At 60.9% G+C, this 57,671-nt stretch carries 42 protein-coding genes and 2 pseudogenes (1 of these 44 running past the window's edge); 32 read left to right on the top strand and 12 right to left on the bottom strand.

Annotated features, from left to right (window positions below; all coding sequences use genetic code 11):
• From OUZ52_RS02320 to OUZ52_RS02305, 4 genes are all read left to right on the top strand, one after another.
• On the top strand, window positions 1–117 hold the end of the coding sequence (locus OUZ52_RS02320; protein ID WP_266156691.1) for a GNAT family N-acetyltransferase. It extends 429 nt beyond the left edge of the window; 117 of the gene's 546 nt are visible here — the last part of the coding sequence; its start codon lies off the left edge, out of view; its stop codon occupies window positions 115–117.
• A gap of 61 nt (window positions 118–178) precedes the next feature.
• Window positions 179–1,147: a thiamine-phosphate kinase gene (gene thiL / locus OUZ52_RS02315; protein WP_266156690.1), complete on the top strand. Its 969-nt coding sequence runs from the start codon at window positions 179–181 to the stop codon at window positions 1,145–1,147.
• A complete protein-coding gene (locus OUZ52_RS02310; protein WP_266156689.1) occupies window positions 1,144–1,647 on the top strand; it encodes a phosphatidylglycerophosphatase A family protein in 504 nt (167 codons plus the stop codon). The genes thiL and OUZ52_RS02310 overlap by 4 nt, the downstream gene beginning before the upstream one ends.
• Window positions 1,648–1,842: 195 nt before the next feature.
• Window positions 1,843–3,411, top strand: coding sequence for a right-handed parallel beta-helix repeat-containing protein (locus OUZ52_RS02305; protein ID WP_266156688.1), 1,569 nt, complete (start codon window positions 1,843–1,845; stop codon window positions 3,409–3,411).
• A gap of 82 nt (window positions 3,412–3,493) precedes the next feature.
• Here OUZ52_RS02305 and OUZ52_RS02300 read toward each other — a convergent pair whose 3' ends face one another.
• Window positions 3,494–3,922, bottom strand: coding sequence for a cytochrome c oxidase assembly factor Coa1 family protein (locus tag OUZ52_RS02300; protein WP_266156687.1), 429 nt, complete (start codon window positions 3,920–3,922; stop codon window positions 3,494–3,496).
• Window positions 3,923–4,091: 169 nt separating this feature from the next.
• On the opposite strand from OUZ52_RS02300, the gene OUZ52_RS02295 reads away from it, so the two are divergent.
• The 22 genes and pseudogenes from OUZ52_RS02295 (at window position 4,092) to OUZ52_RS02190 (ending at window position 32,632) form a co-directional block, all read left to right on the top strand.
• On the top strand, window positions 4,092–5,060 hold the full coding sequence (locus tag OUZ52_RS02295) for a potassium channel beta subunit family protein (protein ID WP_266156685.1): 969 nt from the start codon (window positions 4,092–4,094) through the stop codon (window positions 5,058–5,060).
• Window positions 5,061–5,190: 130 nt separating this feature from the next.
• The gene (gene hemP / locus OUZ52_RS02290; protein WP_266156684.1) at window positions 5,191–5,418 is read left to right on the top strand and encodes a hemin uptake protein HemP; all 228 of its coding nucleotides are present in this window, start codon (window positions 5,191–5,193) and stop codon (window positions 5,416–5,418) included.
• Between the two features lie 170 nt (window positions 5,419–5,588).
• Window positions 5,589–6,101: a hypothetical protein gene (locus OUZ52_RS02285; RefSeq protein ID WP_266156683.1), complete on the top strand. Its 513-nt coding sequence runs from the start codon at window positions 5,589–5,591 to the stop codon at window positions 6,099–6,101.
• Between the two features lie 176 nt (window positions 6,102–6,277).
• Complete coding sequence (locus OUZ52_RS02280; RefSeq protein ID WP_266156682.1) at window positions 6,278–7,546, top strand: efflux RND transporter periplasmic adaptor subunit; 1,269 nt, start codon at window positions 6,278–6,280, stop codon at window positions 7,544–7,546.
• 169 nt (window positions 7,547–7,715) lie between these two features.
• Window positions 7,716–8,441, top strand: coding sequence for an ABC transporter ATP-binding protein (locus OUZ52_RS02275; RefSeq protein ID WP_266156681.1), 726 nt, complete (start codon window positions 7,716–7,718; stop codon window positions 8,439–8,441).
• 73 nt (window positions 8,442–8,514) lie between these two features.
• Window positions 8,515–9,822, top strand: coding sequence for an ABC transporter permease (locus OUZ52_RS02270; protein ID WP_266156680.1), 1,308 nt, complete (start codon window positions 8,515–8,517; stop codon window positions 9,820–9,822).
• Between the two features lie 16 nt (window positions 9,823–9,838).
• A complete protein-coding gene (locus OUZ52_RS02265) occupies window positions 9,839–11,071 on the top strand; it encodes an ABC transporter permease (protein WP_266156679.1) in 1,233 nt (410 codons plus the stop codon).
• Window positions 11,072–11,132: 61 nt separating this feature from the next.
• Window positions 11,133–12,378, top strand: a pseudogene (locus tag OUZ52_RS02260) (ABC transporter permease).
• Between the two features lie 14 nt (window positions 12,379–12,392).
• The gene (locus tag OUZ52_RS02255) at window positions 12,393–13,637 is read left to right on the top strand and encodes an ABC transporter permease (RefSeq protein WP_266156678.1); all 1,245 of its coding nucleotides are present in this window, start codon (window positions 12,393–12,395) and stop codon (window positions 13,635–13,637) included.
• A gap of 48 nt (window positions 13,638–13,685) precedes the next feature.
• Window positions 13,686–14,990 carry an ABC transporter permease gene (locus tag OUZ52_RS02250; protein WP_266156677.1) on the top strand — a complete coding sequence of 435 codons (1,305 nt, stop codon included), beginning with the start codon at window positions 13,686–13,688 and terminating at the stop codon, window positions 14,988–14,990.
• Between the two features lies 1 nt (window position 14,991).
• Window positions 14,992–16,215, top strand: coding sequence for an ABC transporter permease (locus OUZ52_RS02245; RefSeq protein WP_266156676.1), 1,224 nt, complete (start codon window positions 14,992–14,994; stop codon window positions 16,213–16,215).
• A gap of 141 nt (window positions 16,216–16,356) precedes the next feature.
• A complete protein-coding gene (locus OUZ52_RS02240) occupies window positions 16,357–17,673 on the top strand; it encodes an ABC transporter permease (RefSeq protein WP_266156715.1) in 1,317 nt (438 codons plus the stop codon).
• Between the two features lie 14 nt (window positions 17,674–17,687).
• On the top strand, window positions 17,688–18,941 hold the full coding sequence (locus tag OUZ52_RS02235; RefSeq protein WP_266156675.1) for an ABC transporter permease: 1,254 nt from the start codon (window positions 17,688–17,690) through the stop codon (window positions 18,939–18,941).
• Between the two features lie 126 nt (window positions 18,942–19,067).
• On the top strand, window positions 19,068–20,390 hold the full coding sequence (locus OUZ52_RS02230) for an ABC transporter permease (RefSeq protein WP_266156674.1): 1,323 nt from the start codon (window positions 19,068–19,070) through the stop codon (window positions 20,388–20,390).
• A 244-nt stretch (window positions 20,391–20,634) separates the two neighbouring features.
• Window positions 20,635–21,849: an ABC transporter permease gene (locus OUZ52_RS02225; RefSeq protein WP_266156673.1), complete on the top strand. Its 1,215-nt coding sequence runs from the start codon at window positions 20,635–20,637 to the stop codon at window positions 21,847–21,849.
• A gap of 441 nt (window positions 21,850–22,290) precedes the next feature.
• On the top strand, window positions 22,291–24,096 hold the full coding sequence (locus tag OUZ52_RS02220) for a DUF885 domain-containing protein (protein WP_266156672.1): 1,806 nt from the start codon (window positions 22,291–22,293) through the stop codon (window positions 24,094–24,096).
• Between the two features lie 116 nt (window positions 24,097–24,212).
• Window positions 24,213–24,656 (top strand): PDZ domain-containing protein, encoded by a 444-nt coding sequence (locus OUZ52_RS02215; protein ID WP_266156671.1) that lies wholly within the window; start codon window positions 24,213–24,215, stop codon window positions 24,654–24,656.
• 96 nt (window positions 24,657–24,752) lie between these two features.
• Window positions 24,753–26,093, top strand: a complete 1,341-nt coding sequence (locus tag OUZ52_RS02210; protein WP_266156670.1) for a sigma-54-dependent transcriptional regulator — start codon at window positions 24,753–24,755, stop codon at window positions 26,091–26,093.
• Between the two features lie 211 nt (window positions 26,094–26,304).
• Window positions 26,305–27,666 carry a sensor histidine kinase gene (locus OUZ52_RS02205; RefSeq protein ID WP_425493769.1) on the top strand — a complete coding sequence of 454 codons (1,362 nt, stop codon included), beginning with the start codon at window positions 26,305–26,307 and terminating at the stop codon, window positions 27,664–27,666.
• A gap of 1,028 nt (window positions 27,667–28,694) precedes the next feature.
• Window positions 28,695–29,724 (top strand): annotated as a pseudogene (locus tag OUZ52_RS02200) (LacI family DNA-binding transcriptional regulator).
• Between the two features lie 732 nt (window positions 29,725–30,456).
• Window positions 30,457–31,632 carry a hypothetical protein gene (locus OUZ52_RS02195; RefSeq protein WP_266156668.1) on the top strand — a complete coding sequence of 392 codons (1,176 nt, stop codon included), beginning with the start codon at window positions 30,457–30,459 and terminating at the stop codon, window positions 31,630–31,632.
• Between the two features lie 532 nt (window positions 31,633–32,164).
• Window positions 32,165–32,632, top strand: a complete 468-nt coding sequence (locus tag OUZ52_RS02190) for a hypothetical protein (RefSeq protein ID WP_266156667.1) — start codon at window positions 32,165–32,167, stop codon at window positions 32,630–32,632.
• 188 nt (window positions 32,633–32,820) lie between these two features.
• Here OUZ52_RS02190 and OUZ52_RS02185 read toward each other — a convergent pair whose 3' ends face one another.
• Window positions 32,821–34,011, bottom strand: a complete 1,191-nt coding sequence (locus OUZ52_RS02185; RefSeq protein WP_266156666.1) for an autotransporter outer membrane beta-barrel domain-containing protein — start codon at window positions 34,009–34,011, stop codon at window positions 32,821–32,823.
• A gap of 629 nt (window positions 34,012–34,640) precedes the next feature.
• Between OUZ52_RS02185 and OUZ52_RS02180 the strand changes: the two genes are divergently transcribed.
• The 5 genes from OUZ52_RS02180 (at window position 34,641) to OUZ52_RS02160 (ending at window position 41,010) form a co-directional block, all read left to right on the top strand.
• Complete coding sequence (locus OUZ52_RS02180) at window positions 34,641–35,483, top strand: class I SAM-dependent methyltransferase (RefSeq protein ID WP_266156665.1); 843 nt, start codon at window positions 34,641–34,643, stop codon at window positions 35,481–35,483.
• Window positions 35,484–35,735: 252 nt separating this feature from the next.
• Window positions 35,736–36,902, top strand: coding sequence for a VirK/YbjX family protein (locus OUZ52_RS02175; protein ID WP_266156664.1), 1,167 nt, complete (start codon window positions 35,736–35,738; stop codon window positions 36,900–36,902).
• A complete protein-coding gene (locus OUZ52_RS02170; protein ID WP_425493760.1) occupies window positions 36,890–37,360 on the top strand; it encodes an RNA polymerase sigma factor in 471 nt (156 codons plus the stop codon). Before OUZ52_RS02175 ends, OUZ52_RS02170 begins: the two co-directional genes overlap by 13 nt.
• An 8-nt stretch (window positions 37,361–37,368) precedes the next feature.
• Window positions 37,369–38,394: a FecR family protein gene (locus OUZ52_RS02165; RefSeq protein WP_266156663.1), complete on the top strand. Its 1,026-nt coding sequence runs from the start codon at window positions 37,369–37,371 to the stop codon at window positions 38,392–38,394.
• Between the two features lie 192 nt (window positions 38,395–38,586).
• Window positions 38,587–41,010, top strand: a complete 2,424-nt coding sequence (locus tag OUZ52_RS02160) for a TonB-dependent siderophore receptor (RefSeq protein ID WP_266156662.1) — start codon at window positions 38,587–38,589, stop codon at window positions 41,008–41,010.
• A 135-nt stretch (window positions 41,011–41,145) separates the two neighbouring features.
• Here OUZ52_RS02160 and OUZ52_RS02155 read toward each other — a convergent pair whose 3' ends face one another.
• On the bottom strand, window positions 41,146–42,138 hold the full coding sequence (locus OUZ52_RS02155; RefSeq protein WP_266156661.1) for an MBL fold metallo-hydrolase: 993 nt from the start codon (window positions 42,136–42,138) through the stop codon (window positions 41,146–41,148).
• A gap of 509 nt (window positions 42,139–42,647) precedes the next feature.
• Between OUZ52_RS02155 and OUZ52_RS02150 the strand changes: the two genes are divergently transcribed.
• Window positions 42,648–43,238, top strand: a complete 591-nt coding sequence (locus OUZ52_RS02150) for a DNA-3-methyladenine glycosylase (RefSeq protein ID WP_425493768.1) — start codon at window positions 42,648–42,650, stop codon at window positions 43,236–43,238.
• A 39-nt stretch (window positions 43,239–43,277) separates the two neighbouring features.
• Here OUZ52_RS02150 and OUZ52_RS02145 read toward each other — a convergent pair whose 3' ends face one another.
• The 9 genes from OUZ52_RS02145 to OUZ52_RS02105 form a co-directional block, all read right to left on the bottom strand.
• Complete coding sequence (locus OUZ52_RS02145) at window positions 43,278–43,928, bottom strand: hypothetical protein (RefSeq protein ID WP_266156659.1); 651 nt, start codon at window positions 43,926–43,928, stop codon at window positions 43,278–43,280.
• Complete coding sequence (locus OUZ52_RS02140) at window positions 43,918–45,327, bottom strand: sensor histidine kinase (RefSeq protein ID WP_266156658.1); 1,410 nt, start codon at window positions 45,325–45,327, stop codon at window positions 43,918–43,920. The genes OUZ52_RS02145 and OUZ52_RS02140 overlap by 11 nt, the downstream gene beginning before the upstream one ends.
• Entirely contained in the window at window positions 45,324–45,968 is a 645-nt protein-coding gene (locus OUZ52_RS02135; RefSeq protein ID WP_266156657.1) for a response regulator, read from the bottom strand. The genes OUZ52_RS02140 and OUZ52_RS02135 overlap by 4 nt, the downstream gene beginning before the upstream one ends.
• A 149-nt stretch (window positions 45,969–46,117) precedes the next feature.
• Window positions 46,118–47,812 carry an alpha-amylase family glycosyl hydrolase gene (locus tag OUZ52_RS02130; RefSeq protein WP_425493758.1) on the bottom strand — a complete coding sequence of 565 codons (1,695 nt, stop codon included), beginning with the start codon at window positions 47,810–47,812 and terminating at the stop codon, window positions 46,118–46,120.
• Window positions 47,809–49,356 (bottom strand): MFS transporter, encoded by a 1,548-nt coding sequence (locus OUZ52_RS02125; RefSeq protein WP_266156656.1) that lies wholly within the window; start codon window positions 49,354–49,356, stop codon window positions 47,809–47,811. Before OUZ52_RS02125 ends, OUZ52_RS02130 begins: the two co-directional genes overlap by 4 nt.
• The gene (locus tag OUZ52_RS02120) at window positions 49,353–51,560 is read right to left on the bottom strand and encodes an alpha-L-rhamnosidase-related protein (RefSeq protein ID WP_266156655.1); all 2,208 of its coding nucleotides are present in this window, start codon (window positions 51,558–51,560) and stop codon (window positions 49,353–49,355) included. Before OUZ52_RS02120 ends, OUZ52_RS02125 begins: the two co-directional genes overlap by 4 nt.
• Window positions 51,561–51,606: 46 nt before the next feature.
• Window positions 51,607–53,628 (bottom strand): glycoside hydrolase family 13 protein, encoded by a 2,022-nt coding sequence (locus tag OUZ52_RS02115; RefSeq protein ID WP_266156654.1) that lies wholly within the window; start codon window positions 53,626–53,628, stop codon window positions 51,607–51,609.
• A 207-nt stretch (window positions 53,629–53,835) separates the two neighbouring features.
• The gene (locus OUZ52_RS02110; RefSeq protein WP_266156653.1) at window positions 53,836–55,428 is read right to left on the bottom strand and encodes an alpha-amylase family glycosyl hydrolase; all 1,593 of its coding nucleotides are present in this window, start codon (window positions 55,426–55,428) and stop codon (window positions 53,836–53,838) included.
• Window positions 55,429–55,568: 140 nt separating this feature from the next.
• Window positions 55,569–57,671: TonB-dependent receptor (locus OUZ52_RS02105; RefSeq protein WP_266156652.1), on the bottom strand; the 2,103-nt coding region annotated here is incomplete at its 5' end.

Genomic DNA, 57,671 nt, shown 5'->3' with positions numbered 1-57,671 from the left:
GTATGCATTATCTCGCCGGACAACCTCGCTTCGATTCGCGTGGCCGAGAAAGCTGGATTCCAGCGCCTACAGGAAACCACGTACCACGGTAAGCCGACGGTGATTTTTTCTCGCTGAAACGCAAGTCGTTCTGCGCTACAAACCGCACGAAAGGCTTGAGCGACTGATAGGCGCTTAGATGGAATTCGACCTGATCGAACTGATTCGCCGCCGCACTGCGCAGAGTCGTGACGATGTGCGTCTAGGCATTGGCGACGATGCCGCCGTGCTGGCGCCGCCGCCGGGGCAGGAGCTGGCGGTAGCCATCGATACGATGGTCGAGGGTGTGCACTATCCACCAGGTACCGCGCCGGCCGACATCGGCTGGAAAGCCTTGGCGGTGAATCTGTCCGACCTGGCCGCGATGGGTGCCAGCCCGGCCTGGGCTTTGCTGGCGCTGACCTTGCCTCGGCCTGATCCGGAATTCATCGAAGGCTTTGCCGAGGGCTTTGCGCAGTTGGCGCAGCCGTATCGTCTGGCGTTGATCGGCGGCGACACCACCCGCGGGCCGATGACCATCAGCGTCGCGGTGCATGGTTTTGTCTCGCCCGGCAAAGCCTTGCTGCGTTCGGGGGCCCGCGTCGGCGATGCCGTGCTGGTCACTGGAACCCTGGGCGATGCGGCCGCCGGCTTGCAGTTGCTGCAGCGTGGCGGGCGTATCGATGAAAACGATGCGCGGCAGGTTTTTTTGCTGGAGCGCCTGAATCGCCCCACGCCGCGCCTGTCCACCGGCATGGCCTTGCGCGAGCGGGCGACATCCTGCATCGATGTATCCGATGGTTTGCTGGCCGATCTCGGCCATATTTGCGTAGCCAGCGGTGTGGCCGCCGAGATCGACGCGGTGTTGCTGCCGCTATCGCCGGCTTTGCACGATGTGTTCGATGACACTGCTGCGCGCGATTTTGCCTTGAGCGGCGGCGACGATTACGAGCTGTGCTTTACCGTACCCGCAGCGCGCGTCGCCGAGGTGCAGGCCGACCTGGCCCGGCTAGGCTGTGGCGCGACGCGGATTGGCCGCATCGTCGAAGGCAGCGGGGTGCGCGTGCGCGACGTGGATGGTCAATGGCTGGAAACCGCCGGTCAGGGCTGGGATCATTTCGCCGCATGAGCGCCAAGAAAATTCTCACCGTCGAACAACGCCGCGCCTTGCTTGCTAGCCCAGCCGGCTGGCTGGCCTGCGGCTTCGGTTCGGGGCTGACCCCGCTAGCGCAGGGAACCTTCGGTTCTTTAGCTGCGTTGCTGCCGTGGCTGTGGTTGCGCGAGCTGAGCCTGCCTTGGTACGGCGCGGTCTTGCTGTTGGGTTTCGTCATCGGCGTATGGGCCTGCAACATCGCCGGGCGCGCGATTGGCGTGGACGATCATCGCAGCATCGTCTGGGACGAATTCATCGGCCAATGGATTGCCTTGATTCCAGCGTTGCTTGCGCCGTGGTGGGCCATCGTGGCGGGGTTTGTCTTGTTTCGCCTTTTCGATGTGTGGAAACCCTGGCCGATCAGCTGGCTCGACCGGCATCTCAAAGGCGGTCTGGGGGTGATGGTGGACGACGTTGTCGCCGGCATCTTTGCCGCGCTCGTGCTCGGCATGTTGTTGCACTGGCTGCCGTTCTAGTCGCCGGTTTTCGTTGACGCATAGGCCCGCTGCCGGACTGATCCGGAGCGTCGTCATGCTTGCTTGAAACTGACGTTGCGACGCGTCGGTTTCGTCGACGTTGTCACGATATAGCCGTCCACAGACGCGCACCCTGTCGTACCGCTGGCGCTGGCCGCGGTTCCCACTTCCCCGTAGACATGACATGGAGATTGCATGAAGAACGTAAGCGTTTCCGTAGCTTTGCAAGTACTGAGTGTGGCGCTCGCCGCAGCGCTTTATCCGCAGTTGAGTCTGGCTGCCGGCATGTCCACCGGCCATGTGTACTACGTGGCCACCAACGGTCTGGATACGAATGCCGGCACGCTGGATGCGCCATGGCGCACGGTGCAGCGCGCGGCCAACAGCGTGATGCCAGGCGACACGGTGTATGTACGCGGCGGTGTGTATAACGAGACGGTCGATGTACCCACCTCGGGTTCGGCCGCGGCCGGTCCGATTACTTTTTCCAGCTATCCGGGTGAAACCGCGGCGCTCAGCGGCAAAGGGCTTTCGATACCTGCCAGCGCCATGCGCGGCGTGTGGAATCTGGCTGATCGCAGTTACGTCACGATCCAGGGTTTCGATGTGGGTTATTACTCCGCGTCGAGCACCACCTCGACACCGATAGGCATTTATATCAGCGGTGCGGGCAGCTATATCAGCCTGCTCAACAATCATGTCCACGATATCGTCAACACGGTCGAGAGCTGCCCCAATGGCAATGCGTTCGGCATCGAGGTGTATGGCAGTCGCGCGCCGGCATCGATCAATAACCTGGTCATCAGCGGTAACGAAGTGGATCACCTGCGCACCGGTTGCAGCGAGTCGCTGTCGCTGACCGGCAATGTCGAGCAGTGGACCATTTCCAATAACCTTGTGCATGACAACGACAACATCGGTATCGCTGCCCTGGGTTTCGAGAACGCCGCGCCGAATATCGGCGGCGTTATCTATGACCAGGCCCGCGATGGGGTGATCTCCGGCAATACGGTGTACAACATCAGCTCGCAGACCAATGGTGCCTATAGCCCCGGCGATTTCTCCAGCGACGGCATTTACGTGGAAGGCGGTACCCGAGTCACCGTCGAGCGCAATCGAGTGCATCACGTCGATATCGGCATCGAGCTGGCCTGCGAAACCGCCAACAAGCTGACCAGCGCCGTTATCGCGCGAAACAACCTGGTGTATCTGTCCAACTCGGCGGGTATTTCGATCGGTGGCGCGAGCAACAAGAATGGCGGCACGGCGAACGCGACCATCGTCAATAACACGCTGTTTCAGAACGATAGCCAGGGCACTGGCAGTGGTGAGTTCCAGATTCAATTCCACGTCAGCGGCACCGTGTTCGAAAACAATGTGATCTATGCCAACAGCAATGGCCTGCTGGTCAATTTCTGGCCGAGCAAGACGCAGAATCCGGGTTACAGCACGCCGGGTACGATCGATCACAATTTGTATAACGCGGCCGGCAGCCTGGATAACGCCAATTGGGTTTGGCTTGGTTCGTCGTATACCGATGTGGGCTCTTACCGTAAGGCCAGCAGTGTCGATGCGCTGACACTTACCGCCGACCCGCAGTTGCTCAGTACCACCACGCCTGACCTGCATGTGGGCGCGGCATCGCCGGCTCGCGGCGCCGGACTGGTGTTGCCGTCGACCGTGGTCGGTAGCGTGGACTACGACGGAAATCCACGGTTGAGTGGCGCTGGCCTTATCGATATCGGTGCTTATCAGCAGCCGTAAGCTGGGATCGTTGTGCGCCGGGCCTGGTTAAATCCAGGCCCGGTTTGGACGTCTAAACATATGCGCTCAATGGCGCACCCGCTCAGTGGCTGTCGCTGCCTTCTTGCAGCAGGTCGATTTGCTGCTTGGTCGATGCGATCGACACAGTAAGTGTCGAGTAAGTCCAGTGGCCGGCGTTTTCCTTGGCGACGAGGTACACCGTCGCCTCGCCTTTGCTGCCTTTCAGCGGAATGGCCAACTGTGCCGCGCCATTGTCGTTGGAGGTCTGAATGCTGCCGGTGGTGAAGTAGCCGGTGGTAATCGGCTGACCGAGCGCGGCCACCACGGCGGGGTTGGCACTGGCCCGTATGACGGCTTGCTGATACGCATCGGACGATTTCATCATGCCGAAGACCAGCGAGATGACGCCGAACATCGCCGCGCCGAGCAGTACCACGATCGACACACAAAGGACTGGGACGAACCATTTCCAGTTGCGGCTATACCAGTTGGGCTGTGCGTTGGCGTTCATGCGTCTCCCTGGGCTGCGATGGACTATCGATGGCCGTCACTCGCCTGGCCAGGCCGCAGTGTAACCAGCCAGCGCCGATGAAACATGCTTGATCGTGGCCGGCGCTGGAATACATGGACGGCGGCATGATGCTCTTGGCATGCTGTCCTAAACTTACTGGAGCATCCTGATGCAATATCGCCGTCTTGGTAAAACCGGCCTGCAACTGTCCGCGTTGTCGTTTGGCGCCTGGGTGACTTTCGGCCAGCAAGTGGGGCGCTCGCTGGCCCGCGATCTGCTGGCTTTGGCGCACGATCGCGGGGTGAATTTTTTCGACAACGCCGAGACCTATAACAACGGTATCGCCGAGACCTTGATGGGCGATGTGCTGGCGGATCTGCGCTTTCCGCGCGACAGCTATTGCGTGTCGAGCAAGGTGTATTTCGGCGCGGTGAAAGATCCGCTGCCGACCCAGCGTGGGCTCTCGCGCAAGCACGTGCTCGAGGCTTGTCATCAGGCCTTGCATCGCTTGCGGGTGGAATACCTGGATCTGTACTTCTGTCATCGGCCCGATCCGGATACGCCGATCGAAGAAACCGTTGCCGCCATGGATACCTTGGTACGCCAGGGCAAAGTGTTGTACTGGGGTACCAGCGAATGGCCGGCTGATGCGATTCACGCGGCGCATCGCATCGCGCGGGAAAACCATATGTATGCGCCGTCGATGGAGCAGCCCGAATACAACCTGCTGCAGCGCAGGCGGGTCGAGCAGGAGTATGCCGAGCTGTATGAGGCGTATGGCATGGGCACCACCATTTGGTCGCCGCTGGCATCGGGCGTACTGACCGGTAAATACAACGATGGTGTGCCGGCGGATGCCCGATTGGCGCAGCCGGGTTACGAGTGGCTGCGTACCGGCGCGCTAGGGCAGGGCGATCAACGCATCGCCAAGGTGCGCCAACTGCAACCCATCGCCGATGAGCTTGGCGTGCCCCTGGCGCAGCTGGCCATCGCCTGGTGCCTGACCAACCCCCATGTGTCCACCGTGATGCTGGGCGCTAGCCGGCTGGAGCAGTTGGAGCAGAACTTTGCCGCGCTGGAGCTGCTGCCAAGGCTGGACGCCGCGGTGTTGCGGCGGATCGAGCAGATCGTCGCTTAGGCCATGTCGGGTGCAAGGGCCAGCTGGCTGAGCCGCGGCGATGGGGTGCGGCTATCGCGGCTATAGGTGTTGACTATCAAATGAGAATCATTATCATCAACTTCGCCCTTGGCTGATTGCGGAACCTCACATGTCGATGTCTACCTTGTCCTTGTCGTCTGCACACGTTGAAGCGCCGGCCCGTCTTTTGCGTTTGTTGAGCCTTAATAAACCCGCTGCGACCGGCGTGACCACGCTGGCCCGGCGCATTTCCAGTCAGGCCTTGCTGGAAGGCGCGCGCGAGCTGGTGATCCAGCATCAGGGCAGCGAGTACCACCTGCGCCTGACCCGTAACGACAAACTGATTCTTACCAAGTAGCTCGCTGGGGCACGGATGCCCTTGGCTGGCCTGGCCGGATCCTTCGAGGTCGTTCCAAGCCGACTTCCCCGGTCGGCCCCATCTTTGGCCTATCGCCAGTGCGGCGCGTCCGGTGCTCTGGCCGGACCCGTCGCCAGCCGGGTCTCCTTTTGAAAGGAGCACGATGATGTTTGGCTGGTTTTCGCATGACGCCGGAGTCGTTGCTGGCGTACCTGCCCTTGCTGGGCAGCGTGTTGTATCTGCCATCGCGTGCCAAGCCGGCGCCTGCCCAGATGCTGGCGCCGGGCTGGCTGGTCGAGCGCGCCGAGCTGGAACCCCTGCTGCACACCTGCTGGTTGGTCGCCGCCAGTGACGTCCATGCCGATGGTCCGCGCGAGTGGATCGAATGCGTGGATGCGCAAGGGCGCCTGCGCGCGCGGCTGCATCTTTTGCCGGATACCGACTATCTCGCCTGGGATGCCTTGCTTGCCAGTGGTGATCCATTGACCGCACCAGCGCACCGCCGCGTACAGCATCCCTTTCGCCTGGCCAGTGCCTCGGTGATGGCGTTTCAGCACCGCCGCCTGGCAGGCCTCAACATCGTCAGCGCGGTGATGCCGCCACAGCTCTCATCGCTGGGCAAAGGCATTGCCTGCGAGGTGGCGCGAGCCGAGGCGTTGCCGCTGGAACAGCCCGGCGGCTAAGCGTCCGCAGGCGGACAATGTCCGCCTGTCCGTGAGATTGTCCGCGGACAGTGGCCGTCTCGCCCGCGATGTTTGTAAGGCATTGAATTATTGAGTCTATCTTGACCTTTCCAGGTTGGCACGACGTTTGCTGATACTGGTCAGGGGCCGCACTGCTTGCGGCTAGGGACTCATCCATGATTCGCGATACCTCCGCTCAAGACCGCCTGGTCGAGGTCAAACCCACTCGTAAGCGTCTGCTCATGATCGGCGGCGGCGTCGCCGTGCTGGCCGTGTTGGCGCTGGTGCTGCCGCAGGCCAGCCGCCTGTTTTCTGCCGATGCCTCGGTGAGCAGTTCCCGGCTCACCTTCGGCGTGGTCGAGCGTGGCTTGTTTGTGCGCGACATCGCTGCCGAAGGCAAGGTGGTAGCGGCGGTCAGCCCCACCCTGTATGCGACCTCAGGCGGTGCGGTGACCTTGAAGGTGCATGCCGGCGATTCGGTCAAGAAAGACCAGGTGCTGGCGAGCATCGTCAGCCCCGAGCTGACCAACAAGCTGGCGCAAGAACAAAGCGCCGCCGACGCGATGGAAGTGGATTACAAACGCGCCCAGATCGACGCCCGCAAAAAGCGTGGCGAGTTGCAGAAGGCGCTGGATAACGCGCAGATCGATGAAAAATCCGCCAACAGCGATCTGAGTCGTTACGAGAAAGCCTTTGCCCAGGGCGCGGTGCCAAGCCGCGATGTGGACAAGGCCAAGGACACCCTGCAGAAGGCCCAGATCACCACCCGTCATGCCAAGACCGATCTGGGCATGGATGGCGACAGCCAGAACTTCGATATTCAATCGAAGAAACTCGCCTTCGAGCGCCAGACGCTGCTGGTGAAGGATTTGCTGCGCCAGGTCGATGACCTCAATGTGCGCTCGCCGGTCGATGGCCAGGTGGGTCAGTTGTTCATCGCCGAACGCGCCACCGTGGCCAAAGATGCGCAACTGCTCAGCGTGATCGATCTGTCCGCGCTGGTGGTCGAGATGAAAGTACCGGAAAGTTTTGCCCGCGACCTGGGTATCGGCATGGGTGGCGAAATCACCGGCAACGGCAATACCTGGAAGGGCCTGGTCAGCGCGATCTCGCCCGAAGTGGTCAATGGCGAAGTGGCAGCGCGCCTGCGCTTCGACGGCGAGACGCCTAAACAGCTGCGCCAGAACCAGCGCTTGTCCGTGCGCATCCTGCTCGACAAACGCGACAACGTGCTCACCGTGCAACGCGGCTCCTTCGTCGACGAATCCGGTGGCAGCTATGCCTACCTGGTGCGCGACGGTGTTGCCGAGAAGCACCCGATACGCGTCGGTGCCAACAGCATCGACAAAGTGGAGATTCTCGACGGTCTGAAAGAAGGCGACCGCATCGTGGTCTCCGGTACCGATAGTTTCAAAGCTGCGGCACGCGTCGCGATCAGCCGCTAATCATGGCTCCCTCTTCTGCGACCGAAGGGAGCCCCCTTTCGGGACATGCAGGGGAGGGCTGGGAAGGGTGCAGGTTCGCCGAATACCGGAACAATCCGCCTCACCCTTTCCAACCTCTCCCGGCACAGCGGGAGAGGAGTTAAAAAAACCACCACCGAAGGATTCAGCCATGCTCAAGATGACTCACCTGTCCAAGGTCTACCGCACCGAAGTAGTGGAGACCTATGCGCTGCGCGATTTCAATATCGATGTGAAAGAAGGCGAGTTTGTCGCCGTGACCGGCCCCTCCGGCTCGGGCAAGACGACCTTTCTCACCATCGCCGGTTTGTTGGAAACGTTCACCGGTGGCGAGTACCACCTCGATGGCGTCGAAGTGAGCCATTTGAATGACAACGCGCGCTCAAAAATTCGCAACGAGAAGATTGGCTTCATCTTCCAGGCGTTCAACCTGATTCCCGATCTCAATGTGTTCGACAATGTCGAAGTGCCGTTGCGCTATCGCGGCATGAAGGCCGCCGAACGCAAAAAACGCATCATGGAATCGCTGGAGCGTGTTGGCCTGGCCTCGCGTGCCAAGCACTATCCGGCCGAGCTGTCCGGTGGTCAGCAACAGCGCGTGGCGATTGCCCGTGCCTTGGCCGGTTCACCGCGTCTGCTGCTCGCCGACGAACCGACCGGCAACCTGGATACCCAGATGGCGCGCAGCGTGATGGAGCTGCTCGAAGAGATCCACCGCGAAGGCGCCACCATCGTGATGGTGACGCATGACCCGGAACTGGCCGCACGCGCGCAGCGCAATGTGCACGTCATCGACGGTCAGGTGGTCGACCTGGCGGAAGACCCGCGCTTCCACGCGCATGTGGCACAGGTGGCCGACGCCACTCACGGGCGCTGACCGAAGGGCCTCTTCCCCGGCGCTGCCGGGGAAGAGTGGGGGAGAGTAACCGCTTCAGTCATTCGAGACTTTCATGTTTGCTTATTACTTTCAGCTTGGCCTGCGTAGCCTGCGCCGCAATCCGATTCTGACCGCGCTGATGGTGATGGCGATCGGCTTTGGGGTGGCCGCGTCGATGACTACGTACGCGGTTTTTCGCGCCACCTCAAACAATCCGATTCCCGAAAAATCGTCGCAACTGTTCGCTGTGCAGATCGATAACTGGGGCCCGGAAGACACCAAGAATGGCGAGCCCAGCAGTTCGCTGAGCTATACCGATGTGATCGGCCTGATGGCTGCACACAAGGCCAGGCGGCAGACCGCGATGTATCCGGTAGGCCCCTCGGTCATTCCCGCCGATGCCCATCTATTGCCTTTCAACGTCAATAGTTATGCGGTCTATGGCGACGCTTTTCCGATGTTCGATATCCCGTTTCTGTACGGCAGCGGCTGGGGCGCGGCCGAGGACGACGGGCATGCGGCCGTGGTGGTGATCGCCCGGGCGATCAACGACAAATTATTCAACGGCGCCAACAGCGTCGGGCGCGAGATCAATATCGATGGGCGCAACTATCGGATTACCGGCGTGATGGATAGCTGGAATCCGCAACCGCTGTTCTTCGATCCGGTCAACACCTCCGGCTTTGATGATCCGGTGGATTTGTTTATCCCGTTCACCCGCGCCATCGAACTGAAGATGGGCACCGCCGGCAATAACAACTGCAATAAGAATTCAGGCGATGGCTGGGACGCGTGGCTGCACTCGGAGTGCATCTGGGCGCAGTACTGGGTCGAGGCGAGCAGCAAGGCCGATGCGGATGCCTATCTGCGTTCACTGCAAGGCTACGCCGCCGAGCAACAGCGTGCAGGGCGTTTCCGCTGGCCGCCCAATGTGCGTCTGCGCAATGTGCAGGAGTGGCTGGAGTTTCAAAAGGTGGTGCCGCCGGAGTCGAAGATCTCCTTGCTGGTGGCGCTGGCGTTCTTGCTGATCTGCCTGGTCAATACCGTCGGGCTGCTGCTGGCCAAGTTCATGCGCCGTGCCGCCGAGATCGGCGTGCGCCGTGCGCTGGGTGCCTCACGCCGCGAGATCTACGGACAGTTTCTGATCGAGGCCGGTACGGTCGGCCTGGCCGGTGGCTTGCTCGGCTTGCTGTTGACCGGCTTAGGGGTGGTCGGCGTGTCCTGGGTGTTCGATCCCAAAGTGGCGCGGCTTGCCACGCTGGATGCTTCGTTGGTGGCCTTGACCTTGCTGGTGGCGGTGTTGGCCACGGTGATGGCGGCGTTTTATCCCACCTGGCGGGCGGCGCAAGTGCAGCCGGCCTGGCAACTGAAATCCAACTGAGCGCGGAGCCATCAACATGCAGATCCAACCGATACTCGCCGCACTCAAACGCCACAAGGCCGGCACCTTTCTGATTGCCCTGCAGATCGCCCTGACCCTGGCCATCGTCTGCAATGCCTTGTTCATCATTCAGCAGCGAGTGGAGCGGATTTCACGCTCCACCGGCATGATCGAAACCGATTTGATGGCGATACAAAACATGTGGGTCGGCTTGTCCGACGAAAACGCATCCGAGCCGTTGATCAAAGCCGACCTCCAGGTATTGCGCCAATTGCCCGGCGTACAGGACGCGCTGGCGACCAATTCCTACCCGTTGCGTGGCGGCGGCTGGTCGACCGGCGTCCGGCTCAATCCCGAGATGAAAAAGCCGGCAGCTCAAACGACGCAATATTTCGTCGACGATCACGCGCTGGCCACGATGGGGGCCAAGCTGATTGCCGGACGCAATTTTCGGCCGGACGAAGTGGTCGCCATCGATCCCAAGAAGTTTCAGTTCTCGCCGACCGTCATGGTAACCAAGGCGCTGTCCGACAAGCTTTTTCCGGGCAGCTCGGCGCTGGGTAAGCAGATCTATCTGTCTGATGGCACGCCACCCAGCACCGTGGTCGGTATCGTCGAGCGGCTGCAGGTGCCGTGGAAGGGCGGCTTCGCCGATAACTTCGAAGCCAACTCCACCCTATTGCCGGTACAGCTCACCGGTAACTTCACCACCTATCTGATCCGCAGCAAACCGGGGCAGCTCGCCAGTGTGTTGAAAGCTGCGCCTGAGGCCTTGTTCAAGGCCAACCGGATGCGCGTGCTACCCAGCGAACGCGGCGTGCGCAGCTTTGCCATGGTGCGCCAGGATGCCTACAAGAGCGATCGCGGCATGGCGATCTTGATGGGCATCATCTGCGTGGTGCTGCTGGGGATTACCGCCGCAGGCATCGTCGGCCTGACCAGTTTCTGGGTCGGTCAGCGACGCAAACAGATCGGCGTGCGACGCGCCCTGGGCGCCACCAAGAACGACATCCTCACATACTTCCTGACCGAGAATCTGTTGATTGGCCTGGGCGGTGTGCTGGTCGGCGCGTTGTTGGCGATGGGCATGAATCTGTGGCTGATGAAGCAGTTCGAGATGGCCAGGCTATCGCCGCTGTACGTCATTACCGGGGTGATCGTTTTGCTCTTGCTCGGCCAGGGCTCGGTGCTGGCACCGGCCATGCGCGCAGCACGCGTACCGCCGGTTGAGGCGACCCGCTCGGTTTAATCCCATGGCTTCGCCTGCCCCATCCCCAGGGCAGGCTGGAAGCGGCACGTCGGAGGAAAGCATGTTCTTGCACTATGCCCAGCTCGGTTTCTTCAGCCTGCGTCGCAACCCGCTGCTGACGGCCTTGATGATTATGTCGATCGCCTTTGGCGTGGCGGCATCGATGGTGACCTATTCGGTGTTTCGCGCGGTATCGGGTGACCCGATTCCAGAGAAGTCGTCGCAGTTGTTCGTGCCCCAAGTTGACAACTGGGGGCCGCAATACAATCGCAAGGGCGAGCCCCCGGCGGCGTTGCCCTACACCGATGCAGTAGCCCTGATGCAGGCGCATAAGGCGAAGCGGCAAACGATGTTGTTCCCAGTGCAGATGTCGGTGACGCCCGATGAGGGGCGCTCGGGCAGCGCTCATAGCCTGCCATTCAAGGCGAACGGTTATGCCACCTACGCTGATTTCTTTGCGATGTTCGATGTGCCCTTTCAGTACGGCCAAGGCTGGGGCGCGCAAGAGGATGACAAGCATGCCGCCGTCGCGGTGATCAGCCGCGAGCTCAATCAAAAGCTATTCGCCGGGGCCAATAGCGTGGGTCGCGACATCGTGCTGGAAGAGCAGGTGTATCGCATCGTCGGGGTGACCGAGCAATGGAATCCCAAGCCGCGTTTCTTCGATATGTTCAGCGGCAATGCGTTTGTCGATACGTCGGGAATCTACATTCCCTTTACCCATGCCATCGATCTGAAGATGGAGACCAGCGGCAGCAACAGCTGCGGCAGCGGCAATCGTCGTGGCGGTAGCGGCTGGGACGGCTGGTTGCATGGCGAGTGTGTGTGGATCAGCCCCTGGGTACAGCTGGACAGCAAGGCCGATGCCGATAACTACCTGCAGTTTCTGCATGCCTATGCGCAAGAGCGGCAACATGCCGGGCGTTTCAACTGGGCGCCGAATGTGCGCCTGCGCAATGTCAACGAGTGGCTTGATTTCCAGCATGGCCAAGTTCATGCGCCGCGCACCGGAGATCGGCGTGCGCCGCGCACTGGGTGCATCGCGTGCCGATATCTACCGGCAGTTCTTGGCCGAGGCCGGCATGGTGGGCTTGGCCGGGGGCATCCTGGGTTTGTTCTTCACCGGTCTGGGCATGTTGGGGGCGGGCATGGTGTTCGAGCCGCAGATCGCGCGGCTGGCGCATCTGGATGCGACGCTGGTGGTGCTGACCTTGCTGGTCGCTATCGGGGCCACCGTGCTGGCGGCGTTTTATCCGACCTGGCGGGCCGCGCAAGTGCAGCCCGCCTGGCAGCTCAAGTCGAATTAAGGGAGCGGCCCATCATGCAGATCAAACCCATTCTGACCGCGCTACGCAAGCACAAAGCCGGTACCGCGTTGATCGCCATACAAATCGCGCTGACCCTGGCGATTGTCTGCAATGCGCTATTCATCATTCAGCAGCGCGTGGCGCATTTGTCCGAGTCCAGCGGTGTCGACGAAGCTCATCTTTTCGTGATCGAAAACCAATGGGTAGGCAAGCCGTCACCCGAAGAGCTGGACGCCAAGATGCGCGCCGACCTGAATGCCTTGCGGCAAATATCCAGCGTGCAGGATGCAACCGCCAGCAACTCGTATCCGCTTAGCGGCGGTGGTTGGGACGATGGCATCAAGCTGAATCCCGATCAGCCACAGGTCACGTCCGGATCGACGATTTACTTCGCCGATGAGCAGTTTCTGTCGACCCTGGACCTGAAGCTGGTGGCCGGGCGCAATTTTCGCGCCGATGAAATTGGCCATATGAATACCCGCGATACGTTGACGCCGTCGGTAGTCATCATTACCCGCGCGCTGGCCGAGAAGCTGTTCCCGCTGCCGAATGGTCAAGGCAATGCGGCACTGGGCAAGACGATTTATCTGATGAGCAGTCCGACCACGGTCATCGGCATTGTCGATCAACTGCAGGCGCAAGTGGTGTCGCGCTGGGCCGACGACTTCGCCCACCGATCGACCTTGGTGCCGATGCGGCTGACCTCGCCACAAGAAACGTTTTATCTGGTGCGCGCACGGCCCGGGCAGCTCGAAGCGGCCATGCACGCCGCAAAACCAGCGCTGCTCGCGCAAAGTTATAAGCGCATCATCAGCGACAAGGACGGCGTGAAAAGTTTTGCCGACGTGCGCGCCAAGGCCTATGAAAGCGATCGCGGCATGGCGATCTTGATGGGCATCGTCAGCGTGGTGCTGCTGGCGATCACCGCCGCCGGCATCGTCGGCCTGACCAGTTTCTGGGTCGGCCAGCGGCGACGCCAGATCGGCGTGCGCCGGGCATTGGGCGCCACCCGCGGAGACATTCTCAGCTACTTCATGACCGAGAATTTTCTGATCAGCAGTGGCGGTGTTTTCCTCGGCGTGCTGCTCGCCATCGCGATGAATCTGTGGCTGGTGATCCGCTTCGAAATGCACCACCTGTCGATGATTTACGTATTGATTGGGGCGTTGATCCTGCTCGTGCTCGGCCAGTGCGCGGTGTTTGCGCCAGCCATGCGTGCTGCACGGGTATCGCCGGTGGAGGCCACCCGGCCGGTTTAGTTTCTTGCTCGCGCCCTTGGCGACAAGGGAAGACATAGGGGAGTGCACATGTTTGGTTATTACTTGGATTTGGCGCTGCGAAGTCTCAGGCGCAACAAGATGCTCACCGCCTTGATGGTGGTGGCGATTGCGTTGGGCATCGGCGCAAGCATGACCACCTTGACCGTGCTGCATGTTCTTTCCGGCGACCCGTTGCCGGGCAAGAGCGCCACGCTGTTTTATCCGCAGCTCGACCCCAGAGATAGCGACGGCTATGTGCCCGGCAAGATGCCGATGGAGCAGGTGACCTGGATCGACGGCATGAATCTGCTGAAGTCCAAGCGCGGCGACCGGCAAGCGCTGATGAGTGGTGGCGATGTGCCGATACAACCGGATCAGTCGGGCATGGATCCGTTTTTCGCCGATGCGCGTTTTACCTCAGCCGATTTCTTTCCCATGTTCAACGCGCCATTTCTGTATGGACGTCCATGGAGTGAAGCCGAGGACAACAGCAAGGCGCGTGTGGTCGTCATCGGCCGCGAACTCAACGCCAAGCTGTATGGGGACAAGGACAGCACCGGTCAGGTCTTGCGCATGCAGGACACCGCGTTTCGCATTGTCGGCGTACTCGACGATTGGCGGCCTAATCCACACTTTTATGATTTGAACATGGGCAACTACTCCGACAGCGAGCAAGTGTTCGTGCCATTGAGCACCTCGCGTGATTTGCGCTTTGAGCATAACGGCTCGATGAACTGCTGGGGCAAGGGCGGCAGCGATGATGATCATCTCGAAACCTCAACCTGCGTCTGGCTGCAATTCTGGGTACAGCTGAACAGCCCGGCCAAGGCGGCTGCCTATGAGGAATACCTGACGCATTACTCGCAAGAGCAGAAAGCGCTGGGACGTTTTCAACGGCCGCCAAATGTGCGATTGCCCAGCCTGATGCAATGGATGGATATCAATAAGGTCGTGCCGGGTGACGTGCGCTTGCAGGCCTTCCTGGCCTTCGGCTTCCTGCTGGTTTGCCTGGTCAATACGGTGGGCTTGATGCTGGCCAAATTCATGCGCCGCTCGGCGGAGTTGGGCGTGCGACGGGCCTTGGGAGCTTCACGCAGGGCGCTATTTGCGCAGCTGCTGGTGGAATCGGGGGTGATCGGTTTGAGCGGCGGCCTGGGCGGCTTGTTGCTGGCGCTGCTCGGCTTGTGGCTGGTGCGCCACCAACCATCGGATTACGCCCAACTGGCGCACCTCGATGCATCGATGCTGTTGATCACCTTTCTGCTGGCCGTGGGCGCCACGCTGCTCGCGGGTCTTTTGCCGGCCTGGCGCGCCTGCCAGATCACTCCTGCCTTGCAATTGAAGAGCAACTGACATGGACATCCTGCCGATTTTCTCAGCCCTGCGCCGTCACAAGATCACTGCCTTGCTGGTGATCCTGGAAGTCGCCCTGACTTGCGCCATCGTTTGCAATGCGGTGTTTCTGATCACCCAGCGGATTGATCGCATCCATATGCTTAGCGGTGTGGCCGAGCATGAATTGATCGATATTCAGATCTCGCCGATCAGCGCCACGACCGACAGCGTGCCGCGAATGAATGAGGATTTGGCGGCCTTGCGGCAGATCCCCGGTGTTACCGCGGTGGCTTCGAGCAATCAGCTTCCCTTGGGTGGCAGCTCCTGGAACGCTGGCATCAAGATTGCCCGCGACCAGAAAGAATCCACGCTCAATGCCACCACCTATTACGGCGAGAACATGCTGGAAACGCTGGGCACCCAGCTGGTTGCCGGACGCAGTCTTTTGCATGATGATTTTTACGATTTCGATGCCGTGGTCAAGGCCGGCAGCACCAGCGATACCAAGAACATGCCCAAGGTGGCCGTGGTCACCCAGGCTATGGCCGACCGACTCTGGCCAGGCGTGTCGCCGCTGGGCAAAGAATTGTTCATGGGCGACAACATTCCCATTACGGTGGTGGGGGTGGTCGCCCATCTGGTCAGGCCGTCATTCAGCGATAACGCGGTGGCCGAATACAGCATGGCCTTTCCCATTCGCATGGCTGCCGGTCGCTATGTGATACGTACCGCGCCGGAAAATCGCGAGCGTGTGCTGGCTGCCGCACTGGCCAAGCTCAAACAACTCGACCCCAAACGCGTGGTATTGAAAAAACAAACCTGGGATCAGGTTCGCGAGAAATTTTTCCAGAATGACCGCGCCATGGCCGGTTTGCTGTTGGGCGTATGCGTGGCGCTGCTGGTGGTCACCGCGCTGGGCATTGTCGGCCTGGGCAGTTTCTGGGTAGCGCAGCGGCGTCGGCAGATCGGTGTGCGGCGTGCCCTGGGGGCGACCCGCAGGCACATTCTTCGCTACTTCCAGACCGAGAACTTTCTGCTCGCCACGATCGGCATTGTGTTGGGCATGGCGATGGCCTACGGCGTCAACCTGCTGCTGATGGTGCATTACGAACTGCCGCGCCTGCCGATGATGTACTTGCCGATGGGCGCCGTGGTGCTGTGGCTGATTGGTCAAGCCGCCGTGCTCGGCCCGGCGCTGCGTGCGGCAGCGGTGCCGCCGGTGGTTGCTACGCGATCGGTGTAACGAGCGGCTTAGCTCCTCCCTTGTCGGCAGGGGAGGAGCCAGGGAGGGCCAACCTCAGGGTAGGCCCCAGCTCTGCCAACCTCGGCTTTGCCGATCAAGCCGAGGAGAAAACTTTAGGGGACATGCATGTTGGGTTACTACATGTTGGGTTATTACATCGATCTTGCCTGGCGCAGCTTGCGTCGCAGCCCGGGGCTGACGGTGCTGATGGTGCTTGCGATTGGTTTCGGCGTGGCCGCATCGATGACGACGTATTCGGTATTTCGCGCGGTCTCCGGCGATCCGATTCCGTGGAAATCGTCGCAATTGTTCGTGCCGCAGATCGACGCCTGGGGGCCGTCGAGCCGAGACAGCAATGGCGAGCCACCGGATGCGCTGACCTATACCGATGCCATGGCCTTGGTGCATGCGCATCGCGCCAAGTTGCAGTCGGCGATGTATCGCATATCGCCTTCGCTGGTGCCCGGGCAGGCGGGACAACATCCGATCAATGTCTCTGGCCACGCGGTCTATGGCGAGTTCTTTCCCATGCTCGACGTGCCGTTTCTGTACGGCTCGGGTTGGAGCGCCGATGACGATGCGCATCAAGCGCCGGTGGTGGTCATCAGCGGCGAGCTCAATCAAAAACTGTTCGATGGCGCAAACAGCGTGGGCAGGAGCCTGAGCATGGATGGCAAAGACTATCGCGTGGTCGGTGTCATGGATTCCTGGAATCCGCAGCCGCGGTTCTATGACCTGGCCTCCAGCGCCAACTTCAATGCCATCGGCGAAAGTGTTTTCATTCCCTTTGAACGCGGTATTGCGGCGGGTATCTATAACAGCGGCAATACCAACTGCCACGAGCCGAGAACCGGTCCGGGCTTTATCGGCCTGCAGCAATCGAGCTGCGTCTGGATTTCCTACATGGCGCTCTTGGATAGCTCCGCGGCGGTAAGCCAGTATCGGCAATACCTCGATGGTTACGCACGCGAACAGCAACGGGCGGGACGCTTTCACTGGGCGCCGAACAACCTTTTGCGCGACGTGCCGGCGGTGCTCGATCATCAAGGCGTGGTGCCCAGCGACACGCGTATCTCGCTCTTGGTCGCCCTGGGTCTGCTGGTGGTGTGCCTGGTCAATACCGTGGGCCTGATGCTGGCCAAGTTTCTGCGCCGCAGTGGTGAGATCGGTGTACGTCGCGCCCTGGGTGCGCCGCGCCGTGCCCTGTATGCACAGTTTCTGATGGAGGCGGGAATGATCGGCGCGGCGGGCGGCGCGCTGGGGCTTTTGCTGACGGGGGTTGGGGTGATGAGTGTGGGTTGGGTGTTTCGCCCAGAAATCGCCGCACTGGCTCGGCTGGACTGGTCGCTGCTGGGGATCACCATGGTGCTGGCGGTAGGCGTGACCTTACTCGCCGGTGTTTATCCGACTTTTCGTGCCGCGCGGGTGCAACCCGCCTGGCAGCTCAAGTCAAACTGATCCGGGGCCTGACCATGAGCATATCTCCCATTCTCCGGGCCTTGCGTCGACATAAAGCCGGCGTGGTGTTGATCGGCTTGCAGATCGCGTTGACCCTGGCGATTGTCTGCAACGCGGTATTTATCATCGGCGAGCGCATCGAGCGCATGAACCGGCCTACCGGCATTGTCGAGCGCGATCTGTTTCTGATCCAGCAGGCCTGGGTCAACGCGCCGAACGAAGAGCTTGAGGGTAGTGCGCAAAAACTAGGCGCCATGCAGCAGGAGGACCTGGCCGCGTTGCGTCAATTGCCGGACGTGGAGTCAGTGGCGCCGACCACCAGCATGCCCTTGCTCGACAGCAGCTGGAACGAAGGCATTCGCCTGGATCCGGATCAGCCGCAACAGACGGCGCGAGTGAGCTTTTATCTAGGTGATGAACAGTTATTGCCTACCTTGGGTTTGCGCTTGCTGGCGGGACGCGCGTTCAGCCACGCGGATATCCTGCATCAGGGTTTGCGCGATATCCGCCAACCACCGGTCGTCATCGTGACCAAGGCACTTGCCGACTTGCTTTTCCCGCACGGCGATGCGGTAGGCAAAGTGGTTTATCTGGCCGGCACTCCCAAGCCCATCACGATCATCGGCGTGGTAGAGCAGCTGCAGGTACCAGGAATCAACCGCTGGACGGAGACCTTTGCCTATAACTCGGTGCTGCTGCCGATTCAGCGCGAGGGCTTCTTCGCGTTCTATGCGGTGCGTGCCAAACCGGGACGTCTGCAGGCAGCGATGCGGGCGGCGCCTGCCGCGCTTTATCAGGTCAATCCACTACGCGTGTTTGCGGATATCAGAACACCGTCGCAGTCGTTTGCGGCGATTCGCGCCCGTGCCTACCGTGACGATATCGGCATGGCGATTCTGATGGGCGTGGTGTGCGTCATCCTGCTTGGCGTTACGGCGGCAGGCATTGTTGGGCTGACCAGTTTCTGGGTCGGTCAGCGCCAGCACCAGATCGGGATACGGCGCGCAGTGGGTGCGCGGCGCGTCGATATCTTGCGTTATTTCCAGACCGAAAATTTATTGATCGCCGGCGGTGGGGCGATCGTCGGCACGGTGCTCGCGTTGGCCCTCAACCTCTTGTTGATCCAGCGCTTCGAGATGGCACGCATGCCGATGAGTTACTTGTGGCTGGGGGTGGCCGCGGTGTTGCTGCTAGGGCAGGCCGCGGTATTCGTTCCGGCCCGGCGTGCGTCGATGGTGCCGCCGATCGTGGCGACACGTTCGGTGTAAGGGTGCGTTTGTGGCAGCGGCCTAGGCAACCCAGCGTCACGCAATGCAACCTGCGCGAAGCGGTTGTGCGAGACGGGGCTCGGGCCAACGGTAGCTGTGCGTAGAGCAGATGACGGAGTTGAGAATATGTTTGGTTATTACTTGGATCTGGCGTTGCGTAGTCTCAAGCGCAACAAAGTGCTTACCGCGCTGATGGTATTGGCGATCGCGGTAGGCATTGGCACCAGCATGACGACACTGACCGTGATGCATCTGCTCTCGGGCGATCCTATTCCCGCTCGCAGCAGCATGCTGTTCTATCCACAGGTCGATCCGGATACATCGCGCGCCGAACATCGCGAACCGGGCGACATGATGGATTACCACTCGGCGGTCGATTTATGGCGCGCGCAGCGAGCCGATCGGCAAGCTTTGCTGGCGCAGAGCGACGTCAGGCTACGCGTGCCCGATTTGAATCTGCCCGTGTTGATCACGCATAGCTTGTCCACCACCACCGATTTTTTTCCGATGTTCGATGTGCCGTTTCAGTACGGTGGCCCATGGCAGCCGAGCGACGATGAAAATCGGGCGCGCGTGGTGGTGATTTCAGCCCATCTCAACGACAAGCTGTTTGGCGGTGCCAATAGCGTAGGCCGCACGCTGCGTTTGCGCGACACCGATGTACGCATTGTCGGGGTGCTGAAACCGTGGCGGCCCTCGCCGCAGTTTTATGCCGTTGCCGGCGGACGCTTCGCGCATGGAAACACGGCTGATTTCTATGCCAAGCCCGAAGATCTTTATCTTCCGTTCTTCAGTGGGATGGAGATCAATGCAGGTAGTTTTGGGGTGTTCAATTGCTGGATTGTGCCTGAGGACTACGGCAAGCTGGAAAACGCCCCGTGTATCTGGATAACGATGTGGGTCGAGTTGCGCGACCCTGCCAAGGTCGACGCTTATGCCCGCTTTCTGGCCGACTATGCCGCGCAGCAAAAAACACTGGGACGATTCACCCATGCTGACAACACCCGTCTGCGCAACCTGATGCAATGGCTTGAATACAACCAGGTCGTGCCGAGCGACGTGCGTTTGCAAACCTGGTTGTCCTTTGCCTTTCTGGCCATCTGTTTGTTCAACACGGTTGGCCTGCTGTTGGCCAAATTCTTGCGCCGCAGCGGCGAGATCGGCGTGCGTCGCGCCTTGGGGGCCACCCGTGGCGCGGTGTTCGCGCAATGCCTGGTCGAGGCCGGGATGATTGGTTTGCTGGGTGGCATCGGCGGCTGGTTGTTCACCCTGCTGGGGCTGTGGTTGGTGCGGCAGCAGCCTGCGGCGTATGCCGACCTGGCACATCTGGACATTGCGATGTTTCTGATCACCTTTGTCTTGGCGATTTTTTCCAGCCTGCTGGCGGCGGCCTTGCCCGCGTTGCGTGCCAGCAGGATTCCCCTCGGTCTGCAACTAAAGACACTGTGAGAACCGATTCATGATCTCTGAGTGTCTCGCGTTGAGTTGCTGTGGCCGCCGGGCTGGAGTGCATGGCACAGGCGCACGGTGGTCACAGCAGCTCAACCTTTCGAACCGCGTCTATTTGTCCGCGCGACCGTGCCATCTCTCGGTCGTGTACCGACGTACACCTCTTCGTTCTTTCTTGTCGTGCCGGCAAACAGCCCGTGGCGCGAGCCACGCAGAGATCGTGAACAGGCTTTAAGGAGCACCCATGCAGATCCGTCCTATTCTCGCCGCGCTGAGTCGGCACCGTCTCGCCACCTTATTGATCGGGCTGGAGATCGCGTTCGCCTGCGCGGTGCTTTGCAATGCCTGTTTCCTGATCTACAACCGCGTGCAGTTGATGCACATTTACAGCGGCGTCGACGATGCGTCACTGGCCGTGGTCAAGCTGGCGGGCTTTGAGCAATCGCAAGCGGTCGACCTCAATGCCCGTGTGCTGGCCGGCTTACGCACGATTCCGGGCATGCAGTCGGTCAGTGTGGTCAACGCGGTGCCGTTTGGTGAGCACGCCGGTACGGCAGGCATCACCACCGATCCGGCGAGCGGAAAAGCCAATGCCGTGGTCGATTTCTACGTCGGCGGGCCGGGCAGCCTGCAAGCTTTCGGATTACGCCTGATCGCCGGGCAAACCTTGCAGCCCGAAGATTACCGGCCATTGAACAGCTTCGTGCCTGAGGATGCTTCGGTGCTGATATCGCACGCGCTGGCCGAACATTTATGGCCAGGTGCCGACCCCTTGGGCAAGGAGTTCTGGACCGGTAAGCTGCACTTCCGCGTGGTCGGTATCGTCGCCAACCTGGTGCGGCCCGATCCGGCTGGGAGCGGCGTGGCTGCAGCCGAGTGGACGGTATTTGCACCGGCTCAGCCGGGGCCTAAGTTCGCCGGTGTCTACTTGCTACGCGCCGATCCACAGGTATTGCCACGGGTCTTGCGCGATGCGCGGGCCGCGGTGGCGAAAATTGCCCCCGAGGTCGTACTTGATCAAGAAAGTAGCCGCAGCTTGAGTGAGTTGCGCGAGCTGCGCTTTCGCCAGGACCGCGCCATGGCCGGCATGCTGGTGGGGGTGATTCTTGCGCTGTTGCTGGTGACCGCCCTGGGGATTGTCGGGCTGGCCAGTTTCTGGGTGCAGCAGCGGCGCAAGCAGATTGGCATCCGCCGCGCCATCGGCGCCCGCCGGCGCGATATCCTCAGTTATTTCCAGGTGGAGAATTTTCTCATCGTCAGTGGCGGTATTGGCCTGGGCATGGTGTTGGCCTTTGGCTTGAACCTGATGCTGATGCGCTTTTATGAACTGCCGCGCCTGCCGCTGATCTACCTGCCCATCGGTGCGTTGGTGTTATGGAGCCTGGGCCAACTGGCGGTGCTTGGCCCGGCCATGCGCGCGGCGGCGGTGCCTCCGGTAGTGGCGACGCGTGCGGCCTGAAGCGCCGGCGCCGATCCCTGCCGGCAGGGATGGCGGGCATGGCAAAGGGCAGTGTCCTTACCCGGTCGTCTGCTGGCATGATCTGCGACTTGCCTATGGGTGCCATGTCTCGACCGGGAGTGCCATGTCTCTTATCGATCATCTGGATCACCTCGTCTTGACCTGCGTCGATGTCGAGGCGACCAAGCGCTTCTATGTCGATGTGCTGCAAATGAGTTTCAGCCCTGCGCGCATTTGCCGGTGCCCGGTGCGCTGGACTTGTGCTTTATGGCGGCAGTACCGCTGGAGCAGGTTATTGCGCATATACAAGGCTGTGGCTGGCCTATCGTCGAAGGCCCGGTGCCACGCACCGGAGCGACACAGAAAATTCGTTCCATTTACGTTCGCGATCCCGATCTGAATTTGATCGAGATTTCCGAACCCATGCATTGAAGGGGCAACATGAAGATTTTATCGACGCTGATTTGTGCGAGCTTGTTGGGTTCTGTGAGCCTGGCTGCCGTCGCGCAGACAGCACCTGTAGCGCCGCAGGTGGATGTGGCAACCCGGGTCAAGGCGCTCAATGCATTGCTTGCTGAGCAGTGGCAGCACAACCTGGAAAATTCGCCGGAGTTCGCCACCACCTTGGGCGACCTGCGCTACAACGACCGCTGGAGCGATGCCTCGCTGGCGCATGTGCAGAGCGAGCGCAAAGTCACTGCTGATTTTCTCAAGCGTTTCGAAGCCATCGATACGCGCGGTTTTTCCAGCGACGACGCGCTCAATCAGCAGTTGATGGTGCGCCAGCTGAAAGACAATTTGCGCGGTGTCGACCTCAAACTTTACGAGATGCCGCTGGATCAGATGAGTGGCATACATCTGCAACTGCCGGAGTTAATCAGCTCGATTCCCTTCGACAATGCCAAACAGTATGAGGACTACCTGCAGCGCCTGCACGCGGTGCCCAAGGTGCTGGAGCAATCCACGGCGATGGCGCAGCAGGGTTTGCGCGACGGCTTGATGCCGCCGAAATTCCTGCTGGAAAAAGTCGTGGTGCAGATCGACAACATCGCCAAGCCCGCCGGCGCCGAGAATGCGTTTGCCGAGCCGCTGAAGCATTTTCCCGACAACATGCCCGAGGCCGATCGCAAGCGTTTGCGCGAGGCGATCATCGCCGCCATCGACAACGAAGTGCGTCCGGCCTATCGCAAGCTGGGTGAGTTTGTCGCCAAGGATTACGCCCCGCACGGGCGCGCTCAGCCGGGTATATGGCAGTTGCCGAATGGCGACGCGATCTATCGCTTTCAGGTTGAGCAGATGACCACCACGACCGAAAGCCCGGCACGCATTCACGCGTTGGGCCTGGCCGAGGTCAAGCGCATCGAAACAGAAATGACCGCGATCGCCAAGGCGCAGGGTTATGCCGATCTGGCTGGTTTTCGTGCGGCGATGAAAGAAAACCCCAAGCTGCACCCCAGCTCGCGTGAGGATCTGCTTAACCGCTATCGCGGCTTTATCGCGCAGATGCAGCCGGAGTTGCCGAAGCTGTTCGGCCTGCTGCCGAAGACCAAGGTCGAAGTGGTGCAGGACGAAGCCTATCGCGAGAAAGAAGCCTCGGCGGCGGAGTATCACCAGGGTACCCCCGATGGCTCACGCGCGGGGCAGGTATTCATCAACACCGGCGATTTCGCCAATCGCACCACCTTGACGATTGAGTCGACGGCGTATCACGAGGCGATTCCCGGCCACCATATGCAGATCTCGATTGCGCAAACGCTGCCTGCGTTGCCGCCGTTCCGTCAGCAGGCCGGCTACACCGCGTATATCGAAGGCTGGGCGCTGTACGCCGAGCGTCTGGGCAAGGACATCGGTTTCTACAAAGACCCGCTGTCCGACTACGGTCGTCTGTCCGATGAGTTGCTGCGTGCCGACCGTCTGGTGCTCGATACCGGGGTGCACTACAAGCATTGGACACGCCAGCAGATGGTGGATTTCTTCCACACCCATTCCAGCCAGGACGAGCCCGATCTGCAGGCCGAGACCGACCGTTATATTTCCTGGCCCGGCCAGGCACTGGCGTACAAAATGGGTCAGCTGAAAATTCTTGAGCTGCGTGAGAGGGCGAAGAAGGAGCTGGGTGAGCGCTTTGACATCCGCGCCTTTCATGACGAGATTCTCGGTGGCGGTGCGTTGCCGCTGGATGTGCTCGAAACACGCGTGAACCAGTGGATCGCCGCATCCAAGGTGAATAAGGACACAGCTAAGTAAAGACATGGCGGATAAGGGCGGCGCCGACAAGAAGGCACTGGCGACGGCAGCGGTTCATTGAGCCTCACGCACCCGTTGCATGAGCGACGGGTGCAAGAACTTGTCAGGGGGACGATATGCGGCAATTCACGTTTGCAGGGCTGAAACTCGTGCTTGGCGTGGCGATGATCATGCCGGCCATCGCCATGGCTGGTGACTGGTTCAACTATGTCGGCGATAGCGGCGACAGCATGAACTGGCGCAGTAATGGTCAGGTGCTGACCATGGACTCGGCGCAGGGCGCCGGGATCACGGTGACCCGGACCCGGCCAGAGCCCCTGTGGGGCTTGCAAAAGGGCGATGTGATCGAGGCGGTGAATGAGCAGCCGGTAAAGCATGTCGGTGAGTTGCTGGAGCGCCTCAAAGCGAGTGCGCCAGCGATGGTCGCATTGACCCTGCGACGTGGCACGGACAGGCAGACGATCCGTGTGGCCGCCGCCGATTACGCCCGGCTGGTACCGCCGGAACCCCCGTCGCCGCCTGTTCCGCCGGCCCCGCCCGAGCTGCCTCATGCCCATTGAGTTCGAGGCGGCGAAGATTTATCGGCGACGAATCATCACATTCATGGCAACCTTCTGGCGTGGAGCTGCATCCATGTCGACATGTGTAGAAAAAAAATGCGTACCGTTCTAGTCATCGATGACAACCCAGCCGTGGGGGAGGCGCTGTCGCTGGCGTTATCCCTGCGCGATATCCGTGCGCTGGTCGCGCTGACCCCGGAGCAGGGGATGGAGCTGCTGGAGCGCGAGCGCATCGATGTGGTGATTCAGGATATGAATTTCACCGCCGATACCACCTCGGGCGAGGAGGGCATTGCGCTGTTTCGCGCGATCCGCCAGCGCCACGCCGATCTGCCGATGATCCTGTTGACGGCCTGGACCCATCTGGAAACCGCGGTGGAGCTGGTCAAGGCCGGCGCCGCCGATTACCTGGCCAAGCCTTGGGATGACACCAAGCTATTGACCACGGTCGAGAATCTGCTTGAGTTGTCCGAGTCGACGCGCGAAGTCAGCCGCGCGCGCAACGAGCGCCGCAAGCGCCGCGAAGATTTGCAGCGCCGCTATGACCTCGACGGCCTGGTATTCGCCTCCGAGGCGATGGCACGCACGCTGGATCTGGCCTGCCAGGTCGCGCGCTCGGAAGTGCCGGTGCTTATCACCGGGCCAAACGGCGCCGGTAAAGAGCGCATCGCGGCGATCGTCCACGCCAATTCACCGGTCAAGCGCGGCGCCTTTATCGCGGTGAACTGCGGTGCGCTGCCGGGTGAACTGATCGAGGCGGAGTTGTTCGGTGCCGAGGCCGGTGCCTATACCGGCGCCAATAAGGCGCGCGAAGGCCGTTTTGAATTGGCCGATGGCGGCACGCTGTTTCTCGACGAAATCGGCAACCTGCCATTGTCCGGGCAGATGAAATTGTTGCGCGTGCTGGAAACCGGCCAGTTCGAACGGCTGGGCTCGGGTCGTACCCGACACGCCAAGGTGCGCGTGCTCAGCGCGACCAATGCCGACCTGAAGGCGATGATTCGCGCAGGTACCTTCCGCGAAGATCTGTATTACCGCCTCAATGTGATCGAGGTGAACCTGCCTGCGTTGGCCGAGCGCAGCGACGACATCCTGCCGCTGGCCGAGCACTTTCTCAACGGCCGCGCCGCGCTCAGCGATGCGGCTCGCGAAGCCTTGCTGGGCTACGCCTGGCCGGGCAATGTGCGTGAGCTGAAAAACGCGATCGAGCGCGCGGCGCTGCTGGCCGGCGATGGCCGCATCATGCCCGAGCTGCTCAACCTGCCGCAGCAAGCCATGCCAGCCGTGCGTAACCTCGACGAGCCGAGCCGCGAATCGGTAGAGGCCGCCCTGGACAAGGCCGATGGGGTAGTCAGTCGTGCCGCCCAGGCGCTGGGCCTGTCGCGGCAGGCGCTGTATCGACGGATGGAGCGCTACGGGCTGGTGGTGCAAGGCTGATCGCTTCATGGGTGACCGCCACGAGGTGCGCGCCCAGGTATCGCTTGGATGCGTTGCCTGGGCCTGTTGGCAGTTGCTGTCGGGCAAGTTGGCGTAGAAGATGCCAGCCATCCAGAGTCTTTAGGAGTCGCTCCGTGCATGGTCCGTCACCCGCTTCCACGCCTACTTCAGCCAGGCAGATCTCGTGGCGGCTAGTTTGAATACGCTGCAGATGCGGCTGACGGCGCTGCTCGGCGTCGCCGGAGTATCCGGCGCGCTGATTTTTGTCGGGATTACCCAATGGCCGTTACCGCAGGTATTGCAATGGCTGCATAAAACGCTGGCGCTGGACGTGCCTTCGAAGGCGCCTTTCGGCGTTTACGGCGGCCTGGGTGTGTGCGTGTTGCTGTTGCTGCCGTTGTCGTTCTGGCTGGCTCATCAGGTGATGCAGCCGTTGAGCCGCCTGCTGCGCGCTTTGGAAGGCGCGGTAGCCAGTTATCGTGACGGTGATTTCAGTTTTTCCATCGCCGCGGATCGCCGCGATGAGCTGGGTGAATTGATCCGCATGCATAACGCGCTGGGTCATACCTTGCGAGAGCAGCGACAGCATCTGGCGCAACGCGAATTGCTGCTGGACACGGTCGTGCAAAACACGCCGGTGGCCTTGGTGCTGACCGATGCCGGTGACCGTGTCGCCTATGCCAATATCGCCGCCCGCCACCTTTTCAACGAAGGGCGCAGCCTGCACGGCCTGAGTTTTGCCGCGGTGTTGGAGAACGCGCCTGAAGCATTGCGTCGCGCGGCAAGCAGCACGGCGGATGCCTTGCTCAGCGTGGAGATGGATGGCGGCGAAGAGACCTTTCATCTATCCCAGCGTAGCTTTCGCTTACAGGGCAGGCCCCATCGCCTGCAATTGTTCCGCCGCATGACGCGTGAGTTGTCGCGGCAAGAGGTGGCGACCTGGAAGCGGGTGATCCGGGTTATCAGCCATGAGCTGAATAATTCGCTGGCACCGATTTCCTCGCTGGCACACTCCGGTGCCGAGCTGGCACGCCGTGGCGACATCGAGCGCCTGCCCGGTGTGTTCGCCACCATCGGCGAACGCGCACGTCACCTGCATGGTTTTATCTCGGGCTACGCCAGCTTTGCCAAGCTGCCGGCGCCGCAGCCGATACGTATCGAATGGCCGTCTTTTCTGCAGGCACTGGCGCTGCATTGTCACTACCACCTGCACGGCAGCATGCCCGAACAGCCCGGCTGGTTCGATGCCGCGCAGATCGAGCAGGTGCTGATCAACCTGATCAAGAACGCGCACGAATCAGGCAGCGCCGAGGATGGCGTGACTTTGGCGTTGGCGATCATTGGGCATGATCTGCGTATTGAGGTGGCCGATCGTGGCCCGGGCATGAGTGAGGTGGTGCTGGCTCAGGCGCTGTTGCCGTTTTATTCGACGAAGCGGGCGGGTACGGGCCTGGGGTTGGCGCTGGCACGCGAGATTGTCGAGGCGCATGGGGGGCGTATTGCGTTGGCGAATCGGGAGGATGGCGGAATGCGGGTGAGTTTGTTGTTGCCGTTGGGGCCGGGGGCGGTTTGAGTTTTTTGATTTTGTTTGGGCGGGTGTTAGGCGGTTTGTTGTGGTGTGGCGAGGTGGTTCGCCTACGGCGAGCTTGCTTGGTGGTGTGTGGCTGGATTGTCGCCTGCGGCGGGTTTCGCCCTCCTGCCGGAGGGCGAGTCACTTTTCTTTGCGTGGCCAAAGAAAAGTAACCCAAAGAAAGGCCACCCCCATACCGCGCTCTACGGGCATCCTGCCCTACGAGTGCGTGAGGCTGGGTCGGGCTTTTCGACAGGGCTTCCTGCCCTGGCGAAAAGGCATCGACATCCGTGTCGATGCCCCTGCGGGCCTGTCGCCCCAGCCTCACCGCGGTATAGGGGTCCCGAGAGCAGCGCGCGTCCTGCGCGCACTCGGGTGCGACTGCATGCAGTCGCCGAATGATGAAAGGTTCGGTGTCGTCACGACCCGCGGCACTACTCCCTCCCCTGCTAGCAGGGGAGGGTTGGGGAGGGGTTCAATCTAGCCGCAAGCCCTCACCCCCACCCAGCCTCCCCCTACAAGTAGGGGGAGGGGAAAAGCCGCAAGGTCGAGAATCAGCGCGAATAACGCACGCTGCTTTTGATGTCGCCTTTAGCTTTTGCTCTTGACGTCAGGGGCCCCTGTGCGTCGGTGAGGGTTGGACGACAATGCCCGCAGGGGACTCGGCATGGACGCCGAGTCCTTTTCGCCAGGGCAGGAGCCCTGTCGAAAAGCCCGGCCAATCCTCACGCACCCGAAGGGCGACAAGCGGGGATGGCCTTCTCTTGGGTTACTTTCTCTTGGCCACGCAAGAGAAAGTGACTCGGACCCCGGCAGGGGTTCGAAACCCGCCGCAGGCGACCAGCTCCCCTCCTCCTCACAAACAAGCGCCCCCGGCCAGCCCCGCCCCCCAATCAGCCCACCAAAACGCACAAAGCTACGCCACCCCCGACCCAAGCGACGTATCCCCCACAACACGCTAGCATTCCCAAAGCCAAGGCAGCCAAGCCAAGGCCATCGCGACAACGCCAGGGGAGAGACCACAGTTCAATATGCGGATCAAGAGCAAAACGACCTCCTTCGATATTGCTGACCGAGCCGGGGTTTCCCAGGCCACCGTATCGCGTGCACTGCGTGGCAGCCAGCAGGTCAGCGAAGAAACGCGGCGGCGGGTGCAGGCGGCAGCGGATGAGCTCAATTACAAAGTCGACAAGAACGCATCGAACCTGCGTAAGCGGCACTCGGGGACGCTGGCTTTGTTGTTCTTTGAAGATCCCACCGCCGACGAGTCGCATATCAATCCGTTTTTCTTGTCGATGCTTGGTTCGATTACCCGCGCCTGCGCAAAACAGCATTACGATTTGCTGATTTCGTTTCAGCAGTTTTCGCACGATTGGCATGCCGATTTTGCCGATAGCAAAAAAGCCGACGGCATCATCTTGCTTGGCTATGGCGATTACCTGGCCTATTGCGACAAGCTGGGCAAGCTAGTCGCACAAGAAACACGCTTCGTCCGCTGGGGTGCGGTGTTGCCCGATCAACTGGATATTTCCATCGGCTGCGATAATTTTCATGGTGGCCAGGTGGTCGCCGAGCACCTGCTTGAACAAGGTTGCCGGCAGATCGCGTTTCTCGGCGATGCGTCGAGTCATTACCCGGAATTCTTCGAACGTTATCGCGGCTATGCAAATGCTGCAGGTGAATGCGGAAAGCACCGAACGCTCCGGTTACGAAGCCATGCAAACGCTATTGCAACGGCATGTGGAATTCGATGCGGTATTCGCCGCCAGCGATTTGATTGCCATCGGCGCCATGCATGCATTGAGCGAGCATGGTTTAAGCGTGCCGCAAGATGTCGCCCTGGCCGGTTTCGACGACATTCCCATGGCCAGTTTCGTCAACCCGCCCCTGACCACCGTGGTGCAAGACACCAAGCAGGCCGGCGAAATGCTGGTGAGCAATCTGCTACGCCTGATTCGCAACGAACCAGCGCAGAGCGCGATCCTGCCAGTGAAGTTGGTGGTGCGTCGCTCAAGTGCGCGCGGGAAAAGCCACACCAGGGCCGCAGATCGAACGGGCTGAATTCCGCGGCCTTCAGCACCGGGCATATCCCACCATATGCATGCTTCGCTGGTAGCTTTGGCCCAAACGGCATAGTGATGTTTGGCATGCCTGCATTTTTCATGCGAGGCACCTTTATCGGCTGAGTAGTCACCTCAATGGATTCTTCCATGCGGCGCGATAATTCGGCTGCGACTGCCGGCCATGATCGGTCGATAGGATTTGCTATCGACCCGACGTGAGTGTTCCGGCACGCAGGCTAAATGGCTGGTACACATCAGCTGCGTGGCTGTCGTTCCCTTCTATTCGTCGCTGTTCACGCCGTGAAGGTGTAGTCCTCACTCGATTCAGTGATGGTCGGTTCCCATGTGTCGATGGATTGAGGCAAGTCTCAATCGAGATGTCTTGATCAACAAGGCATTCAACCTGATGTCGTCCTGCCGCGCGTGTTCCTTCACCAGGTTTATTTTTTCGCGGCTGATCTTCGGTCAACGAAGCACCTATGCCTCGCGCGATGAGATGACGTGAAGCTCATCTCATCCATACCAGTTGACTGATCGGCAAATCGCGAAATAAGCGAGGGAGTATGTGAAGCGCGTGGCAAAAAAAACATTGGCATCACATGAAATCGTCACGCGGTCGGATAAAACGTTGAGGCCATAGAAGATGAGTCAAATGTCAAAAGCATTTTCACATTAGTGATTAAAGCGTGACGAAAAAAGATAGGGGGGTAAGCGGGTTGTTTCGCGTTAGTTGTTACTGAGTGCCGAAGTGGGGTGCACTCATCAGTCCAACCGAAATGGTCTAAATCAACGGGAGAATGAATTCATGCAATCGAAAATCAAGTTCGGTGTGCGTAGTTTGATCCACGTCGCAGTCGTTGCAGGGCTTCTGAGCATGATGCCGCTGTCGGCTACTTTTGCTGCGCAGGCAAGCAATGAAGTCGCTGTTCAAGCGCAGGCTCAGGCGTTGCAGTCCTGGCACGAGAACATCAAGCAGGTCGGGCCACCCGCAGCAGGCTGCTGGAGTGTTTCTTATCCCAACCATATCTGGAAGAAAGAAACCTGCGGCCAGGTGTCGGGATATCGCTCGTCGCCGCCCACCCTGGGCAAACCAGGCGTGATGGGCGGCATCGCCAGCAGGGCCATGACGGGTAAAACTGCGAACCAGGCCGGTGCCGGCAATGATTACTCCGCTTTGACGGCGAACCTGACCAGCTCGGCGGTGGGAAGTTTTCCCACGGTGAAGGGCGTGAAGTCCGAGTCAGGCAACTATGGGGCAAATAAATATACTCTGCAGCTCAATACCAATATCAGCGACGATGTCGTTCAACTGGGTAATACCTCGCCGTATTGCGCGGATAACGGTTACGCCGCCTGCTCGACCTGGCAGCAATTTATTTACTCGACGGATAATGGCGGTGGCAATCCGCAGGCATTTATCCAGAACTGGCTGTTCATTGGCCCGAATGATACTTGCCCCGCTGGCTGGGGCAGTTTCAGCCAGGGATACAATGGCTGTTATACCAATAGCGATGCGGTAGCCGTTCCCAATGTTCTGGCCGCGAATCTCGCCAAGGTGAAGCTCTCGGGTACGGCTTCTGCCAATGGGCTGGATACGGTGACGTTCACCTACGGCACCACCGCCTATGCGATTAGCCAGAGCGATAGCACGCTTGAGATTGCCTCGACCTGGATGCAGTCGGAGTTCAATATCGTGGGTGACGGCTCGGAGTCGGCCGCGGCAAACTTCAACAGTGGCTCGTCGCTGACAGTCAAGCTCTCGGTGAACGATGGAAGCACCAATGCGCCGACTTGCGTGGGCCCGGCCAACGGCGGCACCACTGGGGAATACAATAATCTGAACCTGGGTGCATGCGCTGCTTCGGGTGGAGCGACGCCGTCGATTCAGTTCACTGAGTCGAACTAAGCGTTCAAGCGCACAAGCTGTTGCGTTGCATGAAACTGAGCGCCGAGGGGTATAGCCCCTCGGCGCTTTTGCATATGCGAGCAATTCGCCAGTGATGTAAAGCCGTCTCGCTATCGAGAGACGGCTTTTCTATGGATGGAAATTCATTTTGCTCGCGGGTTTGCTTAAAGCGAGGACGTGCATGCCTGCCCGCACGGCGGCATAGCTATAAATCGCCAGCGAAGTCCTCCGCTGTGTGAGGAGGATGATCTCGGCTTTCAGCTCATTTGTGGCGCTTGAAAAACTCTTGCCATATGCAAGGCGCCGTGGTGCCGAGTATCAAGCCGTGGCCGCTGTCGGAGTGCTGGCGCGTTGCTTGATCGTCGGCGGGCACCTGCGGCATGCTTTGGCGATGCAGAGGCTTCCCTTGAGGCTCCACTGCGAATAGAAACCGACTCATCGCGTTGCTGCTCCGGCCAGGGTGTTCGCCATTGGCCAGGGGCGAGTCTTTGTATGCAGGTAAATCGTCGAAGTCCCAGGATTGGAGCAGAGCATGTTGGATCGCCGCTGTATCAGATATGTCATTTTGCTTTCTTGCGCCGTTGTGATGGGTTGCGCGACGCAGTTACCCGGTGCTGATTCGGGCGTCGCCAAGCAGGCGCGAACGCTGATCGGCCAAAATATCCAGGTTGCCATCGCCAACTACGGCAAGCCGCAAATGGTCTTGCCCAAGCAGTTGCTGTTCTCAAAAATACCCGGTGCCTCGGCCGAATATGACTGGAACGATTTTCGGCCCAGCAACACGAGCAGCTTCGTGAAGACGGGTTCGGCATACGTGGGCTCGGAAATTATCGGCACTACGCAAGGCGGCGCAGGTATTGCTCCGGTGCCGATCTACCAGGATCAATACGCGGCAACGGGTTATTACAAGCGTGACACCGATGGCTGTGTGCTGAAGATTACGACCGATGACAAGGGCACGATTCTAGATACCGTCGTGTGGGGAAACATTTGCAGGTAGCGCCGGGGCCGTTGCAGCGATGCATGCTTGTCGATGGCGTCGTCGATCGACCGACCGGCGCCATCTAAAGCCATGCTCCTGGCCTTGCACAGACATCGATACGCGCTGCGAGCATGCCCCTGATTTCGACGAAGTGGTCTTGCTGCCAGCGCCGCCGATGGGGCGGCGCTGGTGTGGTTGCTCAGGTATTAGAACCGGATCGATAGCGCAGCGGTCAGGCTTTGATCGGTGCTGCGCTGGCTGCCGGCCTGGCCGTTATAGCTCAGCGAGAAAATCGCATCCGCTGCCAGGCTGAAATCCAGGCCTACATCGGCCACGGCGATATCGCGGCTGACGGTGGTGCCCCGCACGCCGAAGCTGCTTCCATCGCGAAAGGCGAAGTCGTGATTCAGGTCCACATCGCCCATGGCGTGACGCCAGCCAACACCGGCCCGTGCGTATACCGGCACCGTTCCCAGCTGAAAGCTATGGGCTGTTACGTGCACACCCAAGGTCGAGAACGTCACGTCGGCCTGCTGACTGCGGCCGGAAAGGTTTGCCAGGCTGCCGGCCTCGCGAAACGCTTCGACGTTCTGGTGCACCTGGGCCAGTTGCAGGTAAGGCTGCCACGCGGTGGCGCCCCATGACAGTTGATAGCCCAGCTCGCCAAATACCTGGGCGGTGTTGCCGTAATAGTTGCTCAGAGCGTGTCCGGTGGCGATGCCGGGAGCCTGGATAAGTCGATCCGCAGAAATATCGTGGCGTACATAGGCCGCCCCCAGCTTGAGCGACAAGGCGCCCCATTGCGTGCCGGCGTATGCACCGTAGGTGGTGTCGTGGGTGCTGGCGGTGGAGTAGCGGCTATCCGCATCCAGGTTTGAGTGGGCATAGCCAAAGAGCAGGCCCACGCGCCAGGCATTGTCGAAAATCAGGGTGTCGACACCGCCCATCACGCCGCCCATGTCGCGCGTTACGGCACCGGCGTTGCCATCGTTACCTTGACGGCTCCACGCGGCCGAAGTGAGTGCCCACAAGTGGCTTCCATTGGCGCAGTCCGCGCCGCAACTTTGGCTGAGACGGGCAAGCACATCGTCGCGCGCGAAGTGGCTGTCGTCGATCATCTGTGTACTGACCGAGGCATGGATTTCGCCCGAAAGACGGTCGTATTCGGCGCGGCCGCTGGCGCCGTCGGCCGGGAGCTGACTAAGCAGCGATGCGCGCAATGCACTGCGAGCGGGCAGCGATTGCAACGCCGTGCCCACCGCCAGCTGATTGTACGAGCCACCAAACTGATTGAACGAAGCGGCCTGCTGCGGCATGAATGGCGACGGTGTTGCTGCGCCGTTACCACCGGCAATTGCCGACAGCGGCAGCACAACCAGGGCCGCGCCGATCATCATCCATGCGCGGCTTCTGGCACACAGGTGCGCTGCTTTTATGACGGTTTGAAGTAGAACTGGCTGTTTGCGGGGAGCGCGATCCATGGCCTCGCACCATGGGGCCAGGTCGCGGATAGGGGGCAGCATAAGCTTCTCTCGATGGTCGCCACTGGGTGTGACATCCAGGAAGTATCTCCAATGCTTTGCCAAATTTATGTGTGCGCCAATCACAAATCGGGCGAGCCGACTCGCAGTGGATAGGGCGTATTGACGAGGGTGTCGCTGTTGCGCCTGTAAACTTGCGGCTGGCTGTCGAATGACCTTGGATGCAGGCGATGTATCTGCGCTCGCGGCCATCGGCTGAGTCGCGTGGGTGATCGAACGACCAACGGTAAGCATGCAGATCATGCCAAACGATCGCGCGCGCGATGGCATGGCGGCTGCCAGCAGGAAGGCCTTCGTTGCGTTAGCGCTTCAAGCGTGCGGTAGCACCGCGATGATGAATCAGGCTGATGGTTTGAATGGGCTCGTGCATGGTTAGTGCTTGACCATTCGGCGTGGTCTGGGGGATCGTCCGCGCTTTACCGAGGTGTGCCTCCCGTCTGGGCCATCTCCCTACGTTTCGCCGCTATGCCAGGAGACTCCCCATCGTGTCGCATTATTCCGGTCCGCTGATCACGCGCACCATGGTCGAGCCGCTGTTGGCCGCACGCGACGCTGGTGCAGGCGAATGGGTCGGCTCACTGGATCTGGGCCGCTCACACGGCAACGCGTCGTTGCAGGCGGACAGCTGGCAATGGCGGGGGCAGCACTATCCTTATCCGCACAAGCTGAAAGACCGCACGATCTACTACTGGGACGGCGATGAATTTGCACCGGCGTCGCGCTTTTCCGGGTCGTTGATCAAACTGGTGCCGACGGAATGGGGGGCGCCTACCTTCGAGATCGACGGCATCAAGATGCTACCCACGGCGAAGGATTCGCCGTTTGAGGATGCACGCCGCAAGGTGGCGCTGGTCGAGCCGCGCGGCAAGGTATTGCTCGATACCTGCGGCGGCCTGGGCTATTTCGCGGCTTGCTGCCTGGAGGCTGGCGTGGCGCGCATCCATTCGTTCGAGAAAAACCCGGATGTGTTGTGGTTGCGCACGCTTAATCCATGGTCGCCGGACCCCGATGAACCCGCTGGCGGCGGCCGCCTGCAACTCACCCATGCCGACGTGTCACAGGCTATTGCCCAGGTTGCCGACGCCTCGGTCGACGCCTTGCTGCACGACCCGCCGCGCTTCGGCATTGCCGGTGAGCTCTATTCGCAGGTGTTTTACGATCAACTTGCCCGGGTGCTTCGCCGTGGCGGACGCCTGTTTCACTACACCGGTAGCCCGAACAAGCTCACCAGCGACCGCGACGTTCCGCGCGAAGTGATGAAGCGTCTGGAGAAGGCCGGCTTCAAGGCGCAACAAGCTCTGGACGGTGTGCTGGCGACACGGCGCTAAACCGCGTGATGCATGCGACGCCCTTTGCGGCAAGGCGCCTCGCCAGGCGCGATCGACGCACACGCTGAGGGCCGGCTTGGGCCGGCATCGGGCTGCACGGATGGCAATGCCGCGTTTGGCTTGAGAACTGGCCTGGGACGCCATAACCGGCGCCGTGCGGGGGTGCCTGAGAAAAAGATCGGCCCGCCATTTCAAAATTTCGATCCGTAAACGTCTTGGAGGAGGACATAGCACTCATACGGGTCACGCGTTTTGAACAAGCTGAACAACCAACCTAGAGCCGAAGCGCTCCATATCGGTGGCCTTTTTGCCGCCAATGAGTGTGCCGATAGCGCTTCGAGCACGCTCGATAAGCTCCGTTTGTTCGTCGCCGAGCAGCTTGAGAGCCTGGGCCGCCTGGATCGCCCGCGGGTTATGGCGAACTTCCTCGGCTCGTTGCGCGGTCGCACCGACTGGAGCGGCAGTACCCTCAAGCGCTGCATCAAAGCCGCCAAATATGCGGTGCGCGCGCTGGGTATGCCCTTGCGGCATGGCCGTTTTCTGGGTTTTGTCTATCGCAATCCGCCAATGTGCGAGTACCGCCAGCGCGACCCCCGCGTGCTGGAGCGCCATTTTCATCGTTATATCAACGTGCACTGGAATCGCCGGGCGCGGCTGTTGAGCATTCAGCGTCACTATCGCTTCACCCTCACCCGGTTGCCGCCGGCGCTGTTCAAGGCCATTTACGTCGACGGAAACGCCACCCTGGGTACGCTGACCCTGAAAGATGGCAGCCCGCTGCGGATTTGCCTGCGGCCGCCGATCTTGATGGGTAGCGAGGGCGAGTTAAACATTGAGCTTCGCGCTGCGGACGACCAGTTGCTTTACCGCGCCAGCATGAGCGTGATTGATTATTGGCCGACCGTGGCCATCGGCTGCATCCAGGGGCCGGCCGGCGAGCAGGCCAAAGACGTCGTGCGCAATCTCACCCGCAATTTGTACGGCATGCGGCCAAAGCAGCTGTTGCTGTCCCTTGTGTATGCCTTTGCCCGGCAGTACGGGATCAAGCGCGTATGGGCGGTAAGCAATGCCGCCCATCCCTTGCGCGCGGTGCGTAGCCGCTTCCAGGCCGATTACGACGGCTTCTGGCAGGAGCAGGGCGGGCGCCGGGTCGGCAACGGCTGGTTCATTCTTCCGCAAGAGCCGTCGCGCAAATCCGAGGCGGATGTTGCCAGCAACCATCGCTCGGCTTTTCGTCGGCGCGAGGCGTTGCGGCTCGGGGCTGAGCAACTGCTGGCCGATGCGTTGGGGGCCTTCCCCGCCTGGACAGCCAGAACGGCGCCAAAGCAAGCGTTAGAATTGGATCACTCGGATCTGAGTCACTCAGATCAAACTCAGCCATATCAAAGTGATCGCCGGATAGCGTTGTGGACAAGCTAGGTGAATCCCCTGAGGTCAGCCTGGATACGGTGGCGACACCGGCGCATGCCGCGCAGGTGTCGGAGCTGTTCCGCGAGCACAATCGCGCCTTGATCGCCTACCTGCAATGCCGGCTCAACTCACTGTCCGACGCACAGGAACTGGCGCAAGAAGCCTATATGCGCATCTTCACCCTGGAGCAGCCCGAACAGGTCGGCTCATTGCGTGCCTACCTTTTTCGGATCGCGGCGAACCTGGCCGTCGATCGACTACGCATCGAGCAAATGCGTGATCTGCGCAAGGCGCTGCGTGAGCTGCCAGCGAAGACCAGCCGGGCTTTTGTGATGCATATGATCGAGGGGCGCGATTTCAGCGTGGTGGCGCAAGCCATGAAAATCAGTGAGCGCATGGTGCGCTATCACGTCTCCAACGCGCTGGCGCATTGCCGCGCGCGGGTCGACGAACCGGGGATGCCATGATGGCCGACATGCTTGATAAGAACAGCCAAAGCCCAAAAACGCTGGACGCCAGCACGCTGCATGCGGCGGCGGACTGGTGGACGCGACTGCGCGATCCCAACGGTGCGGCCGAGACGGTGGAGCAATGGCTGGCCTGGACCGAAGCCGGCGATCAGCATCTTGAAGCGTTCGAGCGGGTAAACGACATCGGCAACCGCTTTGGCGCACTCGACGAGGTCAGCCGGCGCCAGTTGATCGCCGAATTCGCACGGCCGGCGCCCGCGGTGGCATCGCCACGTCGCTGGCTGCCGCTCGCGGCCGCCGCCTCGACCGTGCTGGTGCTGCTTGGCGGTTATCTGACCTGGTCGCTTTTGGGTGTCCATACCACGCAGCAAATCTACGTCAATGAGGTGGCGAAAAACCGCGACATCACCTTGTCCGATGGTTCAACAGTGGCCTTGGGCGGCGCTTCCACCATGACCACGCGCTTCAGCAAGAACGAGCGCCAGGTCGAGCTGGCTGCGGGCGAAGCCTTTTTCGAGGTGACGCACAATGCGCAGCGGCCCTTTGTGGTCACCGCCGGGGACCTGGACATTCACGACGTCGGCACCGCCTTCGACGTGCGCCGTACGGGCCGGCAAGTCACCATCGCGGTCACCGAGGGGCGGGTGCAGATTTATCGCCGCCATGCGGCGGCCGGGGCCAAGGCTGCCTCGGGTGACATGGTCGAGGCTGTGGCGGGGCAGCGGGTTTCTTATGATCCGCTGAAGTTGGCCATGAACATCAGCAGCGTTACCCCGGAGCAGGCCACAGGCTGGCGTAACGACCGGCTGGAATTCATCAACGAGCCGCTCGATGTGGTGGTTGCCAATATCAATCGTTACAGCGCGCAGCCGTTGCATATCGCCGATGCCAGTCTGCAGCCATTGACCTTCACCGGCACCGTCAACACCGACGCCATCGACCACTGGCTGAACGCGTTGCCGCAGGTTTTTCCGCTGAAAGTGAGCAAGCAGCCTCGCCAGGTGGTTCTTTCCAAGGCGGAGCCGCACTGACGGCCGCCGGCCGGCCCGGTAGTAGGCACTGGCCGGTCTCGCCGGACCGGCCGGCCCCGTTGGGCTCGCTATCGCAAAATGAACGTAACGAGAGTCGCCGATGTGAGTCTTAAGATGGCTTGCTGACAGCACTCCTATTCGGCCCACGTGCGTGTCAAACTCCGCGCTTTCGCTTTGGGGAAAGCGGAGTTCATGAGTCGAGTGGTCCTGTGGTTCGCCTGCGCCTGTTTGTCGGTGCCGTTTGCCGCATTCGGTGCAGCGGAGGCGCCCGCGCCCGCGCGCACGATGCTGGCGGTGGCGCCGATTCGCTTCATGATCCCGCCGCAATCGCTGTCTACCGCGTTGATTGCCTTCGGCAAGCAAGCCAATGTGCAGGTGCTTACCGCCAGCGGCACCATCGAGCCCTTTCACTCCGGCGGCGCCAACGGCTCGATGACCGCGGAGGCCGCGCTCGTCAGCTTGCTGCAAGGTAGCGGGCTGAGTTACCAATTCATCGATGCGGGAACCGTGGTGGTGAAGCCGCTGGCTTCGATCCCGGCCAGCCTGGCCCACACCTCGATAGCGGCCCCCGGCTCGACGGTGGCGTCGGTCGCCAATGCCACCTTGCTGGCGCCGGTGCATTCGCAGGGGCTTATCGGGCGCGATATCGGCTACATGGCCGACATCAGCAGCGGTGCCACCCGCACCGATTCCGCGCTGATCGACGTGCCGCAATCGATCAGCATTGTTACCCGCGACCTGATGGACTCGCAGCAAATTCTCAGCGTCGCCGATGCGGTACGCAATGTGGCGGGCGTGCAGGTTATCGACGGCCCCGAGGGTTTGCCGCTATTCCAGATACGCGGCTTTTATACCGGCAGCGGCATGACCGACGGCATGCCGAACAGCTTTACCGGATCGAGCGATTTCCCGCCGCTGATCGGGGTCGAGCGGGTCGAGGTATTGAAGGGGCCGCAGTCGGTGCTGGGCGATTATTCGGTCAGCAATAACTTTGGCGGCCTTATCAATGTGGTGATGAAGCGACCGCAGAGCGAGCCGGTGCATCAGCTCAGCTTTGCGGTGGGCGAGCGTGGCGATACCCAGGTAGGCATGGATCTGGCCGGGCCATTGAACAGCAGCAAAAGCCTGACTTACCGGTTGGTGGTTTCCGGTGAATATGCCGATAAAACGGTGCAAGGCTATTACGGTCAGCGCAGCCGCTATATCGCCCCCTCGATCGGCTGGCAGGACGATGCGAACAAACTGGTGATCGGTGGTGCGCGCATCATCAACCGCCTGCCTATTCCCGATCACACGATTCTGCTCGACAACACCATCGACTCGGCGACGCCGCCCGGTCTTTTGCTGGGCAGCCCCAGCGATCACGCCAACTATCAGACCAGCCGCTACTACTATCTGTTCGAACATCAGTTCAACGATGACTGGATGTTTCGCAGTCACGGCCAATACGTCAACCAGACCACCAGCCAGCAGAACTGGCAACTGTTTGGCGCCATGCCGAGTGGCGATGTCAGTGCGATAGCCGAGGTCTATCGTTATTCCGATGCGTATTACACCCTGCAGAACGACCTTGTCGGCTTCTTCGAGCACGGCATGTTTAGCCACCGGGTGGTGCTGGGTTTTGACTATGCGCGCTCGCATGTCGGCAGTAGCGACGACTATTTGGATGTGAGCGAGAGCACGCAGCGCAACGTGTTCACCTCCGGCCCGCTGCCCTCGGCGATGTCGGTGGTGCAGCCCACCGACGACTCGCATACGCCGGGCAGCCCGTGGTCGACCAATAGCGGTTTGTTTCTGCAAGACCAGATCGCCATCGGCGATTATTGGGATGTGCTGTTGGCGTTGCGGCGCTGGGGCTATGACCTTTCGACGTATAACGTCAATGGCGATCCGTGGACCTTGCACAAGACGCAATGGGTGCCCAACGCCGGCGTGGTCTACAAGGCCACGCCCGAGCTTTCGCTGTATGCCAGTACGGCCAGTGGCTTTCAGCCCGACGTACAGTTAGGCAAAGACGGCCAGCCGCTGCTGCCGTCCTTTTCACGCCAGTTGGAGGCGGGCGCCAAGCTCGATCTGTTCCAGCATCAGGCGCGACTGACCGCCTCGCTGTACCGCATCATGCTCGACCACAGTATCGATGTGTTTTCAGTACAGCCGCCGTTCTTCGCCAGCCAGGGCCCCGGCCAGACCAATAAAGGCGTCGAAATCGAATTCACCGGGCGAGTGGCGCCGGGCATGGATATCAGTGCGAGCTTTACCAATGCGCACGTCACCAATCATGACGGCAGCTTGCCGATCGGTGCCCCGCGCCAGCGCTTCAATCTGTGGGCGAGCTATTGGTTTCAGAACGAAGCATTGCGTGGCTGGGGCGTGGCCGCCGGGGTACTTGCGCGTAGTCATACGCTGGGAGAAACCTCGGACAACACGACCTATTTCAATATCCCCGGCCAGGCCCGCGTCGACGTCAATGTGTCGTACCGTGCCACGCATTGGGGCGTGACCCTGGGCATCAAGAATTTGTTTGGGCGGCAGTTGTACAACGATTTGTTTGACGAGCGATTCGTCTCGCTGCACAACCGGCGCACCTTCATGCTGACCGGTAACTACGATTTCTAAGCGCCGATTGACGATCTCTGCCTGCCAGGCTGGCGCCGCGATGGGCAGCCGTTGCCGCAGTCGCCAGGCGGCGTTTCATCCCTGCATGTATGGGATCCAAGCACGCCGAGAGGCGCGCTTGGATCTGGCATAGCTTCACCCGGCGCGCAGTAGGCGCCGGCTGTTGCGGCGGCGCAGTAGTGCGCGTACACCCAGGCCGATCAGCAGCAATACGGCGATGACACCGGCACCGAACAGCCACAGCATGCGGGTCTGGTTGTACATCACGAAGATGCCGTCGGTGCTGTAGATGCCATTGAAATGGGCCAGTACCGCCGGCAGGCCGAGCAGGTCTTGCTTGCTCATCGGCAGGGGATGCTCATGCGGGTGATAACTGCCGCCCATCGGCAGATTCTGGCCGTCGGCATCCAGTTCGATATGGCCACCCAAAACGTAACTCAGCGGTCGCTGGCTGACGAAGTCGACGATGCGCTGCGCGCTTGCTTTATCCGCCTCGGCGTCATCGATGATCAGCCGTCCCGGCATGAAGAAATCGCCGGAGAAAAGTAACCCGGTCGTACGGTCGTAGTAGGTCAGGTGAGACGGATAATGTCCCGGCGTAGGCACCACCTCGACGATGCGATCGCCAAGGTCGATCTGCGCCACGCCGTTGGGCCAATCCTTGAAGCCGAAGTACTGCCGCACATGGGCGAGGTCGGTGCCGACCACGTCGACATGCGCTAGCTGCTGGAACTGCGCATCGCCGGAGCGGTGATCCAGATGGCCATGCGTGTGCACGATCAGCAAGGGCAGCTTTGCCGCAGCCTCGCCAGGCAGCAAGGACATCACCGTGCTGGCCAAAGGCATCAGCTTGGCATCGGCGACATCGCCGCTATCGATCAGCAAGGCCTTGCTCGACCCCAACAGCAAATACATGAAGGGCGCTTCTTCCGTGCTGCAAGGGTTTTCGCGCAGGATAAAAGTCTGCGCGTTATATGGATGCACTTGCAGTGGCGGCTGCGGATGGGCCGCGCAATCCTCCGCACCAGGGTTCCACTGCACCGCCATCGAGCCGGCGGCCAGTTGTGCATGGGCGCTCGGTGCCAATAACAATCCAACAGACAGCAACGCATACAGCAAAGGTTTCATGGCGATGACCTGGGCGGAGGTGGTAGAGAGTCGATTGGATGGGCTGAGGCGGTAACAAGCTGCAGGCACGTTGCTGAGATGCGGGCGTGGATCGTAGCGTTTAGTTCTTGGTCAATGCGCCTGCCGACTGTTCTGATGACGGGACTTGTTCCGTAGCGCCTCACGCCGTGGCTAAAGCCTGCGGCGAAGCTGTTTGCATAGCTGGGTCGATTTCAAGTTTCGGCTAGGTCACCAGCTAGATCGCAAGATGCTGTAGTCAAAGCGTATCGCCCGATGCAACAGAAAAAGCGTGTTCGCAGTATCGGCGTCAGCTGGACCCGGTGGAAAAAAACCGGGCGTCGATCTTGATCGGGGGTGGAAACTTCATGCTGTGCCAACCGCGCCACGGTGCCGGCTTTGCCGGGATGATGCGAGGCGGCAGGCGCTTGTTGGACAATGACACGTCGGCTGCGGTCCATCAGCGGTCGGCCCCCTATCCTCAGCTGAGCTTGAACGTGCCACGACCTATTTTGCCGAACTGGCCCGGGGTGCCGCTGGCGCGATCTTTTTACGATCGCGATCCCTGCCTGGTGGCGCCGGAGCTGCTTAATAAAGTGCTGGCCTCGGCAACGGGCCGGGCAGGCCGCATCGTCGAAGTCGAGGCGTATCGCGGCAGTGTCGATCCGGCGGCGCATACCTATCGAGGCAAGACCGTGCGCAATGCCACGATGTTCGGGCCGCCAGGGTTCATGTATGTGTATTTCACTTATGGCATGCACTGGTGCTGCAACACCGTGTGCGAAGAGGAGGGCAAGGGCTGCGGTGTGTTGCTGCGCGCATTGGAGCCGATCGCCGGGCTGGATCAAATGCATGCCGCCCGCCCGCGCAGCAAGCGCGATCGTGATTTATGCAGTGGCCCGGCGCGGCTTACCCAGGCGATGGGCATCGATGGTGCGCAGAACGGCATCGACCTGGTTTCGGCACAGCAAGGTTTTACCGTGCTGGACGATGGCATGGCGCCGCCGGAAAAGCTTGTCGGCACGGCACGCATTGGCATCAGTCGCGGCACCGAGCATTTGTGGCGCTGGTATGTGCCGGGAAATCCCCATGTCTCGAAATGACGGCTACGAGAGGCTGCCTGGGTTCGATGCAAGTGGCCGTCACGGCAGGGTGACCGAATGGGTTTGGACGGCTAAAGAGCAATTGTAGCTTTGGCCCAGCCGGTCGAAAAAAGACTGATAATTCGTAGGCTCGGTCACCATCGTGGTTTTCGCATTGCCATGGTTATCCCAAACGGTTTTCGTCAACTCCAGGTGCACCAGTGCGCCGCGATCCTCGGGCCGGACCACTACCAGGGCCTGGGTGGTCTGATGATCGGCCCGGGTTGGAATCAACGGAAGCCGGGATGCCAATACCCCGCGTAGTACGCGCCGGCCGGTACTGACCAACGCCTCGTCGTGCTCGGCGCGGATCAAGCCGACCTCCGAGTTCACGGTCACCGGTGCGAATTGCAAGTCTTTCAAGGCGGCGCCGCTCTTGTTGACCAGATCGCTGGCGACGCTGGGCACGCAGCGCCGGCTTTGCATGTGTTCGAGATCTTGTTGTTGCTGCGCGGTCAGATCGACGGCGACCTGGGTTGAGCTGTATTTGATAAAGCGCCCGCCATTGCCGGTGGTGCGCTCGTTGCTCTTGGCGGTGCTGGCTGGCTCCTGCGCCAACGCTGGCGTCACGGTCATGGCGAGCAGCAGCATCAGCCACAGGTTGACTGCCCGTTTGGGATGGCCATGAAGGTGTCCATGATCAATAAGCATGATTGAGCGGACCCAGATCGAATGTGGTGGGCGTAGTCGTCGCGCCCGACCGGGCTGGCGCGTTGGCGGGCGTATCGAGCGCAAATCTCAGGCAAACCATCAGCCCGCGGTTTTCGCCGTTGCGCAGGCTGACGCTGCCGCCGTGTAGCTCGACAATGCGCTGCACGATCGCCAGGCCGAGCCCGCTGCCCGATTCACGGTTGCCGGGCACGCGATAAAAGCGCTTCAGCACATGCTGTTGATGCGCTTCGGCAATGCCTGGGCCATCGTCGGCGATGACCAGCCAGACTGCGTCTCGGTAGTGACGAACCATGGTTTTGATACTGCCGCCCTGCGGGATGTATTTGAGCGCGTTGTCGAGCAGGTTATCGATGACGGTGGTGAGCATGTCGTAGTCGAAGACCAGCGAGCAGCGCTCCGGCGCCAGCAGGCTTAGCTCGATGCGCTTTTCATGCGCCCGCGCGGCGGCGACCGAAATACGTCCGCTAAGCAAACCGATCAGGTCATACCGGGTCAGTTGCAGCCGGGTATCGTCGGAATGGATTTTCGCCACCGTGAGTAATTGCCGAATCATCTTGGCGACGCGTTGCAGCCCGGCCTGCAGATCGGTCTGGGCGCGGCTGCGGGTGAATGCTTCAGCGGATGTCGCCAACACGTGCGCCTGCGCCTGCACCACGGCCAGCGGGGTCAGCAGCTCCTGCGCCGCATCCTGGAAAAACTGTCGCTCGTTGAGCTGCGCCTGATGCAGCGCGCCAATCAGCCGGTTTAATTCATCGATCAGCGGTAGCAGTTCAGCCGGTGGCTGTTCGATCTGCAACGGCGTCAGGTTGGCCGGTGAGCGGGTGCCGACCATGCTGATCAACGAACGTAGCGGGCGCAGCCCCAGCCGGGTCAGGAAAATCGTCGCCAAGACAATCGCAGGCAACAGCAACAACGCCATCACCAGGCCCAGCCAGCTAATCATGCCCATGCCGCCGCGCAGCCACAGGTCGCGCAGCCAGCTGGCCTTGACCGCTACGGTCACAGTGCGCGCGCTCGATGCCTCGTGCACTTGCAATAACTTCCAGTCGGCGATGGCTTGCGGCGCATCGGCAGACTCTGCCAATACCTGGCCCTTGCCGTCGACCAGCCGGAAGCGCATCAGGAACTGGGTGTTGATCTGCGGATCTTGCGTGATGCGTATCGCGATATTGCGGGCCGACAGCGCCGGGTCGCGCGCTTCCAGCAAGCTGTGCGCGTAACTGTCCAGGTAATGGCTGAGGTCACGCTGTGCGTAACCCAGCACCAGCGCGGCGATGATGCAGCTCACCGCCAGATAGGTCGCCACCCCCACGGCCAGTTGCACCAGCAGCATGCGACGGGCGAGGGAGCGCAGAAAAAACGGGCGTATCACACTCATAAATGCAGCCGGTAGCCAATGCCGCGCAGGGTCTGGATCAGTTCGGGCCCAAGCTTGCGGCGAAGATTGTGGATATGCACTTCCAGCACATTGCTTTCGACATTGCCGATCGAGCTTTCCAGGCTGGCCCTGGGGACGACCTTGCCGGCGTGCTTGACCAGCTCCAGCAGCAGCACGAATTCACGCGGCGACAAATCCAGCGTCTCACCATGCATGTGAGCGATATGCGATGCCACGTCGATGCGCAGCGGGCCGAGCTGCCAGTGCGAGCTGGCCTGGCCCGCGCTGCGCCGGATCACCGCGCGCAGGCGGGAGATCAACTCTTCCATCACAAAAGGCTTGACCACGAAGTCGTCCGCCCCGCGGTCGAAGGCGGCGATGCGTTCACGAATGGAGTCACGCACGGTGAGAAACAGCACCGGCGTGCGGTTGTCGCGTGCCCGTAGCCAGTCCAGCAGGTCGTAGCCGATGCCGTCGGGCAGCTCCACGTCGAGTACGACCGCGTCGTAAGTGCTGCGCGCCAGTAGCTGGCGGGCTTCATCCAGCCGCCGCAGCCAGGCATGCTCGAATGCCTCGCGTTGCAGCGAGATCGAAATGGCCTTGGCAAGCTGAATATCGTCTTCCACCAAAAGAACACGCATAGCACTCCCAGCGCCGGTTATCGCGGCTGTGATCGGGATTGCAGCTTAAAGGGAGATCGGCCGCCTTAATTGAAGATTAAGAATTCAGGTGTCGGCATGGCTGCGCGCGTCCGTCACAGCCGCTGCCACAGATTGCCCCGACCGGGGCTTTATTGCTGCGCGATGACCGGATGCCCCTTCTCTCGCATCAGCCGGGTCAGCTCGTCGACCAGGTCGGCGCGGCTGGCCGGGGCGTCGAGCAGATAGACCTGTACGTCATGCGCGGCGACCGTGGCATGCAGCGAGCCGCCCTCGGCCACATTGGGGTGGTCGCCGCCAAGCGCCGCTTGCCAGCGCCCGGCTTGCAGATAGTCACGGACATCGAAGTCGGCGGCGTTGTCGCCTTTATTGAGTAGCACCAAGGCGATCTGGTGCGTGCCGTCTTTTTGATAAACCCGATAGAACGCGGCTTGCTCGCCCTGCAGGCGTATCGGCAGCATCAATCCCTTTTGCAGCGCGGGGCTACGCTGGCGCAGCTGCGCGATGCGCTTGAGCTGTCGATAGATCGGGCTTTTCGGTGCGGCATCGATACGTGGCTGGCCGAAATAGTTACGGTTGCCCTGGTGCTCGCCACGGCCTCGCATAAAGCCGATCTCCGAGCCGTAGTAAAGCGCCGGAATGCCGCGTGCGGTGAATAACCAGTTATTGGCGTCGATAAAGCCGTTGTCGCTGGCGTTGAGACGCTTCATATCGTGGTTATCGTAAAAGGTCACCAGTTCGTAAGGGTTGGCGTAGGGACCATTGCGTAGATAGAGATGCTCGGCGAGCTTATGGAAGTCGCTGTGCGGGTGCTCGAACACGCTGGCGATGCTTCCGCGCAGCGGAAAGTCGAGCACGCTGATACCGCCGTTCTTGGCCCAGGTGTATTGGCCGATGTCGTCGGGGTTGTAGTCGAATGCCTCGCCAAACATGAAAAAGCCCGGATGCCTGGCGCGGATGCGGGCGGAGAATTGATTCCAGAACGCCGTGGACATATGGCTGATGGTGTCGATGCGAAACGCATCGGCGCCCTGGTCGATCCATTGCAGATAAGCGCCGCTGAAGTAGTCGAGTACGGCCGGGTTTTCGTCGTTGTTGTTCGACAGCTGGGCCAGGTCTTCGTAGGAGTGATAGAAGCGGTGCAGCGGGTTGCGCACCGGGTCCAGCTCGGACGGCGGCAGGTTCTGGTGATCGGCGATCAAGTTGCCGTCTTTATCGAAAATCTGCCCGAACTGCGCTTGCGCCTGCGGCATGCTGTAAGCGGGCGAGCCGTGATTGAGCACGATATCGAGCACGGTCTTGAGGCCTTGTGCGCGCATCTTGTCGGTGAACTGCGCAAAGTCGAGCCCCTTGCTGGGCAGGTGCTCATCGAGCTTGTAGAAGTTCACCCCCCAATAGCCGTGGTAGCCGGTCTTGCCGCGATCGGCCAGCGAGGCACCCCAGCTGACCGGATCGCCGCCGGTAAAGGCTTCGTCGGGGTTATCGACAATGGGGGTGATCCACACCGCGCCAAAACCCATGCCGCGAATATAGGCGGCGTTGTCCAGAATGCCTTTGAAGTCGCCGCCGAGGTAGCCGATATTGTCGCTTTCACCGTTGGGGCCGGGTATCGGAATATCGAAGGTGCGATGCGCGCCGCCTTGCTCGCGCTGATCATTGCTTGGGTCGCCATTGACGAAGCGATCGGTCATGACGAAATAGATCGCATGTGCCGCGAAGGGCTGGTCGGTGCCGTAGAACTCCGCCGTTGGCGTGGCCGCCTGGGTGGTTCCCATGGCAAGGGTCAGCGCCATGGCCATGCCGGATAGGGTGGTCTTGATCATCATGGCGAGGCTTCCGTGGTCGTGGCCGCCGGCATGGTTTTATGCGTCGGTTCGTCGACACGCAGTACGCAAAGTCCGGCGACAAGCAGGCTGATGCCGCCCAGCACCAGCGCATAGATCGGCTGGCCGTGGAAAAAGATTTTCAGCAGCACGCCCAGCACGCTGGCGGCCAGCAGTTGCGGGATCACAATAAAGAAATTGAAGATGCCCATATAGACGCCCATCTTTTGCGCCGGCAGGTTGTCCGACAACAGTGCATAGGGCAGCGACAGAATCGAGGCCCAGGCAAAGCCTACCCCCAGCATCGACAGCAGCAGCCAGTGCGGGTCGCGAATCAGCAGAAACGACAGCAAAGCCACGGCGCCAAGCCAGACGTTGATCAAGTGGCTGACGCGCAAACCCCAGCGTCGCACCATCAGCGGAATCACCACCGCCGCCAGCGCGGCGTAGCCGTTATAAGCGGCGAACAGTACGCCGACCCAGTTAGCGCCTTCGTTGTACGCGGCCGAATGGGTATCGGTGCTGCCGTAATGCACCTGGGTCACTGCGGCGGTGGTGTAGATCCACATGGCGAACAACGCAAACCAGGAGAAAAACTGCACCCAGGCCAGTCGACGCATGGCATCGGGCATGCGGTAAAGGTCGCTCATGACCTGGGTCACCATGTGCTGGCTCGGCGCCGTTTGATGGCTTGCGCGATGACGGTGTGAGTCACTCAGCCACAGCAGCAAGACACCATAGACGCCGGCGCCGGCGGCCAGCAGATACAACTCGTGGGCGCCATGCATCAAGCCGATCAACAGCGCGCCGAGGATGCCGGCGGCGAGCCACAAGCCGCCACGCCATGGCGCGGCCTGAGTATCAATGGCTGCTGCCGGCGCGGATGGCGATTCATCGAAAGCCTTTAGCGCTTCGGGCGGATATTCGCGTGTCGACAGCACCGTCCACAGTACCGCACCGAGCAGCACCGCGGCACCGGCGTAGAAGGCGTATTTCACCGTGTCTGGAATGCCGCTGGGCCCCGGTGTGTTGTTGACTCCCCACTGGGTTAACAGCCACGGCAGCAGCGAGGCCACCACGGCACCGATGCCGATAAAGAAACTTTGCATGGCATAGCCGAGCGGCCGTTGCCGTGGCGGCAGTTGGTCGCCGACAAAGGCGCGGAACGGCTCCATCGAGACATTGATCGAGGCATCCATGATCCACAGCAGGCCCGCGGCGATCCACAACGCCGGTGCATTGGGCATGCATAGCAAGGCCAGCGTGGTCAGCACGGCGCCGAGCAGAAAGTACGGCCGCCGCCGCCCCAGGCGGTTCCAGGTGCGGTCGGAATAATGGCCGACGATGGGCTGCACGATCAGGCCGGTCAGCGGCGCGGCGATCCACAGGATCGGGATATCGGCGACATCGGCGCCCAGGGTCTGGAAGATCCGGCTGACATTGGCGTTTTGCAGGGCAAAGCCGAACTGGATGCCGAGAAAGCCAAAGCACATGTTCCAGATCTGCCAGAACGACAAGGCGGGCTTGCTGTTGATGGTCTGGCTCATGGGTTCGGCGTGTCGCTGGCTTGCGGCGTGATCAGCAAATCACCCAGCGTGGCGGCGTTGACTGGGCCATCGATGCCGCCCTGGCCGCCGGTGTAATGCGCGTTGTGACGCAGAAAGCTCATGTTGAAACCCTGGTTGAGCGAGAAGATACAGCGAGTGCCGGCATGGGTACTGAACGTGCCGACGCTGGAGTCGGCCTGACCATCGCTGTGCGGCATCACCAGCGGCAGGCTTTGCGCGTCGCTGCCGTCGCAATGTACCTGCAGCAGCTTCACCGCGGCGGTGATGCCGGTGTTGATCGGGCCGTGATCGTTGGCATAGCGCAGCACGGCTTTAAAACGGCCGTCGGCGGGGGCCGTCCATGCACGCGGCCATGGCCCGGCGATATGGCTTATCTCGCCCACGCACCGGCTGGGGCTGTGCAGCGACTCCAGTCCGGTCTCGGCGAGCCGGGTCGCGCTAAAGCACGGTTGCGCCGATGGTTGATCGACGATGGTTGTTCCATCAATGACGCCGTGACGCTTGCCGTCGATATAGAGAACGGTCTTGGAGTCGGTGGCTTTGTCGCCAGCGGTGATCGTCCAGCGGGTGCCGCTGCGCGTGGCTATGGGCGCGGCGGGAGCGGTTGGGGCGAATAGCGGCGCATCCGTACGCAGCGGCTCCGACGCCACCGTAATGGCCTTTAAGGTGACCACGGTTTGGCTGCCCGCGCGGTGTCGTTGGTCGGCGACCAACAGGTTGCCGCGCAGCGACTGCGGGCGCACCAGCACGATGCGCTGCCCGGGCAGCGACAGGCTGATGCGTTGCTGCTCGGCGAACAGCAACGGTACCAGCGATACCGGCAGTTTCGGTTCGATCCGGCCATCGTCCTCAAGGCCAAAGACGCCCTGGATCACCATGTCGAGATAGCCGGCCACCGACCATAGCTGGCGTGGCGAATCGACCACCGGGCCGCTGAGTGCGCCATCGTCGAGATGGGTGGATTGCGTGATCAGTTCGAAGTTCTCCATATTCGAACCGCTTAGTGCCGCGCCGCGTATCAGCGACAGCAACTCGTGCGCGATCCGCGCCGGATCATTGACGGTGCGCGCCGCGCGTAGCGCATAGGCGCTGACAAAAGGCCAGATCGCACGGTTGTGATAAATCGGCTGGTCGGCACGCTCGGGCCAGATCACCGGGCTGCCCGCCGGCCACACGGGGTAGTGCGCCAGGGCCTGGCGTGCGCGCTCGCCTTCGGCCACGCCGCTGCTGATGGTCAGGGCGGTGCCGAGCAAATCGTAGGCTTCGAACGGCGCGCCATCGCCGCCGATGTAACTCATATACAGGCCGCGATCGGCGCGCCAGAAGTGCGTGTTGATCGCCTGCTTCAGTGCTTGCGCCTGGGCACGGTAGAGCGCTGCCTGTGTATCGTTGCGTTGCCCGGCCAAGCTCGCCGCCAGCCGCAGCGCTTCGTAGTGCAGCACATTGGTCGATAGCGCCAAGGACTGCGCGATAAAGCTGACGTTCTTGGCGGTCCAGGCGGGATAGCTTTGCTCGCGCCAATCGAGAAACGAGGTTTCACCGCGATAAAGACCCAGGGCGCTATCGAAGACGTATTGTCGATCCTGGGCCAGGGTGTGGGTGAGCGCCTGATACGTTTGTTCGGCAAAGGCGCGGTCATCCAGCAGATGCCGTGCACCGAGAAACCAGACCAGACGATCGGTGCTGATCGGCCAGCTGCCGCCCGAGCCGGTGTCTTGCAATACATACAGGCCTTGCGCTGCGGCGGGCTGGCGTAGCTCGGACAGCTTGAAGCGCAGCGATGCCTTGGCCCGCGCCGGGTCCAGCCGCCACAGACCGAGATCGACGGCGTAGGAAAGATCCCGCGTCCATACGTAATGCCACTGCGCGCCGGTTTCGAAACAAGGGCAGGGGATTGGCTGACCGTGATCGAAGGCATCGTCGCGTATGGCTTGCACCGAGTCGCGCTGCAAATCGTCCTGAGCCAATGCGAACAAGCCATCAAACAGCGGGCTGGCCGTCTGTAGCCGCCATGCCGGGGTGGCGATGTGGCGTTGGCCGAACGGGCCTGCCAGCGTATAGCCACCGCTGGCATCGGTGCTGATGCTTGCCGGTTGTCCGCGCCAACTGATGCCGTCTTGTCCGTCGCTTGCTGCCAATGGACCGATAGCCATCATGCCGGCCAACAAAGCGCTGACCGGCATGACCGCCGCCATCTTGATTGCCCTCAAACCGATTCTCCCCTGCGGGTCATTGCGCCAGGATCGCGCCGTAATGACCGTTCACCGTCACTGTGACATCGCCATTGCTTACGGTGTACGAGTTGCCGCTAAGCGCATCGGTGACGGTGCTGCCGTTGGTCATGCTTAGCTGCCACACCGGCACGGTGATGGTGTGCGAGGTGCTGTCGTTATTCAGGGCGACAGCAATCCGGTGATTTTGATCGAAGCGACCGTAGCTGTAGAGATGATTGCTGTCGTCGGTCAGCAGGGTCATGAAGGAGCCGGTGCGCAAGGCGGCATATTGATTGCGGATGGCGATCAGTTTCTGGGTCAGCGCGACGGCACTGTTATTGAGATTGCCCACAGTCCAGTCGAAAGTGCGGCGGTTATCCGGGTCATTGCCGCCTTGCATGCCGTATTCGTCACCGTAGTAAATGGTCGGTGTGCCGACATAAGTCATCTGGAAAATCAGTGCCAGATAGGTCTTCCAGATATCGCCGCCGGCACGGCTGGCGAAGCGCGAAACATCATGCGTGCCCAGTCCGTTGCTCATGGTCTGCTGCACGTTGGTGGGATAGTTGGCGCGCGTGCCATGCAGCCAGCTGTCGAACTGGCTGGAGGGGATCGAAGCCGCGTTGTTGCTGTAATCCTCGCCGGTGATCCACTCCGATACGGGCTGCACGAAGCCGTCGTAATTGGTCGCGCTGTCCCATTGGTCGCCGTTGGTCCAGGGGTTGGCGTTGCCCCAGAATTCGCCAAGGATCTCAGCCTGCGGATTGACCCCTTTTACCGCCTGGCGCAGTTCGGCCATGATCTGGTGATTGACCGTGTCGCTGCCGTTGTTGCCGCCGGCATCGACGTATTGCGCGGCATCCAGGCGCCAGCCGTCGATACCGTAAGACGCACCCAGATAGGTTTTCACGACAGAACTGCTATTGCCGTAGATCTGCGCGCGTACCGGCGAACCGCTGCTGCCGTAGTCCAGTTTGGGCATGCTGCTGTAGCCGTAGAACGAGGAGTAGGTGCCCGGCCATTGCTGGAACGTGTAGTAGCTATACCAGGTGCTGCTCATCGATTCGTAGGCGCCCAGCGTGCTCCACCAGTTATATCGATCGAACCATTGGCTGGTATCGCCGGTGTGGTTGAACACGCCGTCGAGGATCAGATAACTCTTCGGCCCGTTACTGCTGCTGTGAATATCGCTAATCAGCTGTTGCAGCGTCGCGTTGCTGCCGAAGGCGGGATCGACATGGTAGTAATCCTCGGTGTCGTACTTGTGCATGGTGGGCGAGGTGAAGATCGGGTTCAGATAAATGATGTTCGCGCCCAGCGTCTGCTTGATATAGCCAAGCTTCTGATCGACGCCAGCCAGGTCGCCGCCGAAAAACACCAGATTGTTCGAGCCGCCGTTGCTGGCCAATACGCTGCCGCCCCAGGCCACTTGCTGGGTCGATTGGCCGGCATAGGTGTATTGGCCGGTGGTGACGTCATTGCTGCTGTCGCCGTTGTAGAAGCGGTCGGGAAAGATCTGGTACATCACGCCGTTTTTCATCCAGTCGGGCGTCTTGAAACCGGGGATGATGAAAAAGTCGCCTGACGAAGGCTCGCTAGCCGTGATGCCTGCGGCGTTGTACCAGGCTGTGGCGGTGCCGTCGTTGAGCTGGAAGCGGTAGTATTTTTCCGAGCCACTGGCTGGAACCGTGCCCTGCCAGAAATCGAAATTGCCGGTGGCATCGTTGGCCACCCACGACATCGGTAGCCAATGAAAGCTGCCGTCGGCGCTGTCGTAGTACTTGATATTGGCGCTGGTCAGATCGCCCTTGTTGCTGCGAAAGGTCAGGGTGATGGCTTGCGTGGCGCTGGGCTCCGGTGCGTTGTCGTAGAGCGGGCCCTGATCGTGGAACAAGCCGTTCCATTCGACGTTGTTATCGTGGCTTGCCGCCTGCGCCGGGCTGAGCAGGCTCGGCAAGGCATAAAGCGCCAGTGCGGTCATCAGTGCGATGTGCAGCGCCGACAGCTGGCGTCGCGGTAGGTATGCCTGGATATTCATCGAGCCTGCTCCTACGGTAGATGGATGGACCCACATGTCATGCTTCACTGCTTGATCGCTTCATGTTCTGTGATGTCGGCAGGTTGCTGATCCAGGTCGAGCAAGCCAGCAATGACCCGCCCAGCAGTGCCGCCACGACCGGCACACAGCGAGTCAACGACGCGCGCGTTTGCACATGCCTGCCACCAGCGCCCACCGTCCACGGCATTACTGCAATACCGCTGTGCTGTAAGGCGGCATGCTCAGCCGCTGCTGTTCGAAGGCGATGCGAGGCTTGCTGCTCAGTAGCAACGTGTTCGCCTTGGCCGGCAGCGTTTGGCTGGTGCCGGACAGGTTGTGTATCACCAACACGCGGCTACTGGCCGTTATCCGTTCATAGGCGACGATGCCGGCTTGATCCACGGCATAGTTGCGCACGCTGCCATCGCGCAAGGCGGAGACCTGCATGCGCCAGTGAATGAGCCGGCTGTAGTAGCTCCATAGTGAGTCGGGGTCGGCCTGTTCGGCTTCGACCGAGATGCCGTGGTCTTCGGCTGCCAACGGTCCCTGCCAATGGGTTTGCCCCGGCGCATTCGCTGCGCGTTGCCAGCGCAGGGGTTGGCGCAGCTGCAGGTCTGGCTTGTGGCCGGGCACGCCGAGTTCTTCACCGTAGTAAATAAATGGACGTCCAGGCAGGGTCAGCAGCATCGCCGCGGCCATCCGCATATGCTGGGCGTTGCCATGCAGCTGGCTTATGACGCGCTCTTGGTCGTGGTTGGATAAAAACGGCGCATCGCCGACGTAGCTCGGCCCCGGACGGTTTCCGGCCGCGCTGCGATAGGCGTGGTCGATGCGTTCCAGCAGCGCGCCGATGCCGCTGTCACGTTCGCGGTCGGCACATTTGATCAATTGCTCGGCCAGCGGAAAATCAAACACCGAGCCCAGCGGCTTGAGGTAGGGCTGCAGTTGCTCGATCGAGGGCTGGGTCACTTCACCGACCAGATAGGAGTCGGGTTTTACCGTGCTCAGGGCTTGGCGAAATTCAGTCCACCAGACGATATTTTTGCGTACCGTTACCGGTTTGCCGGTATCGGTCTGCAGGTCGTCATAGATATGCCGGGCGGCATCGAGACGAAAGCCATCGACGCCTTGCTGCAACCAGAATCGACCGATGCGGATGACCGCTTGGCGCACAGCGGGCTGGTCATAGTTGAGATCGGGCATGGCCGCGGCAAAGTCGCCCAGATAGTGCTGCGCCGGGGCGGGCGCTGTGCCCACGTCATGCCAGGCCGGGCCGCCGGCGGCACTCATCGCGCGCAGGTCGGTCTTGGGGCCTGCCCAGGTATACCAATCGTGGTGTGGATCTTTGCGGTTTAACGCCGCCTGGAACCAAGGGTGCCGGTCGCTGGTGTGATTGACCACCAGATCGATGATGACCTCGATGCCGCGCTTATGCGCCTCGGCCAGCAGGCGTTGAAAATCTTGCAGGTTGCCGTACTCAGGCTGGATGTTTTGGTAATCGGTGACGTCGTAGCCGTGATAGCTGGGCGACGGGTTGATCGGCATCAGCCAGATGCCGCTGACGCCGAGTTGCTGTAAGTAATCCAGTTTGGCGGTGACGCCATTGAGATCGCCGACGCCATCGCCGTTGCTGTCAAACCAGGAGCGCACGAAGATCTCGTAATAGACACCGGAGCTCTCGCTGCTGCTGACTGTGGTGGCCGGCAGCGGTACGGCGGGGGCGTTGGCGGCATGGCTGCCGGGTGCGAGGGCGAGTGCGAGCAGCAGGGCCTGCCAATGGAACCAGCGGAAGCGCAACATGACTTGCTCCATGCGGTGGTCGGATGCCCGCGATGGACCGCCACGCCGGGCCGTCGCCGTGAAGCGGAAGTTCACCCCAGGGGATGAACTTCCATGTCTGGCAGCGACGCTGCTTGCACCAGCGCCGCTACGTCGGTGATTTACAGCTTGAGGTTGAGGCCCAGGTAGTTGGTGCGGCCGAAGTATTGGATGGTGCCGGTTTGCGCGGGGTTGCCGCCGAAGTAGGTGCGGGTCGGCTGGTTGCTCACATTAAGCATCTGGTAGACCACGCTGAGTTGCTTGGTGATCGCGTACGAAGTCTGGAAGTCGTACACCGTTTCGGACGCAAATGTGACCAGCTGGCTGTTGACCGCGATCTGCGTGTCGGAGACGAAAGAGGAACGATAGTTCGCCGACAAGCGGGCCGAGAACGGACCGTAGTCGTAGAACAGCGCACCGCTGGCGACGCGACGCGACAAGCCGGGCAGGCCGATATAAGTGGTCGGGCCGCCCAGGATGGTGGGGTTGCGCACCGAGCTGGAGGTCAGCGAGTAATTCGCCTGCACGCCCAGGCCCGACCAGATGCCCGGCAGGAAATGGGTTTTCGAGAAGCCCAGTTCGAGGCCGCGAACATTGCCGCCCTTGGCGTTGTAGGCGGTCTGGTATTGCCCGTTGAGGTAGGGCTTGCCGGTCGTCGGATCGGTCGGCACGGTGATGCCGGCGGCAGCGAAGTCGTAGTTGTTAAGGGTCACGTTCTGGATGAACGAGTCGATGTGCTTGAAGAACACCCCGGCGGTGAGCGCACCCGACGAATCGTCGAAGTAATGCTCGTAGCCCAGGTCGTACTGTTGCGCGCGCAATGGGTTCAGCAGCGGGCTGGTACCGCCCCAGACGTTGTACTGGCCGTTGGCAATCCAGGAGCCGGCGCCTGCCAGCATCGAATCGATCGGTGGGCGGGAAAGCACCTTCGCCGCGGAGAAGCGGGCCTGGTCGTTGTCGGTGAGGTGATAGATCAGATTCAGCGAGGGCAGGTAGTCGGTATACGTCTTGCCTGCCTTGAGCGGGGCATAGTCGGTGCTGATCATGCCATAGCCATCGGCAATCGGCACGCCAGCGCCATTGCCCACTTGTTGCAAGCCGTAGCTGTATTGCGATTGCCGCGACACGCGCATGCCCACATTGCCGGTCAGTTGATGGCCGAACAGTTGCGCATCGATATCGGCCATCACGAACAGATCGCGGGTTTTCTCGTTGACGCTGCCGCTCTGGATTTCCGACCAGCTGTTTTTCCAATCCTTCTGCGGTGTGGCATGAAGGCCATGCGCCGCCAGGATGGCCGGACCGTTGAGCTTGAGGAAGCAGGGGAAGCCACCGAAGCTACCCTTCCAGCAGGTGGTCTGGGCGTCGCTGCCGCTCAAGCTCAGCGGCGGCTGGCCGGGAATCGGCGAGGTGTTCCACTCCGAACCGTAGACATAGACGGAGCGATCGGCACGGTAGGTGTGGTTATTCATATAGACGCCCGCTTCCAGCGCCGACAACCACGAATTATTCGGCAAGTCGTATTTCACGCTGCTGCGAAACGCCTTCATCTTGTCGTGATAAACGTAGGGATAAACGCCGTAGCGCGACAAGGCCATGTCACTGAGATTGGTATAGGCGCCTGGATTGGCGAACGAGGCGGTGCCGATGCCGCGCCCGTGCAGCATGTAAGTCACCGACTGCTGCATCAGTTGTGGGTTGGCGGTGCCCAGGCCGGTATAGGGGTCGGCTGTGGTATCGACATTGATCTGGTTGCTGCTGGCGCGTGACATCGAGATATCGCTGTCCACATGCCAGGGGCCATGATTCCATTTCAGGTTCAGGCCGCCGGAGAACACATTGGAAACCGTGGTGTAGTTGTCGGCGGTGGTTTCGTTGGAGAACTGATTGCCGCCGACACCGGCCGGATTGCTGCTGACGGTGCCGCCGATCATCGTGCCCAGCGAGCTGTACACCGGGTTGCTGATTTGCGCAGTGTTGCCGTAGAAATTTTGCGAGCGCAGGCCGTAGCCGAACGACTCGTTCTTGAACTTGGAGAAGAAGCCGTCGCCGGTGAGTTGCAGTTCGTCGGTAGGCTTCCACACCAGCGTGGCCATATAGCCGGTGCGGCGCTCTTCGCCACCGTTCTGCTGTAACTGGATACCTTGCGGCAAGTAGGCCGGCTGACCGTTGACGGTGTATTTCTGGCCATCGGATGCTTCACCGACGAACTGTTCGGATACATG

The sequence above is a fragment of the Dyella silvatica genome, assembly GCF_026283955.1.
GTDB lineage: Bacteria > Pseudomonadota > Gammaproteobacteria > Xanthomonadales > Rhodanobacteraceae > Dyella_C > Dyella_C silvatica.
This window is presented reverse-complemented; position numbering and strand designations above follow the sequence as displayed.

Coding starts and splice junctions, on each gene's coding strand:
- thiL (WP_266156690.1), top strand. CDS start 179: ATGGAATTCGACCTGATCGAACTGATTCGCCGCCGCACTGCGCAGAGT.
- OUZ52_RS02310 (WP_266156689.1), top strand. CDS start 1,144: ATGAGCGCCAAGAAAATTCTCACCGTCGAACAACGCCGCGCCTTGCTT.
- OUZ52_RS02305 (WP_266156688.1), top strand. CDS start 1,843: ATGAAGAACGTAAGCGTTTCCGTAGCTTTGCAAGTACTGAGTGTGGCG.
- OUZ52_RS02300 (WP_266156687.1), bottom strand. CDS start 3,922: ATGAACGCCAACGCACAGCCCAACTGGTATAGCCGCAACTGGAAATGG.
- OUZ52_RS02295 (WP_266156685.1), top strand. CDS start 4,092: ATGCAATATCGCCGTCTTGGTAAAACCGGCCTGCAACTGTCCGCGTTG.
- hemP (WP_266156684.1), top strand. CDS start 5,191: ATGTCGATGTCTACCTTGTCCTTGTCGTCTGCACACGTTGAAGCGCCG.
- OUZ52_RS02280 (WP_266156682.1), top strand. CDS start 6,278: ATGATTCGCGATACCTCCGCTCAAGACCGCCTGGTCGAGGTCAAACCC.
- OUZ52_RS02275 (WP_266156681.1), top strand. CDS start 7,716: ATGCTCAAGATGACTCACCTGTCCAAGGTCTACCGCACCGAAGTAGTG.
- OUZ52_RS02270 (WP_266156680.1), top strand. CDS start 8,515: ATGTTTGCTTATTACTTTCAGCTTGGCCTGCGTAGCCTGCGCCGCAAT.
- OUZ52_RS02265 (WP_266156679.1), top strand. CDS start 9,839: ATGCAGATCCAACCGATACTCGCCGCACTCAAACGCCACAAGGCCGGC.
- OUZ52_RS02255 (WP_266156678.1), top strand. CDS start 12,393: ATGCAGATCAAACCCATTCTGACCGCGCTACGCAAGCACAAAGCCGGT.
- OUZ52_RS02250 (WP_266156677.1), top strand. CDS start 13,686: ATGTTTGGTTATTACTTGGATTTGGCGCTGCGAAGTCTCAGGCGCAAC.
- OUZ52_RS02245 (WP_266156676.1), top strand. CDS start 14,992: ATGGACATCCTGCCGATTTTCTCAGCCCTGCGCCGTCACAAGATCACT.
- OUZ52_RS02240 (WP_266156715.1), top strand. CDS start 16,357: ATGTTGGGTTATTACATCGATCTTGCCTGGCGCAGCTTGCGTCGCAGC.
- OUZ52_RS02235 (WP_266156675.1), top strand. CDS start 17,688: ATGAGCATATCTCCCATTCTCCGGGCCTTGCGTCGACATAAAGCCGGC.
- OUZ52_RS02230 (WP_266156674.1), top strand. CDS start 19,068: ATGTTTGGTTATTACTTGGATCTGGCGTTGCGTAGTCTCAAGCGCAAC.
- OUZ52_RS02225 (WP_266156673.1), top strand. CDS start 20,635: ATGCAGATCCGTCCTATTCTCGCCGCGCTGAGTCGGCACCGTCTCGCC.
- OUZ52_RS02220 (WP_266156672.1), top strand. CDS start 22,291: ATGAAGATTTTATCGACGCTGATTTGTGCGAGCTTGTTGGGTTCTGTG.
- OUZ52_RS02215 (WP_266156671.1), top strand. CDS start 24,213: ATGCGGCAATTCACGTTTGCAGGGCTGAAACTCGTGCTTGGCGTGGCG.
- OUZ52_RS02210 (WP_266156670.1), top strand. CDS start 24,753: ATGCGTACCGTTCTAGTCATCGATGACAACCCAGCCGTGGGGGAGGCG.
- OUZ52_RS02205 (WP_425493769.1), top strand. CDS start 26,305: ATGCGGCTGACGGCGCTGCTCGGCGTCGCCGGAGTATCCGGCGCGCTG.
- OUZ52_RS02190 (WP_266156667.1), top strand. CDS start 32,165: ATGTTGGATCGCCGCTGTATCAGATATGTCATTTTGCTTTCTTGCGCC.
- OUZ52_RS02185 (WP_266156666.1), bottom strand. CDS start 34,011: ATGATGATCGGCGCGGCCCTGGTTGTGCTGCCGCTGTCGGCAATTGCC.
- OUZ52_RS02165 (WP_266156663.1), top strand. CDS start 37,369: ATGCTTGATAAGAACAGCCAAAGCCCAAAAACGCTGGACGCCAGCACG.
- OUZ52_RS02160 (WP_266156662.1), top strand. CDS start 38,587: ATGAGTCGAGTGGTCCTGTGGTTCGCCTGCGCCTGTTTGTCGGTGCCG.
- OUZ52_RS02155 (WP_266156661.1), bottom strand. CDS start 42,138: ATGAAACCTTTGCTGTATGCGTTGCTGTCTGTTGGATTGTTATTGGCA.
- OUZ52_RS02145 (WP_266156659.1), bottom strand. CDS start 43,928: ATGCTTATTGATCATGGACACCTTCATGGCCATCCCAAACGGGCAGTC.
- OUZ52_RS02140 (WP_266156658.1), bottom strand. CDS start 45,327: ATGAGTGTGATACGCCCGTTTTTTCTGCGCTCCCTCGCCCGTCGCATG.
- OUZ52_RS02135 (WP_266156657.1), bottom strand. CDS start 45,968: ATGCGTGTTCTTTTGGTGGAAGACGATATTCAGCTTGCCAAGGCCATT.
- OUZ52_RS02130 (WP_425493758.1), bottom strand. CDS start 47,812: ATGATGATCAAGACCACCCTATCCGGCATGGCCATGGCGCTGACCCTT.
- OUZ52_RS02125 (WP_266156656.1), bottom strand. CDS start 49,356: ATGAGCCAGACCATCAACAGCAAGCCCGCCTTGTCGTTCTGGCAGATC.
- OUZ52_RS02120 (WP_266156655.1), bottom strand. CDS start 51,560: ATGCCGGTCAGCGCTTTGTTGGCCGGCATGATGGCTATCGGTCCATTG.
- OUZ52_RS02115 (WP_266156654.1), bottom strand. CDS start 53,628: ATGAATATCCAGGCATACCTACCGCGACGCCAGCTGTCGGCGCTGCAC.
- OUZ52_RS02110 (WP_266156653.1), bottom strand. CDS start 55,428: ATGTTGCGCTTCCGCTGGTTCCATTGGCAGGCCCTGCTGCTCGCACTC.